We start from the raw sequence: 56,525 nt of genomic DNA, 5'->3' as shown, positions 1-56,525 counted from the left end.
GGTGGGGGGCCGAGCGGCCGGGACACGCCGACGACACTCCCCACCCAGGTCCGGGGCCCCGGGGCGGGGCCCCTGGCGGGGGCGCCCGGGCCCCCCCCCCCCCCGCCCCGCGGGGCGTGCCCCCCGCCCTTCGCCGGCGGGGGGACCCGCCCCGGGCGTCTTTCCCCGTACACCCGTCCACCGCCGTCTCCGGCGCCGCGTCCGGGTATGCACCCGCCGTGCCGGGGGTACCCGATCCGCTCCCCCAGAGCCGACGAGGAGAGGGCGGAGTACCGGTGAGGAACGACGCGCAAGACGCCACCCGGCCCGGCGAGCCGGCGCAGCCCCCCGGCCTGCGGCTGGCCGGCGGCAGAGAGGCGGCGGACGGCGGAACGTCCGGCGGCGGTCCGGCCGGACCGGGCGGCGGCGCGGAACGGCGTTCCGGCGGCGCTGTGGTCCGGAGTGTCCGGCGGGAGGAGACGTACGGCGGGAGCGGCGCCGGAGCGGGCAGCACCGATGACAGCGACGACACCGGCGGGGCCGGGAGCGGCGGGACGCCGGAGGCGGAGGCACCGGGCGGTACGACGGCCGGCGGTGCGACGGCCGGGGACGGGGAGCGGCAGATTCTGGAGGACCCCGGCGCCGGGGCGCACGGGCTGCCGCCGGGCGGCGGCCAGCTGCCGCCCGACCGCACCCAGGCCATTCTGGAGGCCACCAAGCACGTGGCCGGGCTGCTGAAGGGCGCCGGGCATCCGTTCGCGCTGGCCGGCAGCGTGGCGGCGTACGCGCACGGGGTACCGGCCAACTTCCAGCACGACACCGACTTCGCGATCCTGCGGGAGGACGCCCGGGCGGTGACCGAGGAGCTGGAGCGGGCCGGCATCCAGGTGCGGGTGCCGCCGGAGGACTGGCTGATCAAGGCGCGCAGCCACGGCGAGGAGATCGACCTGATCTTCGAGCTGGCCCGCCACCCGGTCACCCATGAGCTGCTGGACCGGGCGGAGATCCTGCCGGTGGACTCGGTGCGGATGCCGGTGCTCTCGCCGACCGATCTCCTCGGCAGCCTGCTGGCCGCCTTCTCGGACCACCACTGCGACTTCGGGGCCGTGCTGCCGATCGCCCGGACCCTGCGGGAGAAGATCGACTGGGAGCTGCTGCGCCGGGAGAACGAGGGCGCTCCGATGCCGGAGGCGTTCCTCTTCCTGCTGGAGCGCCTGAATGTGATCGACCCACCGGAGGGCACGTCATGAGCACCGTGGACCCCGCCGAGTACCGCATCGCCCATCTGCGGGACCGGCTGGCGAGCGAGGACATCGCGGAGCTGGGGATCAGGATCGAGCAGCGCGGGGCGGGTGTGATGCTCTACGGCTCGGTCTCCAGTTCCGCCTGCCGGGACGAGATCCTGCGCATCGCCCGGGAGGAGCTGGCCGGCCTGGAACTGCGGGAGGACCTGACCGTGGTGCGCGCGGACGCGCCCGACCGTTCGGAGGAGCTGACGTGATCCGAGTCGCCGCTGTGGGGGACATCCATCTGGGCCCGGACAGCGCGGGCGTGCTGCGGCCGGCCTTCGACACGCTCCGGGACTCCGCCGACCTGCTGCTGCTGGCCGGGGATCTGACCCGGCACGGCACGGTCGAGGAGGGCCGGGTGGTGGCCGGGGAGGTCGCCGGTCTCGGCCTGCCGGTGGTCGCGGTGCTCGGCAACCACGACTACCAGAGCGACCAGGAGGCGGAGATCACCGAGGCGCTGGAGGACGCCGGGGTCACCGTGCTGGAGAAGGCCGCGACGGTGCTGGACATCCGTGGCGTACGGGTGGGTATCGCCGGCACCAAGGGGTTCGGCGGCGGTTTCGCCGGGCGCAGCGGGGGCGAGTTCGGCGAGCCGGAGATGAAGGAGTTCATCCGGTACACCCGGCGCTGCGCCGACGGGCTGCGGAGTTCGCTGGAGTCGCTGCGGGACGCCGAGTGCGCGGTCCGGATCGCCCTGACGCACTACTCGCCGGTGCCGGACACCCTGGCGGGTGAACCGCTGGAGATCTATCCGTTCCTGGGCAGCTATCTGCTGGCCGAGGCGGTGGACGGGGCGGGTGCCGATCTGGTGGTGCACGGCCACGCCCACATGGGCACCGAGCACGGGATGACCAGTGAGGGCGTCCGGGTGCGCAATGTCGCCCAGCCGGTGATCGGCCGGGCGTTCGCGGTCTACCACCTGCCGGTGCCGGCCGCCGGGGAGCGGGCGGCGAGCGGCGCGGTGACCGGGGCGGGCGCCCGGTCGGCCTGAGCCGGGACCGGCTTCCCCGTTCTCCGCCCGGACCGGCTTCCCCGTTCCCCGCCCGGACCGGACTCCCTGTTCCCCGCCCGGCGCCCGTGCCGGGCGGGGAACAGGGGCGTGTCGGGCCGGGCGCCCGCCAGTGGCGGGACGGGCCGGAATTGGTCCCTGTGGCTCCCTTCCCCCTGCCCGCGCGGCGGGTGGCGGAGCATACTGCGACTTAAGGCACAAAAAAGCCAGGCAGCACCACCGGACACCGGTGGTCACACATCCGCGTCACCCGGGGCGGGTCCCCCGACCCGCCCCGGCACCCGTCCGGTGGGCACCGGACGGGCATCAACAGACGTGTCGAAGGAGCCGAGGATCGTGACGGACGTTTCGAGCCAGGGGTCCGCCCCCGGCGACGACCGGAAAGTGCTCACCAACCGCCAGGGCCACCCGGTCTACGACAACCAGAACCAGCGCACGGTCGGGGCCCGGGGCCCGGCGACGCTGGAGAACTACCAGTTCCTGGAGAAGATCAGCCACTTCGACCGGGAGCGCATCCCGGAGCGGGTGGTGCACGCCCGGGGCGTCACCGCCTACGGCTATTTCGAGGCGTACGGTGCCTGGGGCGACGAACCGATCGGCCGCTACACCCGCGCCAGGCTCTTCCAGGAGCGCGGCAAGCGCACCGACCTGGCCATCCGGTTCTCCACGGTCATCGGCGGCCGGGACTCCTCGGAGTCCGCCCGCGACCCGCGCGGCTTCGCGGTGAAGTTCTACACCGAGGACGGCAACTGGGACCTGGTCGGCAACAACCTGGGAGTGTTCTTCATCCGGGACGCCATCAAGTTCCCGGACGTGATCCACTCGCTGAAGCCGGACCCGGTCACCTTCGAGCAGCAGCCGCGCCGGATCTTCGACTTCATGTCGCAGACCCCGGAGTCGATGCACATGCTGGTCAATCTGTTCAGCCCGCGTGGCATCCCGGCCGACTACCGCCATATGCAGGGGTTCGGCGTCAACACCTACAAGTGGGTCAACGACCAGGGGAACACCGTCCTGGTCAAGTACCACTGGATGCCCAAGCAGGGCGTGCGCAGCATGACCGAGGAGGACGCGGCGAACGTCCAGGCCGAGGGCCTCGGCCACGCCACCAAGGACCTCTACGAGTCGGTCGGGCGCGGCGACTTCCCCGAGTGGGAGCTGCTGGTCCAGGTGATGGAGGACCACGACCACCCGGAGCTTGACTTCGACCCGCTGGACGACACCAAGACCTGGCCCGAGCAGGACTTCCCGCCGAAGCCGGTCGGCAGGATGGTGCTGAACCGGATGCCGGAGAACTACTTCGCCGAGAACGAGCAGATCTCCTTCGGCACCGGCGTGCTGGTGGACGGGCTGGACTTCTCGGACGACAAGATGCTGGTCGGCCGGACCTTCTCGTACAGCGACACCCAGCGCTACCGGGTCGGCCCCAACTACCTCCAGCTGCCGGTCAACCGGGCTAAGCACGCCGACGTCCGCACCAACCAGCGCGACGGCCTGATGGCGTACAGCGTGGACGGCGGCGGGGAGAACCCGAGCGTCAACTACGAGCCGTCGATCACCGGCGGTCTGCACGAGGGCAGCTACCCGACCCACGACGAGCAGGGCCCGGAGATCCGGGGCCGGCTCACCCGCAAGCGGATCCCCCGCACCAATGACTACCAGCAGGCGGGCCAGCGGTACTGCCTGATGGAGCAGTGGGAGCGGGACGACCTGGTGCACAACTTCATCACCCTGCTGAAGGAGTGCGACCGCCCGGTGCGGGAGCGCATGGTCTGGCACTTCCTGCTGGTGGAGAACGACCTGGGGCTGCGGGTCGGCGAGGGGCTGGGCATCGGCCCGGATGACGTCGCCGGTCTGGAGCCGCTGGCGAGCCAGGACCTGACCGAGGAGGACCGCAAGCGGCTGGCCAACCTGGGCGAGAACCCGCCCCGGGACGTCGAGGGGCTGACCATGACGCACTGCGTCCCCAACGAGCGGCATGTCGTCACCCGGTGACACGCTGACGCGGTGACGCGCCGGCCCGGCTCCCGGTGTTTCCGGTCCGCCGCTCGCCGCCGTCCGCCCCAGGTGCTGGTGGGGCGGCGGCGGACGGGCAGGGCACCGGGGTCCGGCCCGGGGTTTCCCGGTACGCGACGGAGGAGGGGCCCACCGGGAAACGGTGGGCCCCTCCTCCTCGGCGTCCGCGGCGTCCTCGGCACCGTCCGAGCCGGTCTCCCGGTCGGTCGGGGCGCGACGCCCCGGTATCGGGCTCGGGACGCGGCGTCCCCGGTGTCGGGCTCAGGATGCGGTGTCCCCGGTAACCGCTCAGGGCGCGGCGTTCCGGCCGCCGACGAGCCCGGACCGGGGGCCGGGGAGCCGGAGGCGGGCGGTGCTCAGCGCGGCGGCGATGTCGGGGGCGCCGGTGGCCACGCGGAGCAGCCGGCCGACGTCCTCCAGCTCCTGGCGGCTCTCCGGCCGGCCGTCCCTGGCGTGGAGCACGGACAGCTCCTCATAGCGCCGGCGGAGGTTGTTCATGATGGCGGGATGGGCCGGCGGCACGGGCGCTCCTCACGTCGCGGTGAATCGTTCCGGTGAACGGCGCGTGCCCGGCCGACTGTCGATCATGCTTCCGGACGGCCGATGTGATCTTCACGACGGCGGAAACCGGCCACGGCCCCGCCGGGTCCCGGAACAGGAGACGGCCCGCCGGACACCCGGGCCGGAGACTCAGGGCCGGCGCCAGGCGTCGCTCTCCAGATGGGAGCCGGCCTGCGGGCCCATCCGCAGCATCCCGCCGTCCACCGCCCAGGAGGCGCCGGTGACGTACGAGGAGTCGGGGCCGGCCAGGAACGCCACCACCGCCGCCACCTCCCGGGCGTCCCCGGGGCGGCCCAGCGGCACCCCGGGCCGGTCGGCGCGGCGGACGTCCTCGTCCTCCTGGCCGGTCATCGGGGTGGCGATCTCGCCGGGCGCGACGGCGTTCACCGTGATGCCGTACTCGGCCAGTTCCAGCGCCATCACCTGGGTCAGCAGCCCGAGGCCGCCCTTGGCCGCGCAGTAGGGCGCGGCGCCCACCCGGGGCTGGTGTTCATGGACGGAGGTGATGTTGACGATCCGTCCGCCCTCGCCCTGCTCGATCATGCGGCGGGCGGCGACCTGGCCGCAGAGGAAGGGCCCGACCAGATCCACGTCGAGCACCTCGCGGACGGTGGCGTACTCCAGCTCCAGGAAGGGCGTGGCGGTGCCGGTGCCCGCGTTGTTCACCAGGACGTCGATCCGGCCCAGTTCGTCCGCCAGCGCGCCGACCGTGCCGGCCGCCTCCGGCAGCCGGGTGAGGTCCAGCCGGGCGATCGCCGCCCGGCGCCCGTGGCCGCGCACCTCCTCGGCGGTCCGGAGCGCGCCCGCCTCGTCACGGTGCCAGGTGATGCCGACGTCCATGCCCTGGGCGGCGAGCCGGACGGCGGTGGCCCGGCCGATGCCGGAGTCCGCGCCGGTGACGACGGCGACCGGGGTGCCCGGGCCGGAGCAGGGCGGAACGGGACGGTTCATCGGATCTCCTCCACGGGTGGGGTGTCGGCCGGCTCTCCCCCACGGGCGGGTGGCGGCCGGCCCGGTGGCCGGGCGGTCTTGCCGGTACCACGGCGGGGGTGCGGTGAAACGCCCGTCGGTGCCTCGTCGGTGCCCCGTCTGCGCCTCGTCGGCGGCGGGGCCTCGGAGGCACCGGGCGCGTTGCCGGGTGCGTTTCCCGCGCGAGGTGTGCCGGGCGGTGTGGATGATGCAAGTGATGAGGATGGTGCGGATGGTGTGAGTCCGCGTTGGAGGGGTTCCCGGGGCGTAAGTGTGCTGATGTGATCGGGACGGGGCAAAGGTAGGGGATGCCGGAAGTTTCAGCGCCCGTGATCAAGCTGGTGCGGCGGACCACCGAGCCCGTGGCGGTGCAGACCCTGCGGTCCACGGCGGCAGCCGTCATCTCGTACGTCGTCGCCCTCACCGTGCTGCCCGCGCAGCCGGCGCCGCTCACCGCGCCGCTCACCGCCCTGCTGGTCGTCCAGGTCACCCTCTACGCCACGCTGACCACCGGCATCCGGCGGGTGAACTCGGTGGTCGTGGGGGTGCTCATCGCCATCGGCTTCAGCGCCCTGGTGGGGCTGACCTGGTGGAGCCTGGGGCTGACCATCTTCTCGGCGCTGATCATCGGCCGGTATGTCCGGGTCAGCGAGTTCGTCCCGGAGGTGGCGATCAGCGCCATGCTGGTGCTGGGCGTCTCGCAGATCGCCTCGATGGCCTGGCACCGGGTGCTGGAGACACTGATCGGCGCGGGGGTGGGGCTGCTCTTCAACCTGCTCGCCCCGCCGGTGTGGACGCAGTCCGCCGGGGCGTCGATCGACGGTCTCGCCCGGGACATGGGCCGGATGTTCCGCGCCATCGGCCGGGAGATCGGCGAGGGTCACATCGCCTTCCCGCACGCCGCCGCCCGGCTGCATGAGGCGCGCCGGCTGGACCACGGCATCGTGGAGGTGGACGCCTCGCTGCGGCAGGCCGAGGAGAGCCTGACGCTCAATCCCCGGGTGCGCGAGGGCCTGCTCTCCCGGGTGGTGCTGCGGACCGGGCTCGACACCCTGGAGATCTGCGCGGTGGTGCTCCGGGTGCTCTCGCGCAGCCTGACGGACCTGTCGAAGTTCCGTACCGAGGAGTCGCTCTTCCCGCCGGACGTCTCGCGTTCGCTGGAGGAGCTGTTCACCCAGATGGCAGAGGCGATCGAGAGTTTCGCGGCACTGATCACCACCCAGGTGGCGGCCAACGCCGAGGAGGCCGAGAACCGGCTGACCCTGGCCCTGGAGGTGAGCCGGCGCACCCGCGACCAGGTGGCCGATCTGCTGCTGGAGGACGTGCGGGAGCACCCCCGGCAGTGGCAGCTGCACGGCGCGCTGCTCGCGGAGATCGACCGGATCCTGGACGAGCTGGACGTCGACAAGCGGGCCGAGCGGCTCATCCAGGAACTGGACGCGCGCGCCGCCGAGCTCAGCGACCGCCATCCCCGGCTGGTCGCCCTGCGCCGCCGGCTGCGCGGCAGCGGCGGCAAGGAGCGTCGCCCCGGCGTGGAGGCGTGAGCGGCGCGTCCCCGGCGGGCGCGGCTGACCCCGTGCGGCTCCATGGGCTCTCTGGACTCCATGGGCGTGGTGGGCCCCGTGGGCGCGGTGGGCGCGGTGGGCGCGGTGCCGGGGGTCCGCAGCCGGTGAACCACCGCGGGCCGGGGCGGTCCGGCGGAGTAGATTTGTCTGGATGTCAGCGGCTTGTCCCCCCGGTGCGTGACCCGGGGGTGCCGGTTCCGGAGCTCCGGGGAGTACGTGTGCGCGGTGCGTCGGTACCGCCGTCCGAGGAAGACGGCGACACCCTCTTCGGCCTGGGCGAACTGCTGGACGCCGGAGCCCCGGCCCCGGCCGACGACCGTTCCGGGGGCGAACGCGGGGCGACCCGGCCCGTGCCGGGACCGGCGGGACTCGCGGAGGCGGCGGGAGCGGCGGGAGCGGCGGCGGCGCGGATGCTGGACGTCCGGGAGATCTACGCCGAGCCCGCCGCGGCGCTCTCCCCGCGCGGCCGGGAGATCATCGGCCGCTTCCCCGGGGCGCGGCTGATCGAGGTGGCGTCGCACTGGAACATTCCGCATCTGCACGGCAACGAGGGCAATGTCGACCGCTGGGTCCGGGTGAAGCGAAGCACCCTGGTCCTCGGGGTGCGCAAGTCGCTGCCGGTCCGGCCCAACGGGCGCTCCGCCGACTGGATCGCACCCGGCGCCTCCAACGGCTGCGCCATGGCCTGCGCGTACTGCTATGTGCCCCGGCGCAAGGGGTACGCCAATCCGATCACCGTCTTCACCAATGTGGACGCCATCGCCGGCGCGGTCCACCGGCATCTCACCGCGCTCGGGCCGAAGCCGGAGCCGAACCAGTGCGACCCCGAGGCGTGGGTGTACGACATCGGGGAGAACGGGGACTGCTCGGTCGACGCGCTGATCAGCGAGAACACCGCCGATCTGATCCGGGCGTTCCGGGAGTGGCCGACCGCCAAGGCGTCGTTCGCCACCAAGTTCGTCAACCGGGAGCTGCTGGAGCTGGATCCGCGCGGCCGGACCCGGGTCAGGTTCTCGGTGATGCCGCCCGGCGACTCCCGGCTGCTCGATGTGCGGACCAGTCCGGTGGCCGACCGGATCGCGGCGGCCGGGGACTTCCTGGCGGCCGGCTACGAGGTGCACTTCAACCTCTCCCCCGTGGTCGTCCGGCCCGGCTGGGAGGCGGACTGGGCCGAGCTGCTCCGGGAGCTGGACGAGGTGCTGCCGGCGGCCGTGAAGGCCCGGGCGGCGGCCGAGGTGATCATGCTGACCCACAACCGGGAGCTGCACGAGGTGAACCTGGGCTGGCACCCCCGGGCCGAGGAGGTGCTCTGGCGGCCGGAGGCGCAGCAGGCCAAACGCTCGGAGAACGGCGCGGTCAATGTCCGCTACCGCGACGACCTCAAGCGGGCGGCGGTGGCCCGGCTGACGGAGCTGATCGCGGCGCACGCGCCCTGGCTGCGGGTGCGGTACGCGTTCTGAGACCCTGCCGTCCCGGTGCGGCCCGGGTGACGCCGGGCCGCCTCGCGTCCGGACGGCGCCGGGCCCTCCGGACGCGACCCGGGCGGCAGGTGGGGTGTGCCCGAGCGGGGTCCGGTCCCGGGGACGCGGCCCGGGCCCCGCTCCGGCCGGGTCAGCCGCGCGGTGTGGCCGGCTTCAGGGCGGTCACGTCGATGCTGCTGGTCTCGGCGCTCGGGGTGGTGCCGACGGCTCCGCCGGGCGCGTACAGGCAGACCCGGTCCAGGTCGCCGGTGCAGGGCGCGGCGGTGGCGCCGAAGCCGAAGCGGGCCTGGGGCAGCGCGGGCAGCGCCGACCAGGCGTTGTCGGCCGGTGCGAACACCTCGGCCTTGCCGGTGGCCGTCGCCTCGGCGGTCGGGGCACCGCCGACGCCGTAGACGCAGGTGGTTCCGGCAGCCCTGGTGGTGCCCGGGCAGGGCGCCGCGGCGACGCCCATGCCGCGCCGGGCGGTGGGCGCGGAGGGCAGCTTCACCCAGGCGCGGGCCGCCGGGTGGAAGACCTCCGTGGTGGAGACAGGTTGGGTGGCTTCCACACCGCCGACGGCGTAGACACAGACCGGCGCCTTGGGGACGACGGAGCGGGGGCAGCTCGCGGCGGTCACGCCGAGGCTGCGCCGGGGGGTGGGCAGCTTGGGCAGGGCGGTCCAGCCGTTCTGCTCGGGGCTGTACGCCTCCACGGTGTTCAGCGCGGTGGAGGCCCCGGCCTTACGGGCACTGCCGCCGACCACATAGACGCAGGTGCCGCGCGGGGCGGAGGCGCCGCCGTCCGGGCAGGGGGCGGCCGCCGCGCCGAGGAAGCCCCGGGCGGTCGGCATCATCGGCACATTGGCCCAGGCGTTGGTGGCCGGGCTGTACGCCTCGACCGTGGTGAGCGAGCCGCTGCCGTTGGTGCCGCCGACGGCGTAGACGCAGGTGCCGCGGAGCTGCTTGACGTCCTTGGGGCAGGGCGCGGTGACCGCCGCCAGGCCCGAGCGGCCGACCGTCATCGACGGCAGCTTCGCCCAGCGCCGGGTCTCCGGGCTGTAGGCGTGGGCCGAGAGGGCGGCCTCCAGGGGGTGGCCGCCGATGACGTACACGCACTGGCCCCGGCCGAGTCCCGCGACCTGTTCGGGGCAGGGGGCCGTGGTGGTGCCGTGTCCGGTCCTGGCCTGCTCCATGGCCGGGGCCGGGGTCCAGCCGCCGTCGGCGGCGTGGGCGGGGGCGGCCGCCGGCACCAGCGCGGCGGCCAGCGCGGCGGCGAGGAACCACCGGGGCCGGGTGATTCCGGGTCTGGTCGGCGTGGCGCCGTCCCGTCCTGTGAAGATCCGCACCTGAGTTTCCTGTCCTGTTCCTGGCCGACGAGCGGCCGGTGGCGCCCGTGAACCGGGCGATTCCAGGATCATTAAGGCACCGGCTTCCCCCGGGCGCGGCCCGGGCGGCGGCGAACGGCTGACGCCCGGGGGCCGGTTGGCCCAGGGACGGCCCGGGCGCCCGCCTCCGTACGGGCCCGGCTCGTACCCCACATGGCGGGGGCGTCCCGTGGAACACGTCCGGTACGCACCCGGGCACCCGGGCGCGCCGCCGCCGCTCCGGCCCGGGCCAAGTCCGTTCGCCGGGTCCCGGTCCAGCCGCCGGCCCGGCCACCGGTCCGGCCACCGAAGGAGGTTCCGTGTCCCAGGGAGGTCCCATGACCGGGGAAGGTCCCGGGTCCGGGGGCGTCGCCCCGCCGTACGCCCGGATCCGGAAGGAGGTCGCCGCCCGCGCCGACGGGTTGTGGCGGGTGGCGCTGGCCCTGCACGCCGATCCGGAGACGGCGTACCAGGAACACCGCGCCGCCGCGCTGCTCACCGGCGAGCTGGAGCGCGAGGGCTTTCGGGTGGAGCGCGGCACGGCCGGGCTGCCGACCGCGTTCACCGGGCGCGCCGGGCGGGGCGGCGGTCCGTGTGTGGCGCTGCTGCTGGAGTACGACGCGCTGCCGGGGCTCGGGCACGCCTGCGGCCACAATCTGATCGCCGCGGCCGGGCTCGGTGCCGCGTCGGCGGTCCGGGCCGCGCTCGGGGAGGTCCCCGGGACGGTGCTGGTGGTGGGCACACCGGCCGAGGAACGGGGCGGCGGCAAGGTGGCCCTGGTCGAGGCGGGCGTGTTCGACGGGGTGGACGCGGCGCTCATGTTCCACCCCGGGGTGTACGACTGGGCCCGGGCCCCGCTCACCGCGAGCGCCCAGCTGAGGGTGGCCTTCCACGGCCGGGCGGCGCATCCGACCGGCAACCCGGTGGACGGGCGGGACGCGCTGGCGGCGCTGATCCAGTGCTTCGGCGCGCTGGCGGTGCTGGGCCGCCGGCTGCCGTCCGGTTCGCATGTCCAGGGGATCGTCACCGCGGGCGGCACGGCCACCAACATCGTTCCGGAGTACGCCGAGGGATTGTTCGGGCTGCGCGGCGGTACCACGGCGGCGCTGGAGGAGCTGGTGGCCGAGGTGCGGTCCTGCGCGGCGGGCGCCGCGCTGGCCACCGGGACGCGGGCCGAGACCGAGCGGATCGGCGCCCGCTACGAGCACGTCCGCTCCAACGGCGTGCTCGCCGGGCTGTTCACGGGCCATCTGGCGGAGGCGGGCATCGAGCTGACCGATCCGGTGCCCGGGGTGTATCTGGGCTCCTCGGACATCGGCAATGTCTCCACCGTGGTCCCGGTGATTCATCCGTTCGTGGCGATCATGGACTCGGACGGCTCCGACCACACGCCCCCGTTCGCCGCGGCCGCCGCCGGGCCGCGCGGCCGGGCGGTCGTACTCGCCGCGGCGGAGGCGCTCGCCCGGACCGCCGCCGATGTGCTGCTGCGGCCGGACGTGGCGGCGGAGGCGTGGGCGGAGCTGCGCCGGGAGGCGGCCGCCGGCCGGTGACGCGCCGGGCCGGGCCGTGACGCGCCCGGCCGCCGGACGGGTCCCGGCCAAAACGGGGAACGGCGCGGTCCGGCGCCATGGAACGGGGACCCGGGGGTACCAGCCTGGCGCGGGGACGCGGCCACCCCGCCCGGACAGCCGGGCGGCGGCCGGAGCGAGAACCGCGACGAACCCGGAACGGGAAGAGGAGAGTTCATGTCGCAGGTCGAGGAGTCCGTCCAGGTCGATGTGCCGGTGCGCACGGCCTACAACCAGTGGACCCAGTTCGAGAGCTTCCCGGCGTTCATGGAGGGCGTGGAGCGCATCGAGCAGCTGGACGACAAGCTGACCCACTGGGTGACCAAGGTGAACGGCGCGCAGCGCGAGTTCGACGCCCGGATCACCGAGCAGATCCCGGACGAGCGGGTCGCCTGGACCACCGTGGACGGCGAGGCGCGGCAGGCGGGTGTGGTCACCTTCCACCGCATCGACGACAACACGACCAAGGTCATGCTCCAGATGGACTTCGACCCGGAGGGCTTCGCCGAGACGGTCGGGGACAAGCTGGGCTTCGTGAAGCGCCAGGTGGCCGGGGATCTGAAGCGGTTCAAGAGCTTCATCGAGTCGCGCGGCGGCGAGACGGGCGCCTGGCGGGGCGAGGTGTGAGACGCCGGGCCCCGGGCGGTGGTCCCGGGGCGAGGCCCCCGGTCCGGTGCGCACGCACGGGACCGGGGGCCTTTCCGTGTCCGGGGCGCTCCCCCGGCCTGTGGCCCACTCCTCCGGATCCGAGTCACTCCCCGTGCCCGAGCCGCCTCCCGGTGCGGCCCGGTCCGCCCGGCCCACCGGGGCCCGGCGGGTACGGCACGCACCAGGGCCCGGTCCTTACGGCTGTGCGGCAGCCGTACGGACCGGGCCTTCACCTACGAGGAGAGGTACGGGGCCGGGCCCGGCCCCCGGGCTCATTCCTCCACGACCACCCGGACGGTGCCGACCGAGGTGTCCGCCGCGTCCGGGACCACCATGCCGGCCTCCACTCCGCTCCGCAGATAGCGCAGCACCTCGGCGTTGAGCCGTTCGCCGGGGAGGGCGGCCGGGATGCCGGGCGGGTAGGGGGTGAGCATCTCGGCGGCGATCCGGCCGGCCGCCTTCTCCCAGGGCACGTCCTCGACCGTCCCGAAGTAGGCGTCGCGGGGCAGCAGCACCTGTTCCAGCCGGAGGTCGGCCGGGTCCGGGATCTCGATCCGCTCGGCCGGGCGCAGTTCGTGCGCGTGGGCCGCCGCGTCGGCCAGGGCGTCGATCAGCTTCCGGGTGGTGTCCTCGTCGTCGGCGTGGGTGAGCTGGGCGCTGGTCCTGCGGTGGTCGGAGAGGTGCAGATTGACCTGGTGGTGCTCGCGGATCCAGTCCGCGATCCGGTAGCCGGTGGTGCCCAGTCCGGTGATGTCCACGATGATCTGGAGCGGGTCCAGGTCGGCCGCCCGGCCGGGTCCGCAGAAGTCCTCCCGCCCGTGGACGCGCAGCCCGTCGACGGCGGCCAGCTCCGCCCGTACCGTCCTGGCCACCGCGAGCGCGTGGTCGTAGAGGGCATGCCCCTGCTCGACCATCTGGCGGCGCCAGCCGTCCAGGGCCGCGTACATCAGCACCGAGGGGCTGGTGGTGCCGAGCAGGTCCTCGCGGCTCTTCAGCACCTCGGGCGCGATCAGGTCGCCCTGGAGGTGGAAGACCGAACCCTGCTCCAGTCCGGAGCCCATCTTATGGACCGAGGTGACGCAGATGTCCGCCCCCGCGTCCATCGCCCAGGTCGGCAGCTCGGGGTGGAACGGCAGATGGGCGCCCCAGGCCTCGTCCACGATGAGCGGCACCCCGTGCTCGTGGCAGACGGCGGCGATGGCGGTGAGATCGGAACAGGTGCCGTACGGGGTGGGCGTGGTGACCAGCGCGCCCCGGGCGTCCGGGTGCTCGGCGAGGGCGGCGCGGAAGGCGTCGGCGCTCGGCGGATGGGCCAGATGGCGGTCGGGGTCCCACTGCGGGTCCACCCAGATCGGCACGATGCCGGCCAGGACCAGACCGGAGACCACGGACTTGTGGGCGTCCCGGCCGACCAGCAGCTTCTGGTGCGGCCCGGCGACGGAGAGCATGGCCGCCTTGACCGACAGGGAGCTGCCACAGGTCGAGAAGAAGGTGTGCTCGGCCCCCACCGCGTCGGCCATCAGCTCCTGGGCGCGCTGGAGCACCTCGTGGGAGGAGGTCCGGTCGTCCAGGCCGCTCTGGGCCAGTACGTCGGAGTGGAAGACGGCGTCGCCCAGCACCGCCCGGACCCGGGGGTCGATCCCCCGCCCCTGTTTGTGGCCGGGCGGGGTGAAGGGGGTCTGCCGCTCCGCGTGGTACGCGGCCAGTGCTTCCAGTACGGGTGCCTGCGAGTGGTCCATGGCCGACGACTGCCCGCCGGGGCGGACCGAAAACGGCACCCCGGTCACCCGGCGGCGTTGTCGACCCGCAACAGCACCTGTTCCTCCAGCCGGGCGAGGCTGTGGTCCAGGGCGTCGGTCACCGCGCGCTCGCCGGGGTCGTGGTCCGCGTCGAAGAAGGAGAGATGGACAGTGACCTCGCTGGCTCCGGCGTCGAGGCCCGCCACCTGGAGCCAGCCGGTGTAGGAACCCTGTTCGCGGGTGCCCCATTCGAGCCGGAGCTGCTCCTTCCGGGCGCGCAGCAGGGCGGCGGTGTCCTCGTCGGTGCGGTCCTCGTGCACCGTCACGGCGGGCGGCTCGCCGGCCCGTACATGCAGCTCGTCGGGGAGCCAGTTGTCCAGCTGGCCGACGTTGGCGGCCTGGTCGAAGACGTGCTCGGGCAGGGCGGGCATGGTCCGGCTGCGCTCGTACTCGGTCATCTCTGTCGGTCACTCGGTCACTCGGTCACTCGGTCACTCGGTCACTCGGTCACTCGGTCACTCGGTCACTCGGTCACTCATGATCTTCCGGTCGTGCGGTCGCCCGCCACTCCCGGACGTTTCGGCGGGGCCGCGCTCCGGGCGGGGCGACCGCCGGATGACGAGTGCCCGCCGGGAGCCGGGTGAAGCGGGGCCGGCGGCGGGAGACCGTACGGCCGGTGGGCGCGCCACGGGCGGCCGGGGCCCGCCGGAGCGCGCGGCACCCGGGGGTGGAGCCCGGGGGCCGGGGCGCGGGCGCCGCCCGGGGTGCCGCCCACTTCCCCGCAGGCGCCCACCGCTGGCTGTTGCACAGGCATCGCACCTGGTCAGGGCGTGTATGACGGCGATAGCCGCAATCGGATCCATGTGCCACGGTGAGGGGCATGGAGGGGAATCGGCACTCGCGTACGCACGACCACCACCACGATCACGGGCCGGGGCCCGCGGGTCCGGAGCACCGGCACGGGAGCGCGCGGCTCGCCCGGACACGGCACTGGTTCGCCCCTCTGGCTCAGCCGCACGCTCACGAGGCCGGGGACAAGGTCGATACGGCGATGGAGGCCTCCCGGGAGGGGATGCGCACCCTGTGGATCTCCCTGGCCGTCCTGGGGCTCACCGCCGTGGCGCAGGCCGTGATCGTCGTCCTGTCCGGGTCGGTGGCCCTGCTCGGGGACACCCTGCACAACGCCGCCGACGCGCTGACCGCCGTGCCGCTCGGGATCGCGTTCCTGCTCGGGCGGAGGGCGGCCACCCGCCGCTACACCTACGGCTACGGCCGCGCCGAGGACCTGGCAGGTGTGCTCATCGTGGTGACCATCGCCGCCTCCGCGGCGCTCACCGCCTGGGTGGCGGCCGACCGGTTGTTCCACCCGCGCGACATCACCCAGTTGTGGGCCGTCGCCGGGGCGGCGCTGGCCGGGTTCGCCGGCAACGAGTGGGTGGCCCGCTACCGCATTCGCACAGGCCGGAGGATCGGTTCCGCCGCGCTGGTCGCGGACGGGCTGCACGCCCGCGCCGACGGCTTCACCTCGCTGGCCGTCCTGCTGGGCGCCGGTGGAGCCGCGCTCGGGGTGCGGGCGGCCGATCCGGTCATCGGCCTGCTGATCACCGTCGCCATCCTGCTGGTCCTCAAGGACGCCGCCCGTGAGGTCTGCCGGCGCCTGATGGACGGGGTCGACCCCGCCCTGGTGGACGCCGCGGAGCGGGCTCTGCGCGGCGTGGCGGGGGTGCTGGACACCGGACAGGTGCGGATGCGCTGGATCGGCCACGGGCTGCGGGCCGAGGCCGACATCGTCGTCGCCGCGCGCCTGACCGTGGTCCAGGCCCATGAGCTGGCCGTCGCCGCCGAACACGCCCTCATCCACGCGGTTCCCCGGCTGACGGCCGCGACCATTCACACCGACCCCGCCCCCGCCGAGGGGCGCGACCCACACGCCGCCCCGGCCCACCACGGTGGGCGGCCCCGACCGCCGTCGCGGTGAAATGCCGTGGTGAAACGTCGGCGGGACAAGGAGAAGCCCCGGCTGGACGGGGGAGCCAGCCGGGGCGGTAGGGGGGCTCGTGGCGAAACCCAGGGGGCCGCTCACGAACAACTGAATGAATAATAAACCACTTATCGTCCCCATTACCACCCCGGTGCCCGGCCGGAGGCCGCAGCGGAGGCGGAGACGGGGGCGCTCGGCCACCGGCGGGCGCGGCGGGCCGGCCGGCGGGTCAGCCGGTCGCGCCGGCGGACGGGGCCGACGGGGTGGACGGCGCGGCGGGCGCCGGGCGGCTCGCGGCCGCCGCCTGGGCGGAGAGCGGGGTGGCGATGTCCTCCAGCGACTTGCCCTCGGCCGCCACCGCGAAGAACAGCGCGATCAGGCCGCCGGCCACCATCAGGGTGGCGCCGATACAGAAGGCCAGCACGGTGTCGCCGGGCGAACCGCTCGCCGTGAGGTCCGCGAAGATCAGCGGACCGGAGATGCCGCCGGCCGCCGTGCCCACCGCGTAGAAGAAGGCGATCGCCATCGCGCGGGTCTCCATCGGAAAGATCTCGCTCACCGTGAGATACGCCGAGCTGGCGCCCGCCGAGGCGAAGAAGAGCACCACGCACCAGCAGGCGGTCAGCGTGGTGGCGGTGAGCCAGCCGTTGCCGAACATCCAGGCGGTGACGTACAGCAGGGCGCCGGAGAGCAGATAGGTGCCCGCGATCATCGGGCGGCGGCCCCAGGTGTCGAAGAGCCGGCCGAGCAGCAGCGGCCCGAGGAAGTTGCCCGCGGCGATGACGGCGAAGAAGTATCCGGTGGAGCCGCTCGGCACGTCGAAGAAGGTGACCAGGATCGCCCCGAAGCCGAAGGTGACCGCGTTGTAGAGGAACGCCTGCCCGATGAAGAGGGCCAGGCCCAGAACGGCGCGCTTCGGGTAGGCGCGCACCAGGGTGCGGGCGATCTGTACGAAGCCGACGCTGTGCCGCTGCTTGATGGTGATCTCGGCACCCGGCTCGGGCAGCTTCCCGCCGGTCTCCCGCTCCACCTCCCGCTCCACGTCCGCCACCAGTTTCTCGGCGCCCTCCTCGTGGCCGTGGATGAACATCCAGCGCGGGCTCTCCGGCACATGGCGGCGGACCAGCAGGATCACCAGACCGAGGACGACCCCGAGGCCGAAGGAGAGCCGCCAGCCGAGATCCTTGGGGAAGATGTCGGTGTCCAGCGCCAGCACGGAGAGCAGCGCGCCGGCCATGGCGCCGAGCCAGAAACTGCCGTTGATGATCAGATCGACCCGGCCCCGGTACTTGCTGGGGATCAGTTCGTCGATGGCGGAGTTGATCGCCGCGTACTCGCCGCCGATGCCGAAACCGGTGAAGAACCGGAAGAGGAAGAACCACCAGGAGGAGAAGGAGATCGCGGTCAGCGCGGTGGCGACCAGATAGACCGCCAGGGTGATGAGAAAGAGCTTCTTGCGCCCGAAGCGGTCGGTGAGCCAGCCGAAGAACAGCGCTCCCGAGCAGGCGCCCGCCACATAGAGGGCCGCCGCGAGTCCGGTCACCTGGGCGCTGCTGATGGCGAGCCCGCTGCCCTCCTCGGACAGCCTGCTGGCCACGTTGCCGACGATGGTGACCTCGAGGCCGTCCAGGATCCAGACGGTGCCGAGACCGATGACGATCATCCAGTGCCAGCGCGACCACGGCAGCCGGTCCAGTCTGGCGGGGACCTTGGTGGTGACGGTCCCGGTGGTCTCCTGCCCGAGTTCGCTCATGGTCACCTGGTCACCTTCCGGGGGGCGCGCGGGAACCGCCGTCGGGTACCCGATGATCATCGGCGCGAAACGGGGCCGGGCGCGGGTACTCCCCCGGCCCCGTGTGCCCGCCCCGGCGGGAGCCGCGCCGGGGCGAGCCGGACCGGGCCCGGTCCTGCCGGGTTACCCGGGGCCGGACGGGTACCCGGCCGCCATGACGAACACGGCGAAACCCCTGGCAGTGGTGACCGGGGCCTCCGGCGGCATCGGGCTCGAACTGGCCCGGCGTTTCGCGGACCACGGCTTCGACCTGCTGATCTGCGCCGAGGACGACGGGCTGGTGCCCGCCGCCGAGGAGCTGCGCGGACGCGGCGCCGAGGTCCGCGCCGTACAGGTCGATCTGGCCACCTACGACGGCGTGGAGACGTTGTACGGCGAGGTCTCGGCCACCCGGCGGCCGGTGGGCGCGGCCGCCCTCAACGCGGGTGTCGGCCAAGGCGGGGCGTTCCTCGACAACGACCTGGCCGACGAGGCCCGGATCATCGACCTGAACATCACCTCGACCGTCCATCTCGCCAAGCGGCTGCTGCCCGGGATGGTGGAGCTGGACGAGGGGCGGGTGCTCATCACCTCGTCGATCGCCGCCACCATGCCCGGCTCCTTCCAGGCCGTCTACAACGCGTCCAAGTCGTTTCTCCAGTCCTTCGCACAGGCGCTCCAGGAGGAGCTGAAGGACACCTCGGTGACCATCACCTCGCTGATGCCGGGCCCCACCGAGACCAACTTCTTCCACCGCGCCGGGATGGACGACACCCGGGTCGGGCGGCAGGAGAAGGACAGCGCGGCGCGGGTGGCCGAGGAGGGCTTCGAGGCCCTGATGAGGGGCCGGGAGAAGCTCGTCGCCGGGTCCGCGAAGACCAAGGCCCAGGGCATCGCCAACCGGGTGCTGCCCGACCGCCTGAAAGCGGCGGCACACCGCCGGACGGCCGAGCCCGAGAACCCCGGCGACCACCGGTAGCGCAGTGGCGCGGGGCGCCGCGCCTCGTGCCTTTCCGTATCCGTGCATCTCCCACCCCCGGAGGCAGCACCATGAGGCCGACCGATGAGCCGATGGAGTACCCGACCCCCTCGCAGGCCGAGGGCGAGCGCGAGCCCGACCCGCCCGCCGACCGGCCGGGACCGGTCCGCCGCGCACCGGACCGGGACCGCGAACGGCCGGAGTTCTCCCGGACCACCCCCTCGCAGGCCGAGGGCGAGGCCGTCCAGGACGAGCGGGAGGGGAAGGGCGGGGCGGGGACCGGCTGAGCCCGGGGCGACGCCCCCGCTCCCCCGCGCTCCTCCCGCTGACGAGCCGGACAGGGCCCCGGCCCGGACGGCTGTGACCGGGTGGGTACGGAGGGCGAGGGCAGGCGGCGTCGGGCATGGGCGGCGATCACGCGGGAACCCGGCGGGACGGAGCGAGCCGACGGGCACCGCCGCGCCGATCGGCGGGTGACCGGCCCGCTCCGTCGGTTTCGAGGAGGTGTGGTGACGGTTCCCATGGCGGATCAGTTGGCGGATCGGGTGACGGCCGGGAAGCGGCCGGGCGTCCGGCCGGTTCCTACGGGGCGGCAGCCGCACGGCGGGCGGGGGGTGCGGCATGTGCGGACTGAGCGGTGAGATCCGCTTCGACGACCGGCGTCCCGACCTCGCCGCCGTGGAGCGGATGACCGACCGGCTGGCGGCGCGCGGGCCCGACGGGCAGGGGTTGTGGTCCCAGGGGGCGGTGGCGCTCGGGCACCGCAGGCTCAAGATCATCGATCTCTCGGAGCGCGGCGCGCAGCCGATGACGGACCCGCACAGCCGGATCACCGGGGTCTTCAACGGCTGTGTCTACAACCACCACGAGCTGCGCGAGGAGCTGCGGGGGCTGGGCCACCGGTTCTTCTCCACCTCCGACACCGAGGTGGTGCTAAAGGCGTACCGGGAGTGGGGCACCGACTGTGTGGACCACTTCACCGGCATGTTCGCCTTCGCCCTGGTGGAGCACGACACCGGCCGGCTGGTGCTGGGCCGGGACCGGCTGGGCATCAAGCCGCTGTATCTGGCGGAGACGTCCGACCGGCTGCGCTTCGCCTCCTCGCTGCCGGCCCTGCTGGCGGGCGGCGGGGTGGACACCTCGCTCGACCCGGTCGCCGTCCACCAGTACCTGAGCTGGCACGCCACGGTGGCCACGCCCCGCACGGTGCTCGCCGGGGTGCACAGGCTGCCCCCGGCCACGGTGCGGGTCGTGGAGCCGGACGGCACCTCCCGCGACCACCGCTACTGGCGGCCCTCGTACACCCGGCGCGCGGAGTACGCGGGTCTGGACGCGGCCGGCTGGCGGGACGCGGTGCTGGACGCGCTGCGCACGGCGGTCCGGCGCCGGATGGTGGCCGATGTGCCGGTCGGGGTGCTGCTCTCCGGCGGGCTCGACTCCAGTCTGATCGTGGCGCTGCTCGCCGAGGAGGGCCAGCGCGACCTGGCGACGTTCAGCGTGGGCTTCGAGTCGGAGGGCGGCGAGGAGGGCGACGAGTTCGCCTACTCGGACCTGGTGGCCCGCCACTTCTCCACCGACCACCATCAGCTGCTGGTTCCGTCGGACCGGGTCTCCACCGCGCTCGACGGGGCGATCGCGGCCATGAGCGAGCCGATGATCAGCCACGATGTGGTCGCCTTCCATCTGCTGGCCGAGCAGGTGTCCAAGGAGGTCTCGGTCGTCCAGAGCGGCCAGGGCGCCGACGAGGTGTTCGCCGGCTACCACTGGTATCCGGAGCTGGCGGCGGTGCCCCGGGAGCGGGAGCCGGAGCGGTACGCCGCGGTCTACTTCGACCGCTCGCACGCCGAGCTGGCCCGGGTGCTCCAGCCGCACATGCTGCCGGACCGCGATGTGTCGGGCGAGTTCACGCGGGCGCACATGGCCGAGCCGGGCGCGGAGACGGCGCTGGACGCGGCGCTCCGGCTGGACACCGAGGTCATGCTGGTGGACGACCCGGTGAAGCGGGTCGACAACATGACCATGGACTGGGGCCTGGAGGCCCGGGTGCCGTTCCTCGACCACGAGCTGGTGGAACTGGCCGCCGCCTGCCCGCCGGAGCTGAAGCTCGCCCAGGGCGGCAAGGGCGTGCTCAAGGACGCCGGGCGCGCGGTGCTGCCGGCCGAGGTGGTGGACCGGCCCAAGGGCTACTTCCCGGTACCCGCCATCCGCCATATGGCCGGGCCGGTGCTGGAGCGGGTCCGGGAGGCGCTCGCCGCGCCCGAGGCCCGGGCCCGGGGTCTCTTCCGGGAGGAGTACGTCGCCGAGCTGCTCGCCGCCCCCGACCGCCACCGCACCCGGCGCGGGGCCAACGCCCTGTGGCAGGTGGCGCTGCTGGAGCTGTGGCTCCAGACGCACGGCATCCGGTGAGCCGGGTGCCGGGGGCGGCGGAGGCGTCCGGCGCGGCGGCGCGCGAGGCCGGGGCGTACGGGGTCGCCGGGCGTACGGCCGGGGCGTACGCGCCGTACCGGCCGGGGGACGGCGCGGCGGAGGCGTACCGGCCGGCGGGCGGGCCGCCCGTGCTCCCGGCGGCCGGCCAGGGACCGGTACCGCCCGCGTCCCCCGCCGTCGCCCCCGCCGCCCTGGGACGGACACCGCCCGCGCTGCCGGCCGCGCCGGTGCTGGTGCCGCTCGCGGACGCGGCCGGGCCCCGGACGCCGGGGCGGCCGGCGGTCCCGCACGGCTGCTGGTACCCGTCGGCGGACCCGGCCGGGGAGTGGGTGGCGTACATCTGCGACCGGGGCGGCGTGCCGCAGCTGTGGACCGGCCCGGCCGGCGGGGGCGGCGGGGGTGACGGAAGCACCGCCCGGCTGCTGGACACCGGCCCGGACCCGGTGACCGAGGTGTCCTGGTCGCCGGACGGCCGCTGGATCGCCTATACGGCGGTGCCCGGCGGCGGCGAGCACGGCCAGGTGCTGTGCGTGCGCCCGGACGGCACCGGCCGCCGGATCGTGGCGGGCGCGGACCCCGGCACCTCGGCCTATCTGGGCTGCTGGGCACGGGACGGCTCCGCCCTGGCGGTCACGGTGGCCGCGCCACCCGGCGGACCGGCCCCCGGTCCGGGCGGGGGCGGCACGGCGCTCGGCGGGGCACTGCACGGGGACGTGGGCCACCGGGCGGGCACCCGGGACCGGCTGGCCGCGTTCCTGGTGGACCCGGACGGCGGTACGGCTCCGGTGCTGGTCGCCACCGAGACCGGCGCGGCCACCCTGCGGGTCTGCGACCTCACCCCGGACGGGCGCCTGGCGCTGGTCCGGCGCGGGCCCCGGGCCCGGCGCGAGGCGGTGGTGGTGCGGACGGCCGGTCTGGAGAGCCACCCGGTGCTGCGGGTGGCCGACGGCGACCCCTGGATCGGCCGGTTCGCGCCGGACGGCCGCCGGCTGTGGCTGCGCAGCGACGAGGGCCGGGAGTTCGCGGCGCTGCTCGCCCTGGAGCTGGACGGCGACGGACGCCCGGCCGGGCGCCCGGAGCTGGTGGCCGGGCGGCCGGCCGCCGATCTGGAGCTGCTGGCCTTTCTCGCGGACGGGCGTACCGCCGCGCTGACCTGGAACGTGCGCGGGGCGAGCGAGCTGGAGCTGCTGGACCCGGCCGGGGCCGGGCGGCCGGTGGAGCTGCCGCACGAGGTGGTGACCCGGATCGCCCGGGGCGGTCCTGCCGGGGCGGTGCTGGGGCTTTCCGGGTCGCGCCGCCGGCCGGGTGTCTGGTGGCTGCCGGAGGCGGGCGGCCCGGCCCGTACGCCCTGGTCCTCGCGGGACGCGGACGTGGTGGCGGGCGGCCGGCCGCCGGTGCGGCCCGAGCCGCTGCGGCTGACCGCCCGGGACGGCTTGGAGCTGGGCGGCTGGTACTACCGGGCCCCGGGCCGGGCGCCGGGGGTGCCCGCGCCCTGCGTGGTGCATCTGCACGGCGGTCCCGAGGAGCAGGAGCGGCCGGTCTTCGAACCGCTCTTCCACGAGCTGCTGGGCCGGGGGCTCGACGTCTTCGCGCCGGATGTGCGCGGCTCGTCCGGGTACGGGCGCTCGTTCACCGACGCCGACCTCGGGGCGGGCCGGTTCGCCGCGATCGAGGACGTGGCCGACTGCGCGGCCGGCCTGGTGCTGACCGGGCGCGCCGACCCGGCCCGGCTGGCGGTGACGGGCCGCTCCTACGGCGGCTATCTCACGATGGCGTCGCTGGTCTGGCACCCGGAGCTGTTCCGTACCGGGGTGGCGGTCTGCGGGATGTCGGACTTCGCCACCTTCTTCGCCGGGACCGAGCCGTGGATCGCCGAGTCGGCGGCGCACAAGTACGGCCATCCCGAGCACGACCGGGAGCTGTTGCGGGCGCTCTCCCCGATGAGCCGGATCGACGCGCTGCGGGTGCCGCTGCTGGCGGTGCACGGCGAGCACGACACCAATGTGCCGCCGGGCGAGTCCGAGCAGTTCGTCCGGGCCGCCCGGGAGCGCGGCCACCCGGCCGAGCTGCTGACGCTCCGCGACGAGGGCCATGACTTCCTGCGCGCCGAGAACCGGCGGCTCTTCCGGCGCACCGCCGGGGACTGGCTGGAGCGGTATCTGACCGGGTGACCCGGGAGCGTACGGCCGTACGGCGCCGGCCACCCGCCGCCCGGACCGCCCCGGGCGCGGGAGCCGCGCCCCGCGTCCGGTACGCGCCCGGGTCCCGCCGGAGCTGCTCCGGAGCTTCCCCGGGTCGGCACCGGGGCGGCCCCGGCCCCGTACCGGAAAGGCGGGGTGGGCGGGTTCTGCGTACAGTGACGGGACAGGGGCATTCCGTACATCCGCGGACGTTCACATCCGCGGATGCTCCGGTGCCGGTCACCCGGGTGGCGGCGGTGCGCGGAGGTGGCGGGTGCCCGCCGGCCCCTCAGGAGAGGCGCGGTCCGCATGATTCCCTCGCTCGCCTCGTACGCCGTGGTGGTGCCCACCCTGGCCCGCCCCTGCCTCGCCGGCTGCCTGGCCGCCCTGGCCGCCAGTTCGGGCCCCGAGCCGAGCCGGGTGGTGCTGGTGGACGACCGCCGCTCCCCCGCCGGTGAGCTGCCGGTGGCGGCGCTCGGCCCGCTGGCCGGCCGGGCCCTGGTGCTGAGCGGCGGCGGGCGGGGCCCGGCGGCGGCCCGGAACACCGGGCTGCGGGAGGTGACCGAGCCCTGGACGGTGCTGCTGGACGACGACGTCCGGGTGGGCGCCCACTGGCGGGAGCAGCTCGCCCGGGACCTGGCCGAGGCGTCCCCGGAGACCGGCGGGGTGCAGGGCGTGCTGGAGGTGCCGCTGCCGGACGGGCGGCGGCCCACCGACTGGGAGCGCAACACGGCGGGGCTGCGGGACGCGCTGTGGGCGACCGCCGACATGGCGTACCGCACGGAGGTGCTGACGGCGGTCGGAGGCTTCGACGAGCGCTTTCCGCGCGCCTTCCGGGAGGATGCCGACCTGGCGCTGCGGGTGCTGGACGCGGGCTGGTTCATCCGGCGGGGCGAGCGGCGGACCGAGCATCCGGTGCGCCCGGCCGACCGCTGGGTCTCGCTCCGGACGCAGCGCGGCAACGCCGACGACGCGCTGATGGTGCGGCTGCACGGGACGGACTGGTGGGAGCGGGCGGCGGCGCCGCGCGGCCGGATCCGCCGCCATGCCGCGATCACCGCCGCCGGGGCGGGGGCGCTGGCGCTGGCGGTCGCCGGGCGGCGGCGGGCGGCCGTGCTGGCGGCGGCGGGCTGGCTGCTGGGCACCGCGGAGTTCGCCCGGGAGCGGATCGCGCCGGGCCCGCGCACGGCCGAGGAGATGCTGACGATGGCCGTCACCAGCGCGCTGATCCCGGCCTGCGCCACCTGGCACCGGCTCTCCGGCCACGTCCGGCACCGGGCGGCCGGAAGCTGGGACGGGGGCGCCGGGTGAGCGCGGCGGGCCGCCCGGCGGCGGTGCTCTTCGACCGGGACGACACCCTGGTGGTGGACGTCCCCTACAACGGCGACCCGCGCCGGGTGCGGGCGATGCCCGGAGCCGCCGAGGCGGTGCGGCTGGTGCGGGCGCACGGGGTGGCCACCGGAGTGGTGTCCAACCAGTCGGGTGTCGGGCGCGGGCTGCTCGCCGAGGCGGACGTCCGGGCGGTCAACGCCCGGGTGGAGGAACTGCTCGGGCCGCTGGGCGTCTGGGTGCACTGCCCGCATCTGCCGGAGGACGGCTGCGGCTGCCGGAAACCGGCGCCCGGCCTGGTCCGGGAGGCCGCCCGGCGGCTCGGCGTACGGCCCGGCGGGTGCGTGGTGATCGGGGACATCGGCGCCGATGTGGAGGCGGCCCGGGCGGCCGGGGCGCGCGGGGTGCTGGTGCCGACCCGGCGGACCCTGCGCGCCGAGGTGGAGGCCGCGCCCGAGGTGTGCCCCGACCTGCTGAGCGCGGTCCGGCTGGTGCTGGGCGGCACGGGGCCCTCCGGCAGCGGGCCGGGGCGCGGTCCCGGGGCTGCCGCCGCGCTCCGGGGGCCGGCGTGAGGGCGCTGGTGGCGCGGCTGGACAGTTTCGGGGACGTGCTCCTCGCCGGGCCCGCGATCCGGGCGGTGGCGCACCGGGCGGACGGGCTGACGCTGCTCTGCGGGCCGCGCGGGGCGCCAGCCGGGCGGCTGTTGCCGGGGGTGGACCGGCTGCTGGTGTGGGAGGCGCCCTGGGAGGGCTTCGCCCCGCCGCCGGTGGACCGGGCCGGTGTGGAGGCGCTGGTCGACCGGGTGGCCGCGCTGCGGGTGGACACGGGGCTGATCCTGACCTCGTTCCACCAGAGCCCGCTGCCCGCCGCCCTGCTGCTGCGGATGGCGGGCGTGGCGCGGCTGGCCGCCGACAGCGTGGACGCGCCCGGCTCGCTGCTCGACCTGCGCCACCACCGCACGCCGGGGGCCCATGAGGCGGAGGCGGCGGTGGAGCTGGCCGGGGCGGCGGGCTTTCCGCTGCCGCCGGGGGACGACGGGCGGCTGCGGGTGCGGTGCCCGGCGGCGGCACCCGGGCTGACCGGCCCGGAGCCGTATGTGGTGGTGCACCCGGGGGCGAGCGTGGCGGCACGGCGCTGGAGCCCGGAGCGGTCGGCGCAGGCGGTGCGGCTGCTGGCCGGGGCCGGGCACCGGGTGGTGGTGACCGGCGGTCCGGGTGAGCGGGAGCTGACCGGCTTCGTGGCGGGCCGGGACGGGATCGACCTCGGCGGCCGGACCGACCCGGAGCGGCTGGCGGCGGTACTGGCGGCGGCCGGCGCGGTGGTCACCGGCAACACCGGTCCGGCCCATCTGGCGGCGGCGGTCGGCACCCCGGTGGTCTCACTCTTCGCCCCGGTGGTCCCGGCCGAGCGCTGGGGGCCCTACGGCGTGCCGCACGTCCTCCTCGGCGACCAGGCCGCGCCGTGCGCGGGCAGCAGGGCCCGGGAGTGCCCGGTGCCGGGCCACCCCTGCCTGAACGGGGTGACGGCCGAGGACGTGCTGAGCGCGGTGGAGAAGCTGCTGCTGGACGGACCGGCGGCATGACCGGACACCACCCGGGCGCCCCGGGCCCGGCGGAACCCGCACGCCTCGCGGGCGCCCCGGCGGCCGTGGGCCCGGGCCCCGGCCTCGCGGGACCCGCACGTGACGTGAACTCCCCGGATGCGGCGGGCCCGGGCCCGGCGGAACCCGCGCGCCTCGCCCGCTCCCCGGCGGCCGGGGTGCCGGGCGCCACCCCCGCCGTCGCGAGCCGGGGCCCGGGCCTCGCGGGACCCGCACGTGTGACGGGCACTCCCGGCGCGGCAGGCCCAGGCGCGGCGGAACCCGTGCGGCTCGCGGGCGTTCCGGGGGCCGGGGTGGGGGGCGTCACGGCCCCCGCTGTCGCGGGCCGGGGCCCGGCGGCCCCTGCCGCCACGGACCCGGCCCTTCCGGGCCCCGGCGCCACGGACTTCGGCGTGACGGACCCGGCGGCCGTGGGCCGGGGCCCGGACGGGGCCGTTGGCGGGCGGCCCCGGGTGCTGGTGCTGCGGGCGCTGGGGCTGGGGGACCTGCTGGCCGGGGTGCCGGCGCTGCGGGCGCTGCGGCGGGCCTTCCCGGAGTACGAGACGGTGCTCGCCGCCCCGGCCTCGCTGGCGCCGGTCGCCGCCGCCACCGGGGCGGTAAACCGGCTGTTGCCCACCGCCGCCCCCGGCCGGGCGGTGCCGTGCGGGCTGGCGTGGACGGGGCCGCCGCCCGAGGTGGCGGTGGACCTGCACGGCTGCGGACCGTCCAGCCATCTGCTGCTGCGCCGGCTGGACCCCGGGCGGCTGTTGGCCTTCGCCCATCCGGGCACCCCGGAGATCACCGGCCCCGACTGGCGGGCCGGAGAACACGAGCGGGCCCGCTGGTGCCGGCTCCTCACGTGGTACGGCGTCCCCGCCGACCCGGCCGATCTGCGGCTGCCGCCGCCCCGGGCCGTCTCGCCCGCGCCGGGCGCGGTGGTGGTGCACCCGGGGGCCGACGCGGCGGCCCGGCGCTGGCCGCCCGAGCGGTACGGGGCGGTGGTGCGGGAGCTGTTGCGGCGCGGGTACCGGGTGGCGCTGACCGGCGGCCCCGGCGAGGACGCGGTGCTGGACCGGGTGGTGGCGGCGGCCGGCGCGGACTGGCACGCGGCGGAGGCGGGCACGGACCGGCTCGCGGCCCCGGCGGAGGCGGGCACGGCCGGGCACGCGGGTCCGGCGCGCGGAAGCGGGGCCGGACCGGCGGCCCCGGCGGAGACGGGCGGGGGCCTCGCGGTCTTCCGGGGCGGGCTGCCGTTCGAGGAGCTGAGCGCGCTGTTCGCCGGGGCGGCGGCGGTGGTCAGCGGGGACACCGGGGTCGCCCATCTGGCGGTGGCCCACGCCACCCCCTCGGTCACCCTCTTCGGCCCGGTCTCCCCCGCCCTGTGGGGGCCGCCGCCGGGCGGACGCCAGCTCGTGCTCTGGCACCCGGGACCGGCCGGCGGCCCGCCCGGCGACCCGCACGGCGCCGCGCCGGACCCCCGGCTGCTCCGGGTGCGCCCGGCCGAGGTGCTCGACGCGCTGCTCACCCTGCTCGGTCACCCGGAGGTACCCGCGCCATGACGAACGCCCGCCCAGCCGAAGAGGAGACCCGCGCCATGACCGCGCCGGGCCGGGTCACCGTGGTCGTGATCACCCGGGACCGCCGGGAACGGCTCGCCCGCACCCTGGACCGGCTCGCGGCACTGCCCGAGCGGCCACCGGTGGTGGTCGTGGACAACGACTCCCGGGACGGCACGCCCGGGGCTGTGGCCCGCGACCACCCGGAGGTCACCGTGGTCCGGGCGGGCGGGAACCTGGGCGCCGCCGCCCGCACCCTGGGTGTCCGGCGGGCCCGTACGCCCTATGTGGCGTTCAGCGACGACGACTCCTGGTGGGAGCCGGGCGCCCTGGACCGGGCGGCCGGGCTGCTGGACCGGCATCCCCGGCTGGGGCTGCTGGCGGCGGCGGTGCGGGTGGGCCCCGACCGCGTCCCGGACCCGCTGGACGCGGTGCTGGCCGGCTCCCCGCTGGGCCGCGCCGACGATCTGCCGGGCCCCCGGGTGCTGGGCTTCCTGGCCTGCGCGGCGGTGGCCCGGCGCTCGGCCTTCCTGGCGGCGGGCGGCTACCACCCAATGCTCTTCCTGGGCGGCGAGGAGACACTGCTCGCCTACGACCTGACGGCGGCCGGCTGGGGCGTCTGCCACTGCCCCGGGGTGGTCGCGGTGCACTGCCCGGAGGGCGACGCCCGGCCCGGAAGGCCCGCCCGGCAGCTGCGGAACGCGGTGCTCACCGCCTGGCTGCGGCGCTCCCCCGGTGCCGCCCTCCGGGCGACCGCCGCGCTGGCCCGGGCCGCCCGCCGGGACCCGGAGGCCCGGCGGGCGCTGCGCGGGGTGGCCGCCCGGCTGCCGGCGGCGCTGTGGGAACGCCGGCCGCTGCCGCCCCGGGTGGAGGCCGCCGCCCGGCTGCTGGACGCGGCGGACCGGCGGGGGCCCGTACGGTGACCGGCGCCCGCACCACCGTGGTGGTGATCACCCACAATCGCCGGGACGAGCTGCTGCACACCCTGGACCGGCTCGCGGAGCTGCCCGAGCGGCCACCGGTGATCGTCACCGACAACGCCTCCACCGACGGCACGGCCACGGCGGTGACCCGGCTCCACCCGGAGGTCACCCTGCTCACCCCGGGCCGGAACCTGGGCGCGGTCGGCCGCAATCTCGCCGTACGGCGGGTGACCACGCCCTATGTCGCCTTCTGCGACGACGACTCCTGGTGGGAGCCCGGTTCGCTCGCGGGCGCGGCCGGCCTGCTGGACCGGCACGCCCGGCTTGCGGCGGTGACCGCGCGGATCGTGGTGGAGCCGGCCGGCACCGAGGACCCGATCGTCGCCGAGCTTCGGGACTCGCCGCTGACCGGTCCCGGCTGGCTGCCGGGGCCGGCCCTGGGCTCCTTCCTGGCGGCGGCCACGGTGATGCGGGTGGCCGCCTTCCGGGAGGCGGGCGGCTTCAGTCCCCGGCTCTGGCTGGGCGGTGAGGAGGAGCTGCTCGCCACCGATCTGGCGACGCGCGGCTGGTGGCTGGTGTACGCGGCGGAGCTGACCGCCCACCACGCCCCCTCGCTGGCGCGGGACCCGACCCTGCGGCGGATCCACGGGGTGCGGAACACCCTCTGGTTCTGCTGGCTGCGCCGGCCGCTCGGCCCGGCCCTGGGCCGCACCCTGCACCTGGCCAGGACCGTGCCGCGCGACTGGGCGTCGGTACGGGCCTTCGGCGCGGCGCTGGCCGGACTGCCCTGGGTGCTGCGGGAGCGCCGGGTGGTGCCGGCCGAGGTGGAGGCGCGGCTGGTGGTCCTGGGCCGCGAGCAGCGGCGCTCCACCGCCCGCCGGTACGTGGGCTGAGCGCGGGGCGGCGGGACGAGCCCCGGTCCCGGGCCGGGCGGGTACGCGGCCGGCCCGGCGGGCGGCGCCCGGACCCGGCCCGGGAGCGGCCGGGAGCCGGGGCCCGCGACGGCCCGGTGGCCCCCGGGGCGGGCCGGGGCGGGATCGAGCCACCGGGCGGGCCGCCGGGCCGGTCCACCGATTCAGCGGGGTGCCGGAGGGGTACTCGCCCGGCATGATCACCCTTGGGGTCGAGGAAGAGTATCTGCTGCTCGATCCGGTCACCTGTCTGCCCGTCCCGCTGGGCGAGCAGGTCCGCGCCGCGGCGGGTCTGGAGACGGTCGTGGACGACCGGGAGGTCCAGTCCGAGCTGCTCCAGGCCCAGGTGGAGGTCGCCACGCCGGTCTGTACCGACCTGGACGAGGTGGGCGGCCATCTGCTGCGGCTGCGGCACGCCGTGGGCGCCGCGGCCGAGCGGAGCGGCTGCCGGATCGCCGCCTGCGCCACCGCCCCGTTCCGCGAGTCGGCCCCCGTCCCGGTCACCGAGCAGGCCCGCTACATCGCCATGCGCACCCAGGCCCCGCAGCTGGTGGCCGAACAGCTGGTCAACGGCATGCACATCCATGCCGCCGTGCCCGACCGGGAGACCGGGGTCGCGGTGCTCAACCGGGTCCGGGTCTGGCTGCCGACGCTGGTGGCGATGTCGGCCAATTCCCCGCTCTGGGACGGCCATGACACCGGCTTCGCCAGCTGGCGCACGGTGATCTTCGGCCGCTGGGCGGTGAGCGGGCCGCCGCCCCGGTTCACCGACGCCGCCGACCACGAGCACCGGATACGGCGGCTGCTGGACTCCGGAGTGATCACCGACACCGGGCAGCTCTACTGGCAGGCCCGGCTCTCGGACCGCTATCCGACCGTGGAGATACGCTGCCCCGACGTCCAGCTCCGGGCGGACAGCTCGGTGATGTTCGCCGGGATCGTCCGCGCCCTGATCGCCACCGCCATCCGGGAGGAGAAGGCCGGGGCGCCGGTGCCGGAGTGCCCGCCCGAGCTGCTTCAGGCGGCCAACTGGCACGCCGCCCGGCACGGACTCAGCGGGCTGCTGATCGATCCCGAGGGCCGGTCCTGCCGGGCCGGGGACCTGCTGGCCGTGTTCATGGACCGGCTCGCGCCCGCGCTGGACGAGGCCGGGGACACCCGCGAGGTGACCTCGCTGCTGCACCGGCTGCTCCAGGAGGGCACCTCCGCCGACCGGCAGCGCCAGGTGCTGGCCGACGACGGTACGGCGGCGCTGGCCGAGCTGCTGGCCACCGAGACGGTGGCGCCGTAGACCGGGACCGGCTCCGGCGGACCCGGTGATCTTCTCCGGCGGCGGCCGGTGCGGCAGGAGGGGCGCGACGATGCCGGACGGGGCGGGGGGACGCTGTGGTGGACGTGGACCGGGTGAGGCTCGAACTGGACGTGGCGGCGTTCGACGCCGCGCGCTTCGCGGCGTATGTGACGCGGTGCCGCGCGGAGGGCATTCGCCTGACCACGCCGGCCGTTCTCGGCGCCACCCCGGAGCACCGCCGCGCGCTCTACGAGCTGAACGGGGAGTGCTCCGCCGACATCCCCGAGCGCGGGGAGTTCTTCTCGTTCGAGGAGTACGTGGAGCGGCGTTTCGCCGTCGCGTCCTACGCCCCGGGCGGTGTGGTGATCGCCCTGGACGGCGACCGGTGGATCGGCATGGCCGCCACCTCGGTCCACGACGGCTTTCTCTTCAATGAGATGACCGGGGTGCGGCGGGACTACCGGGGCCGGGGCGTGGCGACGGCCATGAAGACCTTCGCGATGGGCTTCGCCCGGGAGCGCGGGGCGCGCCGGATCACGACGCTCCACCACCCGGCGAACACGGGCGTCATCGTGATGAACCAGCGGCTGGGGTTCACCGAGAGCCCCGACGGCGCCGGGCCCGCCGGGGCCGGACGCCGGCCCGGCCGGCGGGGCCGCACACCTCCGGCGCACGCGGGCGCGGGCCGGGCCCGGCCGGCGGGCAGGGCCGGCCGCACCCCGTTCGGCGGGCGGAGGCCGGGTGCCCCGGGGACGTGCCTCCGGTCGCCCGTGGTCCGGCGGGCGGGCCGGGCCCATGCCCCCGCCGGGCCGGGCCGGCCGCCGTACGGCCCCTGAAGCGGGAGCCACGCGCCCCAGCGGGCGGAGGCACGGCCGGGTGCCCCGGGGGACGTGCCTCCGGTCGCCCGTGGTCCGGCGGGCGGGCCGGGCCCATGCCCCCGCCGGGCCGGGCCGGCCGCCGTACGGCGCCTGAAGCGGGGGCCGCCGCGCGCCCCGACGGGTGTCCCGGCCACGCCCGGTGCGGGGCACGGCCCTGCCGTTGTTCGGCGGCAGGAGGTGGCGGCCGCGCGTCCCGGAGGCGGGCGGCCCGGCCCGGCCACGTCCAGGCGGTGGGCGGGGCCCCGTACGCGCCCTCCGGCGGGCACCCGTCCCGCGCCGGGCGACGTCCGGCGCGGGGCCTCGGGCCACGGGAGCGGCCGGAGGGACGGGCGACGCCCCTCGGAGCCGTACCGCTTCGGCGGGAAATTCCGGCCGCTCACTCGAACGGCGTACATCACCGCGCCGTCACCCCCCGGACGGACCAGCCTGGTCGAGGGCACACGGGGGACCCGGGTGCCGACCCGGTTCTCGGATCCGCCCGGAGGAGGCCGTATGACCAGCACCGTCCCGACCGGTTGGGAAGGCAGATGGGAGCACGCCGTCGTGACCGGCGGCGCCGGCTTCGTCGGTTCGCACCTCTGCACCGCCCTGCTGGCCGCCGGCACGGCCGTGACCTGCGTGGACGACTTCAGCACCGGGCGGCGGGCCACGATAGCCCCGCTGCTCGGCCGGCCGGGCTTCACCCTGGTGGAGACGGACGTCACCGGGCCGTTCGGCGCCGGCCGCCGCCCGGACCTGGTGCTGCACTTCGCCTCGCCCGCCTCCCCCGCCGACTATCTGCGGCTGCCGCTGCACACCCTGGAGACCGGCAGCCTCGGCACCCGCAACGCGCTGGCGCTGGCCCACCGTTCGGAGGCGCGCTTTCTGCTGGCCTCCACCTCCGAGGTCTACGGCGACCCCCAGCAGCACCCGCAGAACGAGCGCTACTGGGGCAATGTCAACCCGGTCGGCCCGCGCAGTGTCTATGACGAGGCGAAACGTTTCGGCGAGGCGCTGACCACCGCCGAGGCCGAGGCGCACGGCACCGACACCGGCATCGTGCGGCTCTTCAACACCTACGGCCCCGGCATGCGCGGCCACGACGGGCGGGCGGTGCCCACCTTCGTGCGGCAGGCGCTGGCCGGCGAGCCGCTCACCGTCACCGGGGACGGGCTCCAGACCCGTTCGCTCTGCTTCGTGGACGACACCGTGCGCGGCATCCTCGCGGCCGCCGCCGACGGGCTGCGCGGGCCGGTCAACATCGGCAACCCGGACGAGCTGACCATGCTGGAGCTGGCGCGGCTGATCATCCGGCTCACCGGTTCGGCCTCGGACGTCCGGTTCATCGAGCGTCCCACCGACGACCCGGCCGTGCGCTGCCCGGACATCACCCTCGCCCGCGACAAGCTCGGCTGGGAGCCCGAGGTGGCGGCCGAGGAGGGGCTGCGGCGCACCATCGAGTGGTTCCGCGCCCACCCGGACGCCCCGTCCTGACCGCTCCGGGACCCGCCCGCCGGACGCCCCCCGGGCCCGTCCACTCCGAGCCCGTCCCGCGCCCCGTTCCGGCCGGCCGGCCGGCGGGCCCTTCCGCCGACAGGCGCCGCCGCACCCCTTCCGCCGAAAGGCCAGGACGCCCATGCGCATCCTCGGAATCAACGCCCTCTTCCACGATCCGTCCGCCGCGCTGGTGATCGACGGCAAGACCGTCGCCGCCGCCGAGGAGGAACGTTTCTCCAGGCGTAAGCACGGCAAGCGTCCGCTTCCCTTCTCCGCCTGGGAGCTGCCCGAGCAGGCCGCCGCCTGGTGTCTGAAGCGGGCCGGGCTGCGGCCCCAGGACCTGGACGCGGTGGCCTACTCCTTCGAGCCCGCGCTCGCCCGGCCCGCCGGAGAGCTGGGGCTCGACGACCCCTGGGACCATCTGCGGCTGACCTACGCCCGGGAGGCCCCCGGCTTCCTGGCCGCCGCGCTGCCGGGGCTGGACCCGGAGCGGGTGCGCTTCGTCCCGCACCACATGGCGCACGCGGCCTCGGGCGCCTTCGCGGTGGCGGGCGCGGACACCTCCTCCGTGCTGGTTTTGGACGGGCGCGGAGAGCGGGCCTCGCACCTGGCGGCCCGCCGGGTGCACCGGCGGCTCGAACCGCTGCGCGCCCAGGAGCTGCCGCACTCGCTGGGCCTGGTCTACGAGGAGCTGACCGAGCACCTCGGCTTCCTGCGCTCCTCGGACGAGTTCAAGGTGATGGCGCTCGCCTCGCACGGCCGGCCACGGATGCTGGCCGAGCTGCGGCGGTACGTCCACCCGACCGGGGACGGAGGGTTCCGGGCGGCGGGGGTGCCCTGGCGGGAGTTCTGCCCGCCGCGCGGCGCGGACGAGGCATGGACCCAGGACCACGCGGACGTGGCGGCCAGCGCCCAGGCGGTGCTGGAGGAGACCCTGCTCGACCTGGTCCGGTGGCTGCACGGCCAGACCCGTGACGAGGTGCTCACGCTGGCCGGCGGGGTGGCGCTGAACTGCGTGGCCAACGCCCGGATCGCCCGGGAGGGGCCGTTCTCCCGGGTCTGGGTGCAGCCGGCCGCCGGGGACGCCGGTACGGCGCTGGGCGGCGCGCTGCTGCTGGCGGCGGGCGCCGGGGACGAGCCGGAGCCGATGCCCGGCGCCGACCTGGGCCGTGACTGGTCCGACGCCGAGCTGGGCGCCTGGCTCAAGACGGCCGGGGTGCCCTTCGACCGGCCCGCCGACATCGCCGCCGAGGTGGCCGCGACGCTGGCGGAGAACGGGATCGTCGCCTGGTTCCAGGGGCGTTCGGAGTTCGGCCCGCGCGCGCTCGGCCACCGTTCACTGCTGGCCCACCCGGGCCACGCCGGCAATCTGGAGCGGCTCAACGACGTCAAGGGCCGGGAGCAGTTCCGGCCGGTGGCGCCGATGGTGCTCACCGAGCGGGCGGGCGAGATCTTCGACGGCCAGATCCCCTCCCCGTACATGCTCTTCGTCCACGAGGTGGCGCCCGCGTGGCGGGACCGGATCCCGGCGGTGGTGCATGTGGACGGCACCGCGCGGATCCAGACCGTGGACCGGCGCACCGAGCCGCTGGTGGCGCGGATGCTGACCGGCTTCGAGCGGCTGACCGGGCTGCCGGTGGTGGTCAACACCAGCCTCAACACGGCCGGCCGGCCGATGGTGGACGACCCCCGGGACGCGCTGGAGTGCTTCGGCTCCTCGCCCGTGGACCTGCTGGCGATCGGCCCGTACGCGGTCCGGCGCGGCGGCTTCTTCGCGGCGGGCGGCGCGGGCGACACCGCCGACGCGGCCGGGGCGACGGGGACGGCCGACGCGGCCGGGGCGACGGGCACGGTCGGGGCGGCCGGGGTGCCGGGGGCTGTCGGGGCGCTGCCCGGGGACGCCGCCGGGCCGGCCGGAGGGGCGGTCCGATGAACATCCTGCTGTGGCATGTGCACGGTTCCTGGACCACCGCCTTCGTGCAGGGCCCGCACAGCTATCTGGTGCCGGTCACACCGGATCGCGGCCCGGACGGGCTGGGCCGGGCCCGCACCTTCTCCTGGCCCGCCTCGGTACGGGAGCTGACGCCCGGGGAGCTGCGCGAGGCGGAGGTGGACCTGGTCGTCCTCCAGCGCCCGCACGAGGAGGAGCTGGCCGAGCGGTGGCTGGGCGGTCGCCGCCCGGGGCGTGATGTCCCGGCCGTGTACCTGGAGCACAACGCGCCCGACGGGGACGTGCCGCTGACCCGGCACCCGTGCGCGGACCGGGACGATCTGACGCTGGTGCATGTGACCCACTTCAACCGGCTGTTCTGGGACAACGGCCGGACCAGGACCGAGGTGATCGAGCACGGCGTCGTCGATCCCGGCCACCTCTACACCGGCCGGCTGCCCCGGGCGGCGGTGGTGGTCAACGAGCCGGTGCGGCGCGGCCGGTGGACCGGTACGGATCTGCTGCCGGCACTCGCCGAGGCCGCCCCGCTCGATGTGTTCGGGATGCGTACGGAGGGCCTGGCCGCCCACCTGGGGCTGGCCGGGGAGCGGTGCCGCACCGCCGATCTGCCGCAGCGGGAGCTGCACCCGGCCCTGGCCGAACGGCGGCTCTATCTGCACCCGGTGCGCTGGACCTCGCTGGGGCTCTCCCTGCTGGAGGCCATGCACCTGGGACTGCCGGTGGTGGCGCTGGCGACGACCGAGGCGGTGGAGGCGGTGCCGGCCGGCGCCGGGAAGCTCTCCACCCGGCCCGAGGTGCTGGCCCGCGCGGCCCGGCACTACCTGGCCGAGCCGGAGGCGGCGGCCGAGGACGGGGCCCGGGCCCGGCAGGCGGCCCTGGAGCGGTACGGGCTGAAGCGCTTCCTGGACGACTGGGAGCGTCTGATGACGGAGGTGTGCGCATGACGTCCGCCGAATCACCGGGCCCTGCGGAGGCCGTCCCTCCGGCACCCCCCGAGCCGCCGGCCCCGGGCGGGCGGAACCACACCGTCACGGGCGGGTACGGTCCGGCCGGGCGCGGGGACGGAAGCGGTCCGACCGGGACCGGTCCGGTCGGGCACGGGCGAGGCCCCGTCACCGTCGGAAGCGGTCCGGCCGGGCGCGGGAGCGGTCCGGCCCGGAGCGGAGGCGATCCGTCCGGGGGCAGGGGCGGGCGCGGGTTGTCCGTCGCGCTGGTCTCGGAGCACGCCAGTCCGCTCGCCGTCCTGGGCGGGGTCGACGCGGGCGGCCAGAACGTGCATGTCGCCCGGCTGGCCGGGGCGCTGGCCGACCGGGGTCACCGGGTGACCGTGTACACCCGGCGCGACTCCCGGGAGCTGCCCGACCGGGTGGCGCTGCGGCCGGGCGTGGAGGTGCGGCATGTGCCGGCCGGGCCGCCCGGACCGGTGCCCAAGGACGAGCTCCTCCCCCACATGGGCGCCTTCGGCCGGTTGCTGGCCGCCGAGTGGCGCGACGGCGGGGACCCGCCGGACCTGGTGCACTCGCACTTCTGGATGTCCGGGCTCGCCGCGCTGCGGGCCACCCGGGAGCTGGGCCTGCCGCTGGTGCACACGTACCACGCGCTGGGCACGGTGAAGCGGCGTCACCAGGGGGCCGCCGACACCAGTCCCCCGGCGCGGGTCGGCCGGGAGACCGAGGTCGGCCTGGGCTGTGAGCGGATCATCGCCACCTGCCGCGACGAGGTGGCCGAGCTGGCCCGGATGGGCATCCCCCCGGACCGGGTGAGCGTGGTGCCGTGTGGGGTGGACACCGAGCTGTTCCGCCCGGAAGGCCCGGCCACGCCGCCCGCCGGTGACCGCCACCGGCTGCTCCAGCTCGGCCGACTGGTGCCCCGCAAGGGCGCGGCCGTCACCATCGAGGCGCTCACCCGGCTGCCCGGCGCCGAGCTGCTGGTGGCGGGCGGGCCGCCGGCCGACCGAATCGGTCACGACCCGGAGGCCCGGCGGCTCACCGCGCTCGCCCGGCGGGCCGGAGTGGCCGACCGGGTCCGGTTCCTGGGCGGAGTGCCCGGGGAGCGGGTAGCCGAGCTGCTGCGCGGCGCCGATGTGGTGGTCTGCCCGGCCGACTACGAGCCGTTCGGCATCGTGCCGCTGGAGGCGATGGCCTGTGGCCGGCCGGTGGTGGCGAGCGCGGTGGGCGGCCAGCTGGACACGGTGGCCGACCCGGAGACCGGCCGGCTGGTGGAGCCCCGGAACCCGGAGGCGCTCGCCCTGGCCGTCGCCGGGCTGCTGGCCGACCCGGCCGGCCGGGCCGCCTGCGGGGAGGCCGGGCGGCGCCGGGTGCTGAGCCGGTTCGGCTGGCCCCGGGTGGCGGCCGCCACCGAGGCGGTGTACGACGCGGTGCTCGCCGCGCGGCCGGCGGTGACCGAGATGGCCTGAGCCGGGGCCGCGCGGACGCGGGAGGCCCCCGGAGCCGGGCGGGCCGCCGCAGCCGCGAGGCCCGCGCACCCGGAAGGCCCCTCGGAGCCGGAAGGACGCCGTGCCCGGAAGGCCCCTCGTGGCCGCGAGGCCCTCGTACCGTGCGGCCCCTCGCACCCGGAAGGGCGCGCCGTACCCGGAAGGGCCGTCAGAGCCGGAAGGCCCTCGCCCACGGTCGCCTCGGCTCTGCCGCGCGGCGGGCCCGTCACCCGGGCGGGAGCCTCCCCGCCGGGGACGGCGCCGACCGGCTCCCCGTACGCGGCGGACGCGCCCGTACGTACCCGACGCCCGACGCACGTACCCGACGCCCGAAGCCCGAAGCCCGAAGAAGGAGGTGCGGGCCGGCGCCGGAGTCCCCCGGGACCCGGCAGGCCCGAACGCCATGACCGAACCCCTCTCCTCCCCCGTGCTGGAGGCCGCCGAGCGGCACTGCCAGTCCCTTCAGGAGGCGCTGGCCGAGCTGCGCGGGCCGGGCCTGGAACGGCTCGCCCTCTGGGGCACCGAGCTGGCCGCCGTCCTGCCGGTGGGCGGTCGGCTGCTGGCCGCCGGGAACGGCGGAAGCGCGGCCCAGGCCCAGCATCTGACCGCCGAGCTGGTCGGCCGCTACCAGCGGGAGCGCCCGGCGTACTCGGCCCTCTCGCTGCACGCGGAGACCTCCAGCGTGACCGCCATCGGCAACGACTACGGCTTCGACCAGGTGTACGCCCGCCAGGTCGCGGCGCACGGCCGCCCCGGCGACGTCCTGGTGCTGCTGTCCACCTCCGGGCGGAGTGCCAATCTCATCGCGGCGGCCGTCACCGGGCGGGCCGCCGGGCTACGGGTCTGGGCCCTGACCGGCCCCGGCCCCAACCCGCTGGCCGAGGCGGCCGACGAGGCGCTGTGCGTGGCGGGTGCCACCACGGCGGCCGTCCAGGAGGCCCATCTGGTCGCCGTCCATCTGCTGTGCGAGAGCTTCGACCTGGCCGCCGCCCCGCCCTCCCGTGGCGCGGGTGCCGGGCGGCCGGCCGTCACCGCCGACCGGAGGATGACATGAGCAGCCGTGAACCGCTGGTGGTCGTGGGGGACGTCCTGCTGGACGAGGACATCGAGGGCGAGGCCACCCGGCTGGCGCCGGACGCGCCCGCCCCGGTGGTGGATGTGACCGGCAACCAGCGCCGGCCCGGCGGCGCCGGGCTGGCCGCCCTGCTCGCGGCCCGGGGCGGCCGGGACGTGGTACTGGTCACCGCGCTGGGCGACGACCCGGCCAGCGACGCCGTGCGCCGCTCGCTGCGCGGCCGGGTGCGGGTGGTGGAACTGCCGCTGCACGGCACCCTGCCGGTGAAGACCCGGGTGCTGGCGGGCGGCCGGCCCCTGGTGCGGATCGACCGGGGCGGCGGGGACCCGGGGGAACCGGACGGAACGGTGCGGGACGCGCTGGAGCGGGCCGGGGCGGTGCTGGTCGCGGACTACGGCCGGCACACGGCGGGCGCGGTGCGGGAGCACCTGGCGGCGGTGGCGCCGAAGGTGCCGGTGGTCTGGGACCCGCATCTCAAGGGCGACGCGCCGGTGCCGGGAGTCCGGATCGTCACCCCCAACGCGGCCGAGACCCGAGCCCTCTGCGGCGGGACCGGCGACTCGCTGCGGGACTACGCCGAGCGGGGCACCGAGCTGGCGGAGCGCTGGCGGGTGGCGACCGTGGCCGTGACGCTGGGTGAGCGCGGGGTGCTGCTCACCCGTCCGGGTGACTCCACGCCGATGCTGGTGCCCGCCCCCTACCGGGCGCGGGGCGACTCGTGCGGGGCCGGCGACTGCTTCGCCGCCGCCACGGTGGCCGCGCTGGCCGACGGGGCGCTGCCGGAGGAGGCGTTGCAGCGGGCGGTCACCGAGGCGGCGGACTTCGTGGCGGAGGGCGGCGCGGGGAACGCGGCGCTCTGGCGGCGCGGCACCGGCACCCACCGCCCGGCACCGGCCGGGACCGACGCCTTCGCGCTGGCCGAGCGGGTACGGGCGGAGGGCGGCACGGTGGTGGCCACCGGCGGCTGCTTCGATCTGCTGCACGCCGGTCATGTGGGGCTGCTGGAGAGTGCCCGGCGGATCGGCGACTGCCTGATCGTCTGCGTCAACTCGGACGAGTCGGTGGGGCGGCTGAAGGGCCCCGGCCGGCCGCTGAGCCCGCTCGCGGACCGGATCCGGGTGCTGGCCGGTCTGGGCAGCGTGGACGCGGTCGCGGTCTTCGACGGCGACACCCCGAGCGAGCTGCTGAGCCGGCTGCGGCCCGATGTGTGGGTGAAGGGCGGCGACTACTCCGCCGAGGACCTGCCGGAGGCCGGGGTGCTGAGCGGCTGGGGTGGCCAGGCGGTGGTGCTGCCCTACCTCGACGGCCGGTCCACCACCAAGCTGGCCCGCCGCGCGGCGGAGGCCGCCACCCCGGTCCGCCCGCCGGGCCGGTAGCGGCCGAGCGGGTGGCGGCCGGCCGGACCGTACGCGCCTCCCGGCGGCTCCGGCCGGCGCGCCGCCCGGGGGTGTGAGCCCTGCGGCACCCCCCTCCCGGGAGCCCGGACCCGGCGGTATGCCCTCCCGGGGCCATCCGCCGGGGGCCCGGACCCGGCGGTGCGACGGCCCTCCGGCGTCCGCCGCCCGGGACCCCCCGGGCCCGACGGGTGCGCCTCGGCCCTCCGAGTGGCACCGGCACCGGCGTCCGCCGCGTACGCCCCTTCCGAGGCCGCCCGGTGCGCGGCCGGTGCGGATGGCCGGGAGCCCGTACGGACGGGGCCGGCGGTCAGGCGGCCACCGGGGTGAGCACCCGGTGCTCGGCCGCCCGGGGGCCCGGACCCGACGGGACCGGGACCGGTGCCGGGATCGGCACGACGGACGGGCACGGGGCCGGGCGGGCGGCCAGGACACCGCGCGCGGCCAGCATCCGCCCGGCCACGGCCGCTCCGGCGATCAGCAGACCACCGGTCACCAGGGCGCCCCGGGCCCCGGCCGTCTCCATGAGCAGGCCCAGCGCGGGCGGCCCGGCCAGCCCCCAGCCGGTCTGCGCGGTGCTCCACACCCCCAGCACCCGGCCGCGCAGATGAGGCGGCGGATCGGTCTGGAGCACGGTGGTCCCGGCGGTGTCGGACACCGACTCCACCACCGCCATGGGCAGCACCAGGACCAGCAGTACCGCCAGTGAGGGCGAGAGGCCCGCCGCCACCTGGAGGAGCGCCCCGGCGGCGGCCAGGGTGCCGACCAGCCGGACGGACGGCCTGCGCAGCCGGGCGCCCAGCACGGCGCCGAGGATGCCGCCGGCGGCCAGCGCCATGGAGACCGTGCCGAAGGAGCCGGCGCCCCCGGCCAGCGGGCCGGTGACCAGGACGGCGAGGGTCAGTCCGTAGTTGCGCCCGAAGACCGCGCTGAGCCCGGTGATGCCGGCCAGGGCCACCAGCCGGGGGCGCCGGACGAAGAACGCCAGCCCCTCCCGTACGCTCCTCCGCTCCGGCGCCGGCGCGGACGCGGACGCCGGTGTCCGGGCGCCGTCCGCCACCGGTCGGCCGGCCTGGGGCGCGGCGCCCGCCGCCGGGCGCAGAAACGGGATGACGGCCGTCACGAAGAGGAACGACAGGCCGTTGGCGGCGTAGGCGGCGCCGGTGCCGAGCAGGGCGACCGCGCCCCCGGCCAGGCCCGCTCCGGCCAGCCGTCCGGCGCTGTGCACCAGCGAGCCGACGCCGATCGCGGAGGGCACGTCCTCGGGGCGCACCAGATCGTTGCCGAGCAGGGAGCAGGCGGGCCCGTCGACGGTGGCGATCAGCCCGGTGACGGCGGCCAGGGTCATCAGGGCGCCCAGGTTCAGCCGGTCGTACGCGATGAGCAGCGCCGTGGTGAAGGCGACCGCGCCCAGCAGCGCCTGGCTGACGGCGGCGGTGAGCTTCCGGGGCCAGCGGTCGACGAGGGTGCCGCCCACCACCCCCATCAGCAGTCCGGGCGCGGCCTGCACGGAGAGCGAGAGCCCGGTCGCGGCGGCGGAGCCGGTGATCTGGAGGACCAGCAGGTTCTGCACGGTCAGCTGCATCCAGGTGCCGGTGTTGGAGACCAGGTTGGCCAGCGACCACCAGCGCATGGCGGGGTAGCGGAGCGAACGCCAGGGCGCGTGGTCACCGCCCGGGCGCCGGCCGCCGGGCCGCCGGAGCCGGGACCACCGGGGCCCGCCGGGGGCGGAGCCGGGGGCGCCCATAGCCGGTCTGGAAGGGCCGGTGGCGGGCGCGGGCTTGGCAGCCGGGCGGGGGGAGGACGGAAGAGAAGAAGTCCGAAACTTCGAGAACATCGAGAACGTCGAAGACATCGAGAATGTCGGAAGCATCGAAATCGTCGAGAATGTCGAAAACACAGTGCGGCACTCGGTTGCGGGCCCGGGGGGTGACCCGGACGGCGTACGGAAGGTCGGGAGGTCGGGAGGTCGGGAGGTCGGCGGGACGGTCCGCGGAAGGACTCGCGGGACGGAACAGCCGAGCCCATCGGCGGCTCGGACAGGGGAACGGCTCCGCGGACCCGGACGCGACGGAATCCGGCGCGCGCGTCGTCGCACGGCCGGGCCGGGTTCGGCAGGGGGCGCCGGAGCACACGGAGGACGGGCCCGGAGCGGCGACCATCGTGGCAGACGCTCCCCCACCGCTTCGACCGCCGGAACCCGGCCCGGCCGCCCCGGAGCCCGCCGGAGGGCGAGCGGCCCTTGCGCCGCACGGGCTCCCGGCCACCGGGTGCGCTTGCTCACAGTGACCGGCCGGGATGCCGAGCGTAGTGGCGCGCGCCACAGTGGAAGCCATGGCGCCGGAGCGCGGAGCGCGCCCCGGTGCCCCGGATCCGGACGGCGGAGAGGCGCGGACATGGGTGGCGGAGCACGGGTGGGCCTGACCGGGAAGCGGGCCCTGGTGACCGGCGGGGCGCGGGGGCTGGGCGCCTCGATCGTCCGGGCGCTGACGGGCGCGGGCGCGGCGGTGCTGATCGCGGACGTGCGCAAGGAGCAGGCACGGGAGCTCTGCGACGAGCTCGCCGGGGGCGGCGGGGACGCCCGGTTCGTGGAACTGGACGTCCGGGACGCCGACGCGGTGGCCGGGGTGTTCCGGGAGTTGGAGCAGGACGGGCTCACGCCGGACGTCCTGGTCAACAACGCGGCCGTGGACGTCACCAAGCCGATCGAGCATCTGACGGCCGAGGAGGTGACCCGGGTGGTCACGACCAACTTGCTCGGTCCGGTCTATCTCTGTCTGGAGACCTACCGGCGCATGATCGCCCGGGGCGGCGGCCACATCGTGAACATCCTGTCGACCGCCTCCAACCGGACCTGGACCGAGGCGGGAGCGTACGCGGCGGCCAAGACCGGACTGCGGGCCTTCACCCACACGCTCTTCCAGGAGGCCCGGCGGGACTGCCCGGCGATCGGGGTGACCGGGGTCATCGCGGGCGGGATGGCGACGCCGTTCATCCTGGAGCGCTTCCCGGACGCCGACACCTCGCTGCTCCAGAGCCCCGACGTGGTGGCCGACGCGGTGCTGTACGCGCTCTCGGTGCCGGCCGGCAGCGCGGCGGCCGAGCTGGTCGTGGTGCCCCGGGGGGAGCCCTCCTGGCCGTGACGCCGCGGGCGCGCCCGGTACCGGCCGCCGGGCGGGGGTCAGCCCCGGGGCGGGCGGCCGGTGCGGAGCATCTCCAGCACCGCCCGCTCGGCCGGGCCGTGGGTGGCCGGGAGCCCGGGCGCCGCGTCGGCGCCGAGCCGGTGCAGCGCGGGGGCGATGGTCACCCCCTCCTCGTACAGCTCGATCACCCGCGGGTTGATGTAGCTGGCGCGGCAGACCGCCGGGGTGTTGCCGAGGTAGCCGGAGACCTCCCGGGCGGCTCGGGCGATGGCCCGGCGGCGGGCCGTCTCGCTGCGGGCGGCCTGCTGGGAGACGGCGAGCGCGATGGCGGCAAGCACGGTGCCGTGCCAGGTCCGGAAGTCCTTGGCGGTGATCTCCAGGCCGGCGAGTTCCCGGAGGTGGTCGTTGACATCGGCGCCGGTCACCTCGTGCCACTCGGGCCGCTGCCAGTAGACGAGCAGCCGGTCCCCGCCGCCCCGGCGGCGCATCAGGGCGGTGAGGCTGCGGCAGGTGGCCGGGTCGACGACCGCGTGGACCAGCTCCCTGCCGTGCTTTCCGGTGTAGCTGAGCACGATCTCGCCCTTGCGGCAGCGGGAGTGCTCGCGCAGCAGGGTGGTCAGCCCGTAGCTGTTGTTCAGATCGGTGTACCGCTCGCTGCCGATCCGGAAGAAGCCGAGGTCGAGCAGGCGGGCGGCGGTGGAGAGCACCCGGTCGCGGGTGAGTCCGCGCGCCTCCATCCGCCGCTCGGCCTCCTCGCGCAGCCGGGGCAGCGTCTCCGCGACCTCCAGTACGTGTTCGTGCTTGGCCCGCTCCTGTCCGGCGCGGAAGTCCGGGTGGTAGAGGTACTGGCGGCGGCCGGCCGTGTCGGTGCCGACGGCCTGGAGGTGGCCGTTGGGCCGGCGGCAGACCCAGACGTCCTGCCAGGCGGGCGGGATGACCAGCGCCTTGATCCGGTCGATCTCCGCGGGGTCGCGGAGGGGGTGGCCGGCGGCGTCGAAGTAGCGGAATCCGCGCCCGTGCCGCTGCCGGCGGTAGCCGGGATCGGTGGGCCGGACATGGGACAGGCGCAACGCGTACTCCTTGTGCGGAGCCGGCCGACCCGCCGGTCCGGCTCGCGGATCCGGGGCGGTGCGGCGGCGGCGCCGGTTCGGTGACAGTGGGGATGCGGAGGGTGGGAGGGTCGCGGGAAACGCGGGGAAGGCCGGGAAGGCGGGTGGTGCGGGGAATGCCGGGGATCCGGCGGCGGGACGGCGGTGGGCGGCCCGGGGCCGTCACGCCGGCTTGAGCGGGTCGTGGCCCACGTTCATCAGCCCGTGGCGCCAGTTGGCGTCGCCGGCCTTCGGCTCCAGTTCGGGGTCGCGCTGGGTGCGGACGATCTCCACCACCCGCCGCATGACCCGGGCGTCGTCCTCAGTGATGTCGGTACGCCGCTTACCGAGGATCTCCAGGACATGACGGCCGGTGGGCGGCCCGGCCCGGTCGGGAACCTCCTCGGTGCGTTCGCCGGCCGCCTCGGTGCTCAGCCACTCCTGGAGCTCGCGCGAGGTCATGTTGACGACGGTGTGGAACTCGTCCCAGAGTTCGGCGCTGATCCGTTCCGACGCTGCCATGGTGGACCTCCTGTGCGGTGCCCGGTGCCCGCTGCCGCGCACCGTGCCCTCCGGGTTGCCGACGGGGCGCACCGGCAAACACCCGTCCGCTCCGGAGACTTGCCGGCCGCGCCGGGTGTGCCGGGCCGCCCCGGGACCGGCCGGCGGCGCCGGGCGCACCGGGCGCGGGGCCGGCCGGGCGTGCCGGACGCCCGACGGGCCTTCCGGCTGCCGGCGGGCCGGGCAGGCTCAGGAGGCCGGCAGGGTCTGCTCGGCCCAGATGGTCTTGCCGCTGGAGGTGTAGCGGGTGCCCCAGTGGTGGGTCATGCCGGCGACCAGGAAGAGACCGCGCCCGCCCTCGTCCTCGCCGCCCGCCCGGCGGACGTGCGGGGTGGTGTGGCCGGTGTCGGAGACCTCGCAGATCAGGGAGCGGTCGCGGATCAGCCGGAGCTGGATGGGGCCGGAGGCGTACCGGACCGCGTTGGTGACCAGTTCGCTCACCACCAGCTCGGTGGTGAAGGCCAGTTCGCCGTCGAGACCCCAGGCGGCCACCTGGCCGGTGGCGAGCGACCGGGCCCGGCCCACCTCCCCGGGATCGGAGTCCAGCTCCCAGGCCGCCACCTCGTGCCGGTCCAGATGCCGGGTCCGTACGAGGAGGAGCGCGGCGTCGTCGCCGACCGGCCCGGGCAGCAGGGTGGCCACGGCCCGGTCGCCCAGGGTCTCCAGCGGTTCGCGGTGCCGGGCGAGGATCCGGCCGAGGGCGTCCACCTCCGCGTCCCGGTCGCGGCCCCGGCCCTGGACCAGCCCGTCGGTGTAGAGGGCGAGCAGACTGCCCTCGGGCAGTTCGAGATCGGCGCTCTCGAAGGGCAGTCCGCCCAGTCCGAGGGGCGGCCCGGCGGGCACCTCGGGCTGGCTGACCGCGCCGGTGGCGGGGTCCACCACCAGCGGGGGCGCGTGCCCGGCGCGGGCGAGGCTGCACCGGCCGGCGACCGGGTCGTAGACGGCGTACAGGCAGGTGGCGCCGAGCGCCGGGTCCTCGCCGCCCGAGCCACCCGGGCCTCCCGAGCCCTCCGAGGGCAGCGCCGAGTACTCGTGGGCGTCCTGGGTGAGGACGTCGTCCAGCCGGGTGAGCAGTTCGTCCGGCGGCAGGTCCAGCCGGGCGAGCACCCGGAGGCTGGTGCGGAGCCGGCCCATGGTGGCGGCGGCCCGCACCCCGTGGCCGACCACGTCCCCGACGACCAGGCCGACCCGGGTCCCGGAGAGGGCGATGACGTCGAACCAGTCGCCGCCGACGCCCGCGCCGCTGTCGGCGGGCAGATAGCGGTGGGCCACCTCGACCCCGGTGAGCGGCGGCAGCGTCCGGGGCAGCAGGCTGCGCTGGAGGGTGAGGGCGGCGTTGTGCTCCCGGGTGTAGCGGCGAGCGTTGTCGACGGAGACGGCGGTACGGGCGGCCAGCTCGTCGGCCACCGGCAGGTCGTCGTCCCGGAAGACGCCGGAGCGCGGATGGCGGACGAAGGTGACCACGCCCAGCGTGGCGCCGTCGGCGCGCAGCGGCACGACCAGCCGGGCGGTCCCGTCCGGGTCCGGGTCGCCGCCGGGTCCCGGCCGGTCGCGCACGGCCTCACCGGTGGCGAGACAGCGGGCCTGCGGCGACTCCGGCGGATACCGCACCGGGCGCCCGCCGATGGCCCCCGGGTCCGTTCCCGCGCCGCCCGGATGGTCCGGGTGGCCGGTGTGGTGGCCGTCGGTGCGATGGCCCTCGGTGTGGTGGTCGGCCGCGCCCGCCGTGCGGCCGGCGCCGTCCCGGTCGCCGGGCGCACCGGCCCCGGACGGCTCCGCTCCATGTCCCCCGGACGGCTCCGTCTCCCGGCCCCCGGACGGCTCCGCTCCATGCCCGCCGGCCAGCTCCGTCTCCCGGCCCCCGGACGGATCGGCCTCCCGGCCCCCGGACGGCTCCGTCTCCCGGCCCCCGGACGGCTCCGCTTCACGGTCCTTGTCCCGGTCGGCGGGGCCGTCGGGGGCCTCCGGGCCGTCGAAGCCGCCGAAGACCCGTACGACCCGGCCGGTGGTGGCGGAGGCCGGGACGAGCTGCCCGCCGGTGAGGACGTCCGCCAGCACGTCCACCGTGACCGCGTCCGCGAACCCGGGCACGGTGACGGCGGCCAGCTGCTCGGCGGTGCGCACGGTGTCCAGGCTGGTGCCCATGTGCCGGCCGGCCTGGACCAGCAGGTCGAGGCGCTGCTGGGCGAGATGGCGGTCGGTGATGTCGACGGTCTCCTCGCAGACCCCGAGCGGGGTGCCCCGGCCGTCCTGGAGGCGGTAGTAGGAGCAGGACCAGACCCGGGGGCGGTCGGGCTCCACCGGCGGGCGGCCCCGGTAGTGCAGTTCGATGACCGGCTCGCCGGTGGCGAGCACCCGCCGCATGGTCTCCTCCAGCGTGGCGGGGTAGCCGGGCGAGATGACCTCGCCGTCCGCGGCCTGTTCGTCCGGGCCGAGACCGGCGTACTGGCTGGTGCCCATCTCGACGTGCAGGGCGTGGTTGGTCCAGACGATCCGGATGTCGGTGTCGTAGATGGCGAGGCCGACCGGGGACTGGGTGGCCAGGCCGCGCAGCATCGACTGGAGGGCCTCCCAGCGCTCGGTCTCGTCCGCGTCCGCGATGGCCAGCAGCCGGGCGGGACCGCCGGTACCGGCGTGGGCGAGCGGCAGGCTCTCGGTGGCCGCCCGGGTGATGCGGCCGTCCCGGTGGCGCAGGTACAGCACCTGGCGGCGGGCCCCGGCCGCGCCGGGCAGCGGGGCCGCCATCGCGTACGCGCCCGCCCGGTCGACCACCAGGGTGCCGATGGGCCTGCCGAGCACCTCGTGCGGGGCGTGTCCGAGCAGCGCCTCGGCGGCCGGGCCCCAGCCGACGATCACGCCCTCGGCGTCCAGGACGGCGGTCGCCGCCCGGGCGGCGTCCAGCGGGCCGCGGAAGTCGTACCCCCCGGCCGTGCCCTCCGCGCTCATGGCACCCGCCTCCTCCGTCTCCTCATGGTCGGCCGCCCGGGCCCGCCGCTCAACCGCCCGGCCGTCGTTCACGGCTCCTCCGGCCCGGTCCTGGCGGCCAGCAGCAGGGCGATGTCGTCGGGCCGGTCGGTGGCCTGCCGGGCGTCCCCGATGAGCCGGTCGGCCACCTCCGCGAGCGGCGCCCGGCCGACCCCGGCGAGGGCGGCGCGGAGCCGTTCCACGCCCTGGTCGATGTCGGTGCCGGGCCGCTCCACCAGGCCGTCGGTGTAGAGGGCCAGGGTGGCGCCGCGCGGCAGGTGGAACTCGGTGACCGGGTAGGCGGCGGCCGGGTCGACGCCGAGGACCACGCCGCCGGGCAGATCGAGCACCTCGGTACGCCCGTCCGGGTGACGCAGCAGCGGCTGGGGGTGGCCGGCCCGGATCGCCCGGGTCAGCCCGGTGGCGGGGTCGGTCACGGCGTACACACAGCTGGCGAACTGGCCCGGGTCGAGGTCGATGAGCAGCCGGTTGGTGCCGCTGACCACTTCCCGGGGGTCGTGGCCCTGGAGCGCGAAGGCGCGCAGCGCGCTGCGCAGCTGGCCCATGGTGGCGGCGGCGGCCACCCCGTGGCCCTGGACGTCCCCGACGACCAGGGCCAGGCCCCGGCCGGTCACCACCACGTCGTACCAGTCGCCGCCGACCTCCATCCCCTGGGTCCCGGGCAGATAGCGGGCGGCGGTGTCCAGGTTCCGGGTCCTGGGCAGCCGGTGCGGGAGCAGGGCGTCCTGGAGGCCCCGGGCGAGGGCGGCCTCGCTGTCGTAGCGGCGGGCCCGGTCCAGCGCCTGGGCGATCAGTCCGGCGAGGGCGGTGAGCACGGTGCGCTCCTCGGGGCTGAAGCCGCGCGGCTGGTCGAAGCCGAGGATGCAGGAGCCGACCCGCCGTCCGGAGGCGATCAGCGGCAGGAAGGCGCGGGCGCCGACGTGGGCGTCCATCGGGATGCCGGGATAGGCGTCGGCCAGTTTCCCCATGGACTCGAAGAAGAGCGGACGGCCGGTGGTGAGGGTCTCGACGCCGGGCAGCCGGGCGTCGAGACCGACGCCGTCGAAGCGGTCGAGGAAGCCCTGCGGGAAGCCGGTCTCCCAGGCCAGGTGGAGCTGGCGCTCGTCGAGCAGGTAGATGGCGAGCTGGCGGCCGCCGAAGGCGGGCAGCAACTCGTCGGTGACCACCGCCGAGACCTGCCGGGCGGTGACCGCCTCGGTGAGCGCGATGGCCAGTGCGACCGGCCGGTAGAGCACCCCCGCCCGGTCGGCGGGCGAGCCGATCCCGGGTCCGGCGCCGGACACCGCGCCCGGCGAGTAGGCGGGGCGGTCGGTGTCGGCGAGCGTGAGGGTGAGCCCGTCGTGGCCCGGGTGGACGGAGACGGCGAGCCAGTGGCCGGAGTCCCGGTGGGCGAGGAAGTCCACCGGCTCGTCGGAGAGGAGCGCGGCCCGCAGATGGTCCTCGTAGGCGGGGCGGCCGAACCACTCCACGGCCTCCCACAGCACCCGGCCGGTCAGTTCGGTGCGGCTGTGGCCGAGCAGGGTCTCGGCGGTGCTGCTGACGTGGGAGATCCGGCCGAGCCGGTCGAGCGAGACCAGCCCCCGGGGCAGCCGGTCCCCGGCGGCGGCGACCACCGGACCGCTGCCGGGGTCCACCAGGAACCCGGTGAGCGTCCGCCCCCGGCCACCGGCCCCGGTCACGTCCCGGCGGTCGCCCCCGGCCCCGGCCCCGGTTCCGTCCCGGTCGCCGGCTCCGGGCACGTCCCGGCCGTCGTCCCCCGTCCCGTCCCGGTCCCGGTCGAGTTCCAGCAGGTACGGTCGTCCCTCCCGCCCGCGCAGCCAGATCCGCCGCCGCACGGTACGGTCGGCCGCCGCGACCCGGTGGGCGAGGGCCCACAGCCCGTACGCGTCCTCCGGCGGGAGCGCCGCGAGCAGTTCGCCGGCGGTGGCGAGCGGCGGCCCGGGGGCCAGGCCCAGCAACCGCGGCAGCTCCTCGTCGGCGTGTACGGCGCCGGTGTCGGGGTCCCAGGTGAAACGGGCGGTCCGGACCGGCGGGGTGGCGGCGGTGGGCAGCTGGAGGCAGACGGGCTCGCCGTCCCAGGTGACGGAGCCTCCCCCGGCGGCCGTCGCGGCGAGGGCGGCGCCCAGCCGGCCGGCGGCGGTGAGCATCCGTTCCCGGTCGGCGGCGGCGACCGGCCGGCCGGGGGTGGCGGGGCGCAGCGCGACCAGGACGCCGTACCGGTCCCCCGCGTCGCCGACGGGCGCGTACAGCGAACCGAAGGGGAACGGCAGCCCGGCCATGAGCTGCGGGAAGCGGCGCATGGCGTCCTCGGCGTCGGCGAGGTACACCGGGCGGCCGGTGCGGTACGCCTCCGCGATCGGAAAGGGGCGGTTGATGTGCATCCGCCACCAGGGCCGCATCAGCGGACCCGGGAGCCCGGCGAGCACGGCGAGGCGCAGCAGGCCCGGGGTGCCGGAGCGCAGATAGACGCCGCCGCCGTAGCCGCCGACGGCCTCGATGGCGCCCACCGTGGCGTCGGCCAGCGCGGCGGCCAGTCCGCCGGGGACGCGGCCGCCGCCGCTGGGGCCCGGCGGCGTCCCGGTGTCGGCCGGAGAATCGGGCCGGAGGGGGCCGTTCCGGGTCACACAGCAAGGATGCGCCCGGCTGCCGGGCTCCCGCACATCGGTGCCCCGTCGCCGGCCCACGCGGCGGCGCGCGCGGGCGCGGTCTCAGGGGAGAGCGGCTGCCGCTCCGGGGGTGGTGGCCAGGCGCAGACCGACTTCCACGAGGGCCCAGCCCAGACGGGTGCGCAGGTCCTGGGGGCGCCGGATCGCTCCGACGAGGCGGTACGCATCGGCCTCGGCCCGGAGTTCGGCCGCGCGGGCGTGGTGCAGAGCAAGGTGGATTCCGGGGTGCATCGAGCTCTTGCCTTTCATTCCGAGGTGAGCGGGAAGGCGTGCGTGTGAACGCGTACCTGGGCGGTGCTGGCGTCGTCCTCGCCGGTGGCCCGGTCGCGATAGGTGTCGACGAGCGCCTGCATCTCCTCGACGAGCTCCCGGGTCAGTTCGGGCGTCAGCCGCAGCGTCGCGCTGCTCATGTCCCAGGCGCGGAGCCACTCCTCGGGCCAGGTCTGGCGGTTGCCGAGCCAGGTCGACAGGTCCCGGGTCTGGGCGGTCGCGATCTCGTGCAGGTACAGGTCGGCGGCCCCGCGCACGTCCGGGTCGGCATCCGTGAGCAGCGCGTCGTCGAAGTGCAGGCCCCGGTGGGCCGCCCGCCACCACCGCTCCCGGCCCCTGCCGCGCCCGGGAGCGTCCTCGATGAAGCCGTGGACGGCGAGCTGTCGGAGGTGGTAGCTGGTCGCGCCGCTCGACTCGCCCAGTTTCCCGGCGAGTTGCGACGCGGTGGCCGGACCGCCGGAGCGCAGTGCGTCCAGCAGCCGCATGCGCAGCGGATGCGCGAGGCCGCGCAGGGACCGGGCGTCGAGGTGGTGGACAGGTGAGTCCCGGGGTTCGGTCATGACGCAAAGGTAGCGTTGCAAAATTCTCTTTGCAAGGAAACCTTTGCACGCGGTCCCATGCGGCCTCGACGGGGTGCTTCCACTCACGGCGGGCCCGGCACCCCGGCCTCCCGCTTCCCACCGTCGCGCCACGGCACCGGCGGGACCTCCGAGGCGCGCGCGACCGGGAGGTCGCGCGGACCGGCCGGGGCGATTGCGCGAAACGTACCGCTGGTTTCGCTCAGGAGTCCGCCGTGTTTGACCAGCGGTTCGACCGGCTAGCAGCAGCACTGGCGGCACCGATGAGCACGTCCGTCCGGATGTGCGAGAAGGGCGGAGGGGGCTCATGCCGAACCTGCGGCGACCGGACCCACGGCCCGGCCTCGACGGTCCGGGCGGTCGTCCGCGCGGCAGCCGCGCGGCGGCCCCCCGGATCGGAGTGAGTGACGTGTCCCTGTCTATGGAGCCCTCGTGGGCGTGGTCGGCGCGGGGCACTGCCGCGCACCCGGCGGTGGGCACGGCGCTGCCCCGGATCGAGGACGCGGCCGGCATCGCTCCCCGGGACGCGCGCGAGCTGTCGAAGCTGTTTCTCGACCGGCTGCGGAGTCTGGAGGAGGGCACCCGGGAGCACCAGTACGCCCGCAACACCCTCATCGAGATGAACCTCTCGCTGGTACGGGTGGTGGCCAACCGGTTCCGCAACCGCGGCGACGGGGCGATGGAGGACATCGTCCAGGTGGGCACCATCGGCCTGATCAAGGCGATCGACCGGTTCGACCTCTCCCGCGAGGTCGAGTTCACCTCCTTCGCCATCCCCTACATCTCCGGGGAGATCAAACGCTACTTCCGCGACACCAGCTGGGCCGTCCACGTCCCCCGGCGACTCCAGGAACTCCGCGGCGAACTGCTCCGGGCCAAGGACGAGCTCTCCTCGAAGCTGGGGAGGACCGCGACGCCTCAGGAGCTGGCGGACCATCTGGGAATGGCCGAGAAGGAGATCACCGAGGGACTCGTCGCCGCCAACGGTTACACGGCCGGCTCCCTGGACACCCCCACCACCGACGAGAACACCTCTTCCCCCGGCCCCGGCTCGCCCTTCCGCGCGCACGCCGAGACCGTGGGCGAGCGCGACCCCGCGATGGACCTCTTCGAGGACCTGCACACCCTCGCCCCGCTGCTGGCGCGGCTGGAGGAGCGCGAACGGCACATCCTCGACCTGCGGTTCGTACAGGAGAAGACCCAGGCGCAGATCGGCGCCGAGCTCGGCTACTCCCAGATGCACATCTCCCGCCTGCTCACCAGGATCCTGAGGAAGCTGCGCGCGGGCATGCGCGCCGACTGACCCCCACGACCGGCGCCCCGGTGCCGGGGGCCGGAAGGCGGCGCGAACGCCCTCTCCCGCCCCGTCCCGCAGGGACGGGGCGGGAGGCGCTCCCCGGCCGGACCGCGGGAGTACCGGCTCCCCGCCACTCGCCGGGGGCCCGCTTCAGCGCGACGTGGCCGGGGGCAGCCTCGCCCAGATGTCGGTGACGGGATCGTGGCGTACCAGGCCCAGGCGGGCGAAGTCGCGCAGCCAGCCCTCCATCGGCCAGCTCCCCCACCGGTCCCGGAAGATGCCCCCGTTGCGGAGGATGTCGTCCAGGTGCTCGACCGGAGGGCGGCTCACCGGGTGGTACTGGTGATGGGCGGGGGCGCCGCCGACCCACCACAGGTCCACGCCCCGGGCCGCCGCGGTGCGGGCGAAGTCGGTGTCCTCGCCGCCGTAGCCGGTGTAGCGCTCGCAGAAACCGCCGGTCCGCCGCCAGGTGGCCGCGGTCACGGCGAACGACAGCGACCAGAAGAGCCGGTGGTCACCACCGGTGAGTACCTCGCCGTCCCCGGGTACCGGCCTGCCGGGGTGCGGGGGCGCCAGGTGCGGCAGGGCGTCGAGCCGGTAGCCACGGGGCGGCGGGGGCGGCAGATGGGCGACAGTGCCGCAGAGCAGGGCGCCGTCCCCGGAGAGCCGCGCCGCTTCGGCGTATCGGCCGGCCAGGGCGGGCCCCGGCACGCAGTCCACGTCCAGGAAGACCAGCAGGTCCGCCCCGGCCTCCAGGGCCCGATCGGCACCGGCGTTCCGGGCGGCGGCCAGCGGCAGCCGCCCGGCGTCCCGGCCCATGGCGAGCACATCGGCCTCCGGTTCCCGGCCCCGGACCACCCCGGCCACGGCCGGGTCGTCCACCGCCACGACCACATAGTGGTCCGGACGGCGGGCGGAGGCGGCCAAGCCGCGCTGCTGGAGGGCGAGATGCCGGTGGCGGCCGGCCACCAGGGTGATCACGGCAATGCGCATCAGGCGTCCTCCCGGTACGGTCGGCCGGCGGCCAGCGCGTCGAGCAGCCGGGCGGCCCGGGCGGCGCCGTCGCCGGGCGCCCAGAGGTGCCAGCGGTCCCCGCCGCGCCGCAGGGCGGTGTCGAGCAGCCCGGGCCACTCGTCCGGTTCCGGCCACCGGGTCCGTACGGTGGCCAGCCCGCCGGCCGCCAGGGCGCGGGCCGTCGCCCGCTGCTCGCCGTGCGGCCGGGACTGCGGGACCACGACGGCGGGGGTGCGGGCGGCGGCGCACTCGGCCACGGCGTTCTGTCCGGCGTGGGTGACCACCACGTCGGCCCGGCAGAGCAGCGGCCAGGGATCGTCGCTCCAGGTGCCGGGGCCGCCGAGGACGGTCCAGTGCCATCCCGGAGTGGCCGCGGCCGCCTCGCGCGGCCCGGCCTCGTCCAGCTCGGTGCCTCCGGCGCCCAGCAGCAGCACCGCCTCCCGCCCGGCCCGCGCCCCTGCCGGCCGGGACGGTTCCGGCTCGGGCCGGGGCCGGCCGTCGTGGCGGGAGAAGGCTCCGGTGTGCACCGTCTTGGCGCGCCACGCCTCCGGCCAGTCCGGCTCCGGCAGCGCCGCCGGCCAGGGGGCCAGCAGGGCGTCGGCCAGGTCGTGGGCGAGCCGGTGTGCCGGGTCGGAGCGGTCGCCGCGCATCGCGGAGAGCACCACCGGGACGCCCATGAGCCGCGCCAGGGTGGCGACTTCGACGGAGACGTCGCTGACCAGCAGCGCGGGGTCGGCGCGCTCGATCCACGCGGCGACGGCGGCCATCCGGGCGCGCAGCCCGGCGTGGTGGCGGGGCACCCAGTGCAGGCGCCCGTGTGCCGTCGGGTCGGCCGCCCCGGCCTCCGGCGCGGTTCCGGCGCCCTGCCCGGCCCCGGTGTCGTACGGCAACTGGATCCAGTCACCGGCCCAGTCGGCGGGACGGGGCAGGGAGGAGAGCCCGGTCACCGGGGTGCCGGCCTGCCGGGCGACACAGCGGGCGCGGTGGAGGTGGCCCCGGCCGACATGGTGGACGTAGTAGCCGATCACGCGGTCAACTCCTCGTAGAGCGCGGTGTACCGACCGGCCATGGCGTCCAGTGAGCAGAAGCGTTCGGCCCGCTGCCGGGCGGCCCGCCGGTCCAGGCGTACGGCCTCGGGGATGAGTTCGGCGAGGGCGGCGGCGTCGCCGGCGGGGGCGAGCCGGCCGCACTCCGGGGTCAGGATCTCGCCGAGCGCCCCCCGGTCGAAGCCGCACACGGGGGTGCCGCACGCCAGCGCCTCGGCCACCACCAGCCCGTAGGGCTCGTCCCAGCACGGTGTGACGAGCGCCGCCGCGGCCCCGCCCACCAGGCGGGCCAGGGCCTGGCGGTCCAGATGGCCGAGGTACTCCGCTCCGTCGCCGAGCAGGGGCTCGACGTACTCGGTGAAGTACCGGCGGTCACCCACCGGACCCGCCAGGAGCAGCGGCCGGCCGGCCTTGCGGGCCGCCTCCACCGCCAGATGCGGCCCCTTCTCGGGAACCAGCCGCCCCGACCACACCAGAGGGGAGCCGCCCGGGCCCTCGGGCCACAGCCCGGTGTCCACGCCGTTGCGCACCACCCGGGCGGCGGGCACGGTGGCGCGCCAGGCCCGCGCGGTATGGGCGCTGACGGCCGTGAAGGTGACCGGGCAGTCGTCCTGGGCCTGGACCGCCGACTCCAGCCAGGGTGTCGGCGGGGTGTGCAGGGTGGTGACCACCGGCAGCCGCAGTGCCGGCGCCATCGCGACCGGCAGATGGTGGAGGCTGTTGTTGTGCACCACGTCGAAGTGGCGCTCACCGTCCCGGGCCAGGTCCAGCATGAGCCGCAGGTAGGCGTGGTGTTCGGCCATCCAGGCCGCGCCGGGCATGCTGACGTCCGCGCGGGCGGCGGCGCTCAGCACCGGCCGGTGCACCGGCAGTTCGCGCAGCCCCAGGGCCGGGTCGGAACCGGGCGCGGCGAAGAGCCGCACCCGGTGGCCACGGTCCGTCAGCGCCTTGGCGAGGCTCCAGGTGTGCGCCTCCAGGCCGCCCGCGAACGGTTCTCGGACGGGGAAGCGCGCGGAGGCGATGAGGGCGATGCGCAGGGAGGTGCTCGTCCCACCGGGAGCGCTCATCCCAGCAGCTCGGTGTAGAGCGCCCGGTGGACGGCGGCGACCCGCACCCGCTCGGCGGCCCGCTCGTCCGCCGGGGCCCGCCACACCGGCCGGGTCCAGTACGCGGTCAGGGCCGCCTCGCGCAGGGATTCCGCGTCGAGGCCGTCCCGCTGGTCGTGCCGGTAGGAGAGACAGGGCCGCTGCTGGGCGTAGTAGCCGCAGCTGGGCGCCGCCACGGCGGTGCCCAGGTCGTAACACGCCTCCAGCCAGCCGGAATGGGTGCCGAAGGTGTACGGCAGCACGGACAGGTCCAGGCCGCCGAGGTACTCCCAGAGCTGGTCGTCGTCGAAGTAGTCGTGCACCCGAAGGGTCAGCAGGCCGCGTCCGGCGAGTCCCTCCAGCTCCGCCAGGACCTCCGGGGCGTGGGCGTGCGCGGCCGGGTCGCCGGCCTCGCGGTGGATGTTCACCAGCAGCTCCGCGCCGGGCAGTCCGGCCAGTGTCTCCGCCAGTACCCGCACCACCGGGAGCAC

46 protein-coding genes (1 of these 46 running past the window's edge) are annotated in these 56,525 nt (G+C 76.1%); 29 read left to right on the top strand and 17 right to left on the bottom strand.

Translation table 11 applies throughout. From position 1 onward, the window contains the following. The first annotated feature begins 602 nt into the window (after positions 1-602). The 4 genes from NX801_RS23030 to NX801_RS23015 all read left to right on the top strand — a co-directional run bounded on the left by NX801_RS23030 (position 603) and on the right by NX801_RS23015 (position 4,272). Entirely contained in the window at positions 603-1,229 is a 627-nt protein-coding gene (locus NX801_RS23030; RefSeq protein ID WP_258789772.1) for a nucleotidyltransferase family protein, read from the top strand. Further along, entirely contained in the window at positions 1,226-1,480 is a 255-nt protein-coding gene (locus NX801_RS23025) for a hypothetical protein (RefSeq protein WP_258789760.1), read from the top strand. The genes NX801_RS23030 and NX801_RS23025 overlap by 4 nt, the downstream gene beginning before the upstream one ends. Then, positions 1,477-2,259: a metallophosphoesterase family protein gene (locus NX801_RS23020; protein ID WP_258789759.1), complete on the top strand. Its 783-nt coding sequence runs from the start codon at positions 1,477-1,479 to the stop codon at positions 2,257-2,259. Before NX801_RS23025 ends, NX801_RS23020 begins: the two co-directional genes overlap by 4 nt. A 354-nt stretch (positions 2,260-2,613) precedes the next feature. After that, positions 2,614-4,272, top strand: coding sequence for a catalase (locus tag NX801_RS23015; protein ID WP_258789758.1), 1,659 nt, complete (start codon positions 2,614-2,616; stop codon positions 4,270-4,272). Between the two features lie 309 nt (positions 4,273-4,581). Here NX801_RS23015 and NX801_RS23010 read toward each other — a convergent pair whose 3' ends face one another. Beyond that, positions 4,582-4,815 carry a DUF5133 domain-containing protein gene (locus NX801_RS23010; RefSeq protein WP_258789757.1) on the bottom strand — a complete coding sequence of 78 codons (234 nt, stop codon included), beginning with the start codon at positions 4,813-4,815 and terminating at the stop codon, positions 4,582-4,584. 168 nt (positions 4,816-4,983) lie between these two features. Beyond that, entirely contained in the window at positions 4,984-5,805 is an 822-nt protein-coding gene (locus tag NX801_RS23005) for an SDR family oxidoreductase (RefSeq protein WP_258789756.1), read from the bottom strand. 326 nt (positions 5,806-6,131) lie between these two features. Between NX801_RS23005 and NX801_RS23000 the strand changes: the two genes are divergently transcribed. Further along, positions 6,132-7,367: an FUSC family protein gene (locus NX801_RS23000; RefSeq protein ID WP_258789755.1), complete on the top strand. Its 1,236-nt coding sequence runs from the start codon at positions 6,132-6,134 to the stop codon at positions 7,365-7,367. 371 nt (positions 7,368-7,738) lie between these two features. After that, positions 7,739-8,848 carry a spore photoproduct lyase family protein gene (locus tag NX801_RS22995; protein ID WP_346434236.1) on the top strand — a complete coding sequence of 370 codons (1,110 nt, stop codon included), beginning with the start codon at positions 7,739-7,741 and terminating at the stop codon, positions 8,846-8,848. A 151-nt stretch (positions 8,849-8,999) separates the two neighbouring features. Here the strand turns inward: NX801_RS22995 and NX801_RS22990 are convergent, their stop codons facing one another. Then, the gene (locus NX801_RS22990) at positions 9,000-10,193 is read right to left on the bottom strand and encodes a Kelch repeat-containing protein (protein ID WP_258789754.1); all 1,194 of its coding nucleotides are present in this window, start codon (positions 10,191-10,193) and stop codon (positions 9,000-9,002) included. A 356-nt stretch (positions 10,194-10,549) separates the two neighbouring features. Between NX801_RS22990 and NX801_RS22985 the strand changes: the two genes are divergently transcribed. Together NX801_RS22985 and NX801_RS22980 are read left to right on the top strand one after the other, a co-directional pair. Continuing rightward, positions 10,550-11,761, top strand: a complete 1,212-nt coding sequence (locus tag NX801_RS22985) for an amidohydrolase (protein WP_258789752.1) — start codon at positions 10,550-10,552, stop codon at positions 11,759-11,761. Between the two features lie 195 nt (positions 11,762-11,956). Next, positions 11,957-12,406 carry an SRPBCC family protein gene (locus NX801_RS22980; RefSeq protein ID WP_258789751.1) on the top strand — a complete coding sequence of 150 codons (450 nt, stop codon included), beginning with the start codon at positions 11,957-11,959 and terminating at the stop codon, positions 12,404-12,406. A gap of 293 nt (positions 12,407-12,699) precedes the next feature. Here NX801_RS22980 and NX801_RS22975 read toward each other — a convergent pair whose 3' ends face one another. Together NX801_RS22975 and NX801_RS22970 are read right to left on the bottom strand one after the other, a co-directional pair. Further along, a complete protein-coding gene (locus tag NX801_RS22975) occupies positions 12,700-14,166 on the bottom strand; it encodes an aminotransferase class I/II-fold pyridoxal phosphate-dependent enzyme (protein ID WP_258789770.1) in 1,467 nt (488 codons plus the stop codon). A gap of 44 nt (positions 14,167-14,210) precedes the next feature. After that, positions 14,211-14,624 carry an SRPBCC family protein gene (locus tag NX801_RS22970; RefSeq protein ID WP_258789750.1) on the bottom strand — a complete coding sequence of 138 codons (414 nt, stop codon included), beginning with the start codon at positions 14,622-14,624 and terminating at the stop codon, positions 14,211-14,213. A 422-nt stretch (positions 14,625-15,046) separates the two neighbouring features. Between NX801_RS22970 and NX801_RS22965 the strand changes: the two genes are divergently transcribed. After that, a complete protein-coding gene (locus NX801_RS22965; RefSeq protein WP_258789749.1) occupies positions 15,047-16,144 on the top strand; it encodes a cation diffusion facilitator family transporter in 1,098 nt (365 codons plus the stop codon). A 232-nt stretch (positions 16,145-16,376) separates the two neighbouring features. Here NX801_RS22965 and NX801_RS22960 read toward each other — a convergent pair whose 3' ends face one another. After that, positions 16,377-17,900: an MFS transporter gene (locus NX801_RS22960; RefSeq protein WP_258789748.1), complete on the bottom strand. Its 1,524-nt coding sequence runs from the start codon at positions 17,898-17,900 to the stop codon at positions 16,377-16,379. A gap of 193 nt (positions 17,901-18,093) precedes the next feature. Between NX801_RS22960 and NX801_RS22955 the strand changes: the two genes are divergently transcribed. The 18 genes from NX801_RS22955 (at position 18,094) to rfaE2 (ending at position 40,283) form a co-directional block, all read left to right on the top strand. After that, positions 18,094-18,897, top strand: a complete 804-nt coding sequence (locus NX801_RS22955; RefSeq protein ID WP_258789747.1) for an SDR family NAD(P)-dependent oxidoreductase — start codon at positions 18,094-18,096, stop codon at positions 18,895-18,897. A gap of 71 nt (positions 18,898-18,968) precedes the next feature. Further along, positions 18,969-19,184, top strand: coding sequence for a hypothetical protein (locus NX801_RS22950; RefSeq protein ID WP_258789746.1), 216 nt, complete (start codon positions 18,969-18,971; stop codon positions 19,182-19,184). A gap of 334 nt (positions 19,185-19,518) precedes the next feature. Continuing rightward, the gene (locus NX801_RS22945; RefSeq protein ID WP_258789745.1) at positions 19,519-21,303 is read left to right on the top strand and encodes an N-acetylglutaminylglutamine amidotransferase; all 1,785 of its coding nucleotides are present in this window, start codon (positions 19,519-19,521) and stop codon (positions 21,301-21,303) included. A 149-nt stretch (positions 21,304-21,452) separates the two neighbouring features. Continuing rightward, positions 21,453-23,495, top strand: coding sequence for a S9 family peptidase (locus NX801_RS22940; RefSeq protein ID WP_428986205.1), 2,043 nt, complete (start codon positions 21,453-21,455; stop codon positions 23,493-23,495). A gap of 318 nt (positions 23,496-23,813) precedes the next feature. Next, positions 23,814-24,815 (top strand): glycosyltransferase family 2 protein, encoded by a 1,002-nt coding sequence (locus NX801_RS22935; protein ID WP_258789744.1) that lies wholly within the window; start codon positions 23,814-23,816, stop codon positions 24,813-24,815. Beyond that, positions 24,812-25,405: a D-glycero-alpha-D-manno-heptose-1,7-bisphosphate 7-phosphatase gene (locus NX801_RS22930; protein ID WP_258789743.1), complete on the top strand. Its 594-nt coding sequence runs from the start codon at positions 24,812-24,814 to the stop codon at positions 25,403-25,405. The genes NX801_RS22935 and NX801_RS22930 overlap by 4 nt, the downstream gene beginning before the upstream one ends. Continuing rightward, complete coding sequence (locus NX801_RS22925) at positions 25,402-26,415, top strand: glycosyltransferase family 9 protein (protein WP_258789742.1); 1,014 nt, start codon at positions 25,402-25,404, stop codon at positions 26,413-26,415. The genes NX801_RS22930 and NX801_RS22925 overlap by 4 nt, the downstream gene beginning before the upstream one ends. Positions 26,416-26,825: 410 nt before the next feature. Then, a complete protein-coding gene (locus tag NX801_RS22920; protein ID WP_258789741.1) occupies positions 26,826-27,971 on the top strand; it encodes a glycosyltransferase family 9 protein in 1,146 nt (381 codons plus the stop codon). Between the two features lie 35 nt (positions 27,972-28,006). Then, positions 28,007-28,891, top strand: a complete 885-nt coding sequence (locus NX801_RS22915) for a glycosyltransferase family 2 protein (protein WP_258789768.1) — start codon at positions 28,007-28,009, stop codon at positions 28,889-28,891. Next, the gene (locus NX801_RS22910; protein ID WP_258789740.1) at positions 28,888-29,784 is read left to right on the top strand and encodes a glycosyltransferase family 2 protein; all 897 of its coding nucleotides are present in this window, start codon (positions 28,888-28,890) and stop codon (positions 29,782-29,784) included. The genes NX801_RS22915 and NX801_RS22910 overlap by 4 nt, the downstream gene beginning before the upstream one ends. Positions 29,785-29,998: 214 nt before the next feature. Beyond that, on the top strand, positions 29,999-31,093 hold the full coding sequence (locus NX801_RS22905; RefSeq protein ID WP_258789739.1) for a carboxylate-amine ligase: 1,095 nt from the start codon (positions 29,999-30,001) through the stop codon (positions 31,091-31,093). A gap of 95 nt (positions 31,094-31,188) precedes the next feature. Beyond that, positions 31,189-31,929, top strand: a complete 741-nt coding sequence (locus NX801_RS22900) for a GNAT family N-acetyltransferase (protein WP_258789738.1) — start codon at positions 31,189-31,191, stop codon at positions 31,927-31,929. Positions 31,930-32,463: 534 nt separating this feature from the next. Next, positions 32,464-33,444, top strand: a complete 981-nt coding sequence (locus tag NX801_RS22895) for an NAD-dependent epimerase/dehydratase family protein (protein ID WP_258789737.1) — start codon at positions 32,464-32,466, stop codon at positions 33,442-33,444. A 142-nt stretch (positions 33,445-33,586) separates the two neighbouring features. Then, positions 33,587-35,380 (top strand): carbamoyltransferase family protein, encoded by a 1,794-nt coding sequence (locus NX801_RS22890; RefSeq protein WP_258789736.1) that lies wholly within the window; start codon positions 33,587-33,589, stop codon positions 35,378-35,380. Continuing rightward, positions 35,377-36,342, top strand: coding sequence for a glycosyltransferase (locus NX801_RS22885; protein ID WP_258789735.1), 966 nt, complete (start codon positions 35,377-35,379; stop codon positions 36,340-36,342). Before NX801_RS22890 ends, NX801_RS22885 begins: the two co-directional genes overlap by 4 nt. A 254-nt stretch (positions 36,343-36,596) precedes the next feature. Continuing rightward, positions 36,597-37,814: a glycosyltransferase gene (locus NX801_RS22880; RefSeq protein ID WP_258789734.1), complete on the top strand. Its 1,218-nt coding sequence runs from the start codon at positions 36,597-36,599 to the stop codon at positions 37,812-37,814. 421 nt (positions 37,815-38,235) lie between these two features. Beyond that, positions 38,236-38,886: a D-sedoheptulose-7-phosphate isomerase gene (locus NX801_RS22875; protein ID WP_258789733.1), complete on the top strand. Its 651-nt coding sequence runs from the start codon at positions 38,236-38,238 to the stop codon at positions 38,884-38,886. Then, positions 38,883-40,283 (top strand): D-glycero-beta-D-manno-heptose 1-phosphate adenylyltransferase, encoded by a 1,401-nt coding sequence (gene rfaE2 / locus NX801_RS22870; protein WP_258789732.1) that lies wholly within the window; start codon positions 38,883-38,885, stop codon positions 40,281-40,283. The genes NX801_RS22875 and rfaE2 overlap by 4 nt, the downstream gene beginning before the upstream one ends. 328 nt (positions 40,284-40,611) lie before the next feature. Here rfaE2 and NX801_RS22865 read toward each other — a convergent pair whose 3' ends face one another. Continuing rightward, positions 40,612-41,934: an MFS transporter gene (locus NX801_RS22865; RefSeq protein WP_258789731.1), complete on the bottom strand. Its 1,323-nt coding sequence runs from the start codon at positions 41,932-41,934 to the stop codon at positions 40,612-40,614. 763 nt (positions 41,935-42,697) lie between these two features. Here NX801_RS22865 and NX801_RS22860 point away from each other — a divergent pair. After that, the gene (locus NX801_RS22860) at positions 42,698-43,444 is read left to right on the top strand and encodes an SDR family oxidoreductase (protein WP_258789730.1); all 747 of its coding nucleotides are present in this window, start codon (positions 42,698-42,700) and stop codon (positions 43,442-43,444) included. A 38-nt stretch (positions 43,445-43,482) separates the two neighbouring features. On the opposite strand, the gene NX801_RS22855 is transcribed toward NX801_RS22860, so the two are convergent. The 6 genes from NX801_RS22855 to NX801_RS22830 all read right to left on the bottom strand — a co-directional run bounded on the left by NX801_RS22855 (position 43,483) and on the right by NX801_RS22830 (position 51,574). Further along, entirely contained in the window at positions 43,483-44,514 is a 1,032-nt protein-coding gene (locus NX801_RS22855; protein ID WP_258789729.1) for a DNA topoisomerase IB, read from the bottom strand. A gap of 201 nt (positions 44,515-44,715) precedes the next feature. After that, positions 44,716-45,054 (bottom strand): DUF3140 domain-containing protein, encoded by a 339-nt coding sequence (locus NX801_RS22850; RefSeq protein ID WP_258789728.1) that lies wholly within the window; start codon positions 45,052-45,054, stop codon positions 44,716-44,718. Positions 45,055-45,282: 228 nt separating this feature from the next. Further along, the gene (locus NX801_RS22845) at positions 45,283-48,039 is read right to left on the bottom strand and encodes a SpoIIE family protein phosphatase (RefSeq protein ID WP_258789767.1); all 2,757 of its coding nucleotides are present in this window, start codon (positions 48,037-48,039) and stop codon (positions 45,283-45,285) included. Positions 48,040-48,107: 68 nt separating this feature from the next. Next, a complete protein-coding gene (locus NX801_RS22840) occupies positions 48,108-50,702 on the bottom strand; it encodes a PP2C family protein-serine/threonine phosphatase (RefSeq protein ID WP_428986204.1) in 2,595 nt (864 codons plus the stop codon). 84 nt (positions 50,703-50,786) lie between these two features. Further along, entirely contained in the window at positions 50,787-50,975 is a 189-nt protein-coding gene (locus tag NX801_RS22835) for a hypothetical protein (RefSeq protein WP_258789727.1), read from the bottom strand. A gap of 14 nt (positions 50,976-50,989) precedes the next feature. Further along, the gene (locus tag NX801_RS22830; protein WP_258789726.1) at positions 50,990-51,574 is read right to left on the bottom strand and encodes a winged helix-turn-helix domain-containing protein; all 585 of its coding nucleotides are present in this window, start codon (positions 51,572-51,574) and stop codon (positions 50,990-50,992) included. Positions 51,575-52,013: 439 nt separating this feature from the next. Between NX801_RS22830 and NX801_RS22825 the strand changes: the two genes are divergently transcribed. Then, a complete protein-coding gene (locus NX801_RS22825) occupies positions 52,014-52,895 on the top strand; it encodes a SigB/SigF/SigG family RNA polymerase sigma factor (protein ID WP_258789765.1) in 882 nt (293 codons plus the stop codon). Positions 52,896-53,039: 144 nt separating this feature from the next. Here NX801_RS22825 and NX801_RS22820 read toward each other — a convergent pair whose 3' ends face one another. The 4 genes in view from NX801_RS22820 to NX801_RS22805 are tightly spaced (each overlapping or abutting the next) and all read right to left on the bottom strand, a layout consistent with a single transcriptional unit that may run on beyond the window. Then, positions 53,040-53,882, bottom strand: a complete 843-nt coding sequence (locus NX801_RS22820) for a glycosyltransferase family 2 protein (protein WP_258789725.1) — start codon at positions 53,880-53,882, stop codon at positions 53,040-53,042. Next, positions 53,882-54,931, bottom strand: coding sequence for a glycosyltransferase (locus NX801_RS22815; protein ID WP_258789724.1), 1,050 nt, complete (start codon positions 54,929-54,931; stop codon positions 53,882-53,884). Before NX801_RS22815 ends, NX801_RS22820 begins: the two co-directional genes overlap by 1 nt. Then, positions 54,928-56,016, bottom strand: coding sequence for a glycosyltransferase (locus NX801_RS22810; protein ID WP_258789723.1), 1,089 nt, complete (start codon positions 56,014-56,016; stop codon positions 54,928-54,930). Before NX801_RS22810 ends, NX801_RS22815 begins: the two co-directional genes overlap by 4 nt. Next, positions 56,013-56,525: the end of a glycosyltransferase family protein gene (locus tag NX801_RS22805; RefSeq protein ID WP_258789722.1), read on the bottom strand. It continues 600 nt past the right edge of the window; the window shows 513 of its 1,113 coding nt (coding positions 601-1,113); its start codon lies beyond the right edge, outside the window; the stop codon is at positions 56,013-56,015. The genes NX801_RS22810 and NX801_RS22805 overlap by 4 nt, the downstream gene beginning before the upstream one ends.

It is taken from the genome of Streptomyces pyxinae (genome assembly GCF_024756275.1).
Classification (GTDB): domain Bacteria; phylum Actinomycetota; class Actinomycetes; order Streptomycetales; family Streptomycetaceae; genus Streptomyces; species Streptomyces pyxinae.
This window is presented reverse-complemented; position numbering and strand designations above follow the sequence as displayed.

Excerpts from the sequence above, each read along its gene's own strand:
- NX801_RS22810 (WP_258789723.1), bottom strand. The coding sequence starts at position 56,016 with ATGAGCGCTCCCGGTGGGACGAGCACCTCCCTGCGCATCGCCCTCATC.
- NX801_RS22955 (WP_258789747.1), top strand. The coding sequence starts at position 18,094 with ATGACGAACACGGCGAAACCCCTGGCAGTGGTGACCGGGGCCTCCGGC.
- NX801_RS22895 (WP_258789737.1), top strand. The coding sequence starts at position 32,464 with ATGACCAGCACCGTCCCGACCGGTTGGGAAGGCAGATGGGAGCACGCC.
- NX801_RS22865 (WP_258789731.1), bottom strand. The coding sequence starts at position 41,934 with ATGCGCTGGTGGTCGCTGGCCAACCTGGTCTCCAACACCGGCACCTGG.
- NX801_RS22960 (WP_258789748.1), bottom strand. The coding sequence starts at position 17,900 with ATGAGCGAACTCGGGCAGGAGACCACCGGGACCGTCACCACCAAGGTC.
- NX801_RS22970 (WP_258789750.1), bottom strand. The coding sequence starts at position 14,624 with ATGACCGAGTACGAGCGCAGCCGGACCATGCCCGCCCTGCCCGAGCAC.
- NX801_RS22860 (WP_258789730.1), top strand. The coding sequence starts at position 42,698 with ATGGGTGGCGGAGCACGGGTGGGCCTGACCGGGAAGCGGGCCCTGGTG.
- NX801_RS22950 (WP_258789746.1), top strand. The coding sequence starts at position 18,969 with ATGAGGCCGACCGATGAGCCGATGGAGTACCCGACCCCCTCGCAGGCC.
- NX801_RS22890 (WP_258789736.1), top strand. The coding sequence starts at position 33,587 with ATGCGCATCCTCGGAATCAACGCCCTCTTCCACGATCCGTCCGCCGCG.
- NX801_RS22835 (WP_258789727.1), bottom strand. The coding sequence starts at position 50,975 with ATGCACCCCGGAATCCACCTTGCTCTGCACCACGCCCGCGCGGCCGAA.
- NX801_RS22830 (WP_258789726.1), bottom strand. The coding sequence starts at position 51,574 with ATGACCGAACCCCGGGACTCACCTGTCCACCACCTCGACGCCCGGTCC.
- rfaE2 (WP_258789732.1), top strand. The coding sequence starts at position 38,883 with ATGAGCAGCCGTGAACCGCTGGTGGTCGTGGGGGACGTCCTGCTGGAC.
- NX801_RS23005 (WP_258789756.1), bottom strand. The coding sequence starts at position 5,805 with ATGAACCGTCCCGTTCCGCCCTGCTCCGGCCCGGGCACCCCGGTCGCC.
- NX801_RS22980 (WP_258789751.1), top strand. The coding sequence starts at position 11,957 with ATGTCGCAGGTCGAGGAGTCCGTCCAGGTCGATGTGCCGGTGCGCACG.
- NX801_RS22935 (WP_258789744.1), top strand. The coding sequence starts at position 23,814 with ATGATTCCCTCGCTCGCCTCGTACGCCGTGGTGGTGCCCACCCTGGCC.
- NX801_RS22945 (WP_258789745.1), top strand. The coding sequence starts at position 19,519 with ATGTGCGGACTGAGCGGTGAGATCCGCTTCGACGACCGGCGTCCCGAC.
- NX801_RS22965 (WP_258789749.1), top strand. The coding sequence starts at position 15,047 with ATGGAGGGGAATCGGCACTCGCGTACGCACGACCACCACCACGATCAC.
- NX801_RS22820 (WP_258789725.1), bottom strand. The coding sequence starts at position 53,882 with ATGCGCATTGCCGTGATCACCCTGGTGGCCGGCCGCCACCGGCATCTC.
- NX801_RS23000 (WP_258789755.1), top strand. The coding sequence starts at position 6,132 with ATGCCGGAAGTTTCAGCGCCCGTGATCAAGCTGGTGCGGCGGACCACC.
- NX801_RS22975 (WP_258789770.1), bottom strand. The coding sequence starts at position 14,166 with ATGGACCACTCGCAGGCACCCGTACTGGAAGCACTGGCCGCGTACCAC.
- NX801_RS22875 (WP_258789733.1), top strand. The coding sequence starts at position 38,236 with ATGACCGAACCCCTCTCCTCCCCCGTGCTGGAGGCCGCCGAGCGGCAC.
- NX801_RS22825 (WP_258789765.1), top strand. The coding sequence starts at position 52,014 with ATGGAGCCCTCGTGGGCGTGGTCGGCGCGGGGCACTGCCGCGCACCCG.
- NX801_RS22905 (WP_258789739.1), top strand. The coding sequence starts at position 29,999 with ATGATCACCCTTGGGGTCGAGGAAGAGTATCTGCTGCTCGATCCGGTC.
- NX801_RS22915 (WP_258789768.1), top strand. The coding sequence starts at position 28,007 with ATGACCGCGCCGGGCCGGGTCACCGTGGTCGTGATCACCCGGGACCGC.
- NX801_RS23025 (WP_258789760.1), top strand. The coding sequence starts at position 1,226 with ATGAGCACCGTGGACCCCGCCGAGTACCGCATCGCCCATCTGCGGGAC.
- NX801_RS22885 (WP_258789735.1), top strand. The coding sequence starts at position 35,377 with ATGAACATCCTGCTGTGGCATGTGCACGGTTCCTGGACCACCGCCTTC.
- NX801_RS22985 (WP_258789752.1), top strand. The coding sequence starts at position 10,550 with ATGACCGGGGAAGGTCCCGGGTCCGGGGGCGTCGCCCCGCCGTACGCC.
- NX801_RS22845 (WP_258789767.1), bottom strand. The coding sequence starts at position 48,039 with ATGAGCGCGGAGGGCACGGCCGGGGGGTACGACTTCCGCGGCCCGCTG.
- NX801_RS22850 (WP_258789728.1), bottom strand. The coding sequence starts at position 45,054 with ATGGCAGCGTCGGAACGGATCAGCGCCGAACTCTGGGACGAGTTCCAC.